Genomic DNA, 56799 nt, shown 5'->3' with positions numbered 1-56799 from the left:
CGACGACGAAGGTGCCGCCGCCGCCGAAGACGCCGAGGAAGACCAGGCCGAGGCTGCGGAAGAGGGGGAACTCCGGGCCCACCGCGAGGCGTCCGGCGGCATCGCTGCACGAGACGGTGTGGCGGCCGTCGGCGACGAGCTCGAAGGTCCGCACCGCGGAGTAGGTGGTGTCGGACAGCGTGAGGGTGCTCGACCCGAACGGCGGGCTCAGCCCGACCGGCTGCTCGTCGGGGCCGGTCACGCGGCAGTCGACCGGGGTCTCGGCGCCGTCGACGCGGTAGAGGACGAACTGGTCCCCCTCCTCCCCGTCCACCACGGCGGACCCGTCGACCTCCTGCGGCGCCTGCTGGCCGACCAACGAGGTGAGCGACACCACCACGAGGGCCACGCCGCCGACCACGGCGAGCACCATGAGGACGACGCCGACGCGGATCGCCGTCGACCCCGGTGGGCGACCGGGAGCGGGTGGCGCCGGGCTCGGGAACCCGGCGGAGGGGTCGTACCCCGGCGGTGTGGCGGTCACAGCAGCTCCTCGGGCCGTGCGGACCAGCGGAGGCTACCGCTCCGCCGCACCGGGTAGGGGGTGCGTGGGCCCCTGCGGGCCCGGCGCTGCGCGGGACAGGACCGATACCATGCGGCGTCGTCCGCCAACCCCATCTGCAAGGGTGAGCCACCCCCATGGCCGAGTCACCAACCACCTTCGGCGCCAACGCCTGGATCGTCGAGGAGCTCTACCGGGACTTCCTCACCGACCCGTCGAGCGTGCCCGAGTCGTGGCACGACTTCTTCTCCGACTACGTGCCGCCGCACGGCCGGACGCCGACCGCCACCTCCCCGCACCCGGCCAGCCGCGCCAACGGCGCGTCCGGCAACGGGTCCGGTGGCGCGACCGCGGTCGCCGAGGCGCCCTCCGAGGCCCCTGAGCCGGCCCCGGAGGTGGAGATCCCGGACGGGGCGGTGAAGCTCCGCGGCGTCGCGGCCGCGATCGCCGAGAACATGGAGACGTCGCTGACCGTGCCGACGGCGACGTCGCTGCGGGAGGTGCCGGCCAAGCTCCTCGAAGTCAACCGCCGGATCCTCAACAACCAGCTCGGGCGGACGCGGGGCGGCAAGGTCAGCTTCACCCACCTCATCGGCTGGGCGATGGTCAAGGCCATCGTCGCCAACCCGGCGATGAAGACCAGCTACCACGTCGACGCGGACGGCACGCCGTACGCCCACCGACCCGAGCACCTCAACCTGGGCCTGGCCGTCGACGTCGAGCGGAAGGGCGGGCGCGTCCTGCTCGTGCCCAACATCAAGGACGTCGACGCGATGAGCTTCGCCGAGTACTGGCGGGCGTACGAGGAGATGATCCGGCGCGTCCACGGCGGCAACCTCTCCCCCGACATGTTCGAGGGCACGACCGCGACCCTCACCAACCCCGGGGGCCTCGGGACCGTCGGCAGCGTCCCGCGGCTCATGAAGGGCCAGTCGGCCATCATCGGCGTCGGCGCGATCGACTACCCGTCGCAGTTCAAGGGCTCGGACCCGCGGACCCTGGCCGACCTCGGGATCGGCAAGGTCATCACGATGACCTCGACCTACGACCACCGCGTGATCCAGGGCGCGGAGTCGGGGATGTTCCTCGGGTCGATGGAGGCGAACCTCCTCGGCGAGGACGGCTTCTACGACGAGATCTTCGACTCCCTGAAGATCCCCTACGAGCCGGTGCGGTGGCGCACCGACAACTCCTCCCGCGTCATCCGCGACGACTCCGCGCGGGCGGCCAAGCAGATCGCGGTGCAGAAGCTGACGAACATGTACCGCGTCCGCGGGCACCTGATCGCGAACCTGAACCCGCTGCAGCACACCTTCCGCAAGGTGCACCCCGAGCTCGACCCCGCGACGTACGGGCTGACGATCTGGGACCTCGACCGCGAGTTCCACATCGACGGCATCGCGGGCCGCGACCGGATGGCGCTCGGCGGGCTCCTCGGGGTCCTCCGCGACGCCTACTGCCGGACGGTGGGCATCGAGTACATGCACATCTCCGACCCCGAGCAGAAGACCTGGTTCCAGGAGCGGCTCGAGGGCAAGTCGATCGAGCTGTCGTCGGAGGACCAGAAGCGCATCCTGACGATGCTCAACGAGGCCGAGGCGTTCGAGCGGTTCCTCGGCACCAAGTACCTGGGGCAGAAGCGCTTCAGCCTGGAGGGCTCGGAGTCGCTGATCCCGATGCTCGACGCGCTGCTGACCACCGCCGTCGAGCAGGAGCTGTCCGAGGCCGTCATCGGCATGGCCCACCGCGGCCGCCTGAACGTCCTCGCCAACATCCTCGGCAAGTCCTACGACAAGATCTTCAGCGAGTTCGAGGGCGACATCAGCCCCGACACCGTGCAGGGCTCCGGTGACGTCAAGTACCACCTGGGCGCCCGCGGCGTGCACCACCACCCAGACGGCGGGCGGGAGCTGCCGATCACCCTGGCCGCCAACCCCAGCCACCTCGAGGCGGTCGACCCCGTCGTCGAGGGCATGGCCCGCGCGAAGCAGGACCAGCTGGGCGAGGAGGGGTTCGGCGCGGTCCTGCCGATCCTCATCCACGGCGACGCGGCGTTCGCCGGGCAGGGCGTGGTGGCGGAGACCCTCGGCATGTCCCAGCTGAAGGGCTACGCGACCGGTGGGACGATCCACCTGATCGTCAACAACCAGCTGGGCTTCACCACGGCGCCGCACCACTCCCGGTCGAGCGAGTACGCCACCGACATCGCGAAGATGGTGTCCGCGCCGATCATCCACGTGAACGGCGACGACCCCGAGGCCTGCGTCCGGGTGGTCCGCCTGGCGATGGAGTACCGCCAGCGCTTCGGCCGCGACGTGGTCGTCGACATGATCTGCTACCGCCGGCACGGCCACAACGAGGGCGACGAGCCCGCGTTCACCCAGCCGATCATGTACGAGGCGATCGAGCAGCGCCGGTCGGTGCGGAAGGTCTACACCGAGGAGCTCGTCAACCGCGGCGACCTGACCCTCGAGGAGGCCGAGTCCGCCCTCGAGGAGTTCCGCGAGACGCTCGAGAGCGCGCTGACCGAGACGCGGGAGTCCAAGCCGACCGAGAACGAGCTGCCCCCGCCTCCGACGGTGAAGGGCGTCCTCGACCACGTCGACACCGGCGTGTCCCTCGACCGGCTGCAGCACATCACCAAGGCGCTGACCAGCTGGCCCGAGGACTTCCAGCCCCACCCGAAGCTGGCCAAGATGCTGGCCAAGCGCGCCGACCTGCTCGGACAGGACGCCGTCGACTGGCCGATGGCCGAGATGCTCGCCCTCGGCACCCTGCTCCAGGAGGGCGTGCCCGTCCGCTTCGCCGGCCAGGACTCCCGTCGCGGGACGTTCAGCCAGCGCCACTCGGTGCTGGTCGACCACACCGACGCGTCGGAGCACCTGCCGCTGCGCCACCTCGAGCCGCTCGACGGCACCGAGCTGGGCGCGTTCATGATCTACGACAGCCCCCTGCACGAGTTCGGCGCCCTCGGCTTCGAGTACGGCTACGCCGTCGCCCGCCCCGAGGCGCTGACGGTGTGGGAGGCGCAGGTCGGCGACTTCTCGAACGGCGCGCAGGTCATCATCGACCAGTTCATCACCGCGGCCGAGGACAAGTGGGGTGAGCGGTCCCGCCTGGTCATCCTCCTCCCCCACGGCTACGAGGGGCAGGGACCGGAGCACTCCTCGGCCCGCATCGAGCGGTGGCTGACCCTGTGCGCCCAGGACAACATCCAGGTCGCCCAGCCCACCACCGCAGCCCAGCACTTCCACCTGCTGCGCCGCCAGATGCACCGCGACGTGGTCAAGCCGCTGGTCGTCTTCAGCCCGAAGTCGATGCTGAGGGCCAAGCACGTGCAGTCCGCCGCCGCCGACTTCACCGACGGGTCGTTCGCCGAGGTCCTGGTCGACGCCGGCGGACCGTCCGACGACGAGGTCCGCCGCGTCGTGGTGTGCTCCGGGAAGGTCCGCCACGACCTGATCGCCGCGCGGGACGAGCGCGAGGCGCCGGCGAAGGTGATCTCCCTCGAGCAGCTGTACCCCTTCCCCCAGCGCCAGCTCGAGGAGGCGCTCGGGCGGTTCGAGCAGCTCGAGGACGTCATGTGGGTCCAGGACGAGCCGGAGAACATGGGGCCGTGGCCGTTCGTCGGCAGCCGCCTGTACAACGCCTGCGAGGCCGTCGGCGAGGACGTGGTCCTCAAGCGGGCCACGCGCTTCGAGAGCGCCAGCCCGGCGACCGGGTCCCACACCGTCCACGACCTCGAGCAGGACAAGCTGATGGACGACGCCCTGGCCGGGCTGTAGGCACCGCGGGATGGCCGAGCTCCCCGACGCGCGACCGAGCGCCGACGACCTGACCGCGGGTGAGGACCTGTGCGCGTTCATCGACGCGTCGCCCTCGCCCTTCCACGCCGTCGCCGAGATGGCCCGGCGGCTCGAGGCCGATGGGTTCCGCCGCCTCGACGAGCGCGACCGGTGGGCCCTCGAGCCCGGTGATGCCGGGTACGTCATCCGCGACGGCGGGTCGATCGCCGCGTTCCGGGTCGGCACGGCACCCGCGGCGGAGGCGGGCTTCCGCGTCGTCGGGGCGCACACCGACTCCCCCACGTTCCGCGTGCGACCGAGGGCGGAGGTGTCGAAGGCCGGGTACGGCCAGCTCACCGTGGAGGTGTACGGCGGGCCGCTGCACTACACCTGGCTGGATCGGGACCTGACCCTCGCGGGCCGCGTCGCGCTGGCCGACGGCCGCGTCGAGCTGGTCCACCTGCCCGGGGCGCCGCTGCGCATCCCGACCCTGGCGATCCACCTGAACCGCGACCTGTACGAGAAGGGGCTCAAGCTCAACCCCCAGCTGCACCTGGTGCCGGTGCTGTCCGCACGGGCGGAGGGGGCGGGGCTGGCCGACCTGCTGGAGGGGGTCGTGGACGCCGACGTGACCGGCTGGGACCTGGTGCTGGTCGACACCCAGCCGTCGGCGCTGGGCGGGATGGACCGCCAGTTCGTCCTCGCACCCCGTCAGGACAACCTCGTCAGCTGCTACGCCGGCGTCGAGGCCCTGCTCGACACCGAGCCCGGACCCGCGACGCAGGTCGTGGTGTGCAACGACCACGAGGAGGTGGGGTCGCGCTCCGCGGAGGGTGCCGCCGGCCCCTTCCTCGAGGACGTGCTGCGCCGGCTGATCGCCGCGGCCGGCGACGCGGACCCGCAGTCGCTGCCGCGCGCCGTGGCGGGCTCGGTGCTGGTCAGCGCGGACGCCGCCCACGCGGTCCACCCGAACCACGCGGACTCCCACGACGCCGAGCACCGCCCCCGCCTGGGCGGTGGTCCGGTGATCAAGACCCACGCCAGCCAGGCGTACGCCACCGACGCGCGGACCCTCGCCTGGTTCACCGCCCGCTGCGCCGACGCCGGCGTGCCGGTGCAGCACTTCACCAACCGGGCGGACAGCCAGAGCGGGTCGACGATCGGGCCGCTGACGGCCACCCGGCTGGGCCTGCCGACCGTCGACGTCGGCAACCCGCTCCTCAGCATGCACTCGATCCGCGAGCAGTCCGCCGCGGTCGACCTCCTGCACCTCGTCGGCGCGCTGCGGCAGCATCTGGTCCATGCCTGAACCGGAGCTGCCTGAACCGGAGTCGCCTGAACCGGAGTCGCCTGAACCGGATCCGTCCGCCGAGCCCGGGCCGGAGGACCTCGCGTCGCCGGCCACCGCGGAGGCGCCGAGCGACCACCTCCTCGACCCGCCCGACGCCCGTCCGGACGTCGGCGCCCTGCTCGCCAAGCCGCTGTGGGAGCGCCCCACGGTCCGCTTCGGCGCCTACGCATGGGCGATGATCGGCGTCCTGATCATCGTGATCGGGCTCGGCATCGTGATCGCCCGGCTGTCGACGGTCGTCGTGCCGCTGGTGATCGCCCTGTTCCCCGCTGCGGTGCTGCAGCCCCCCACCGACTGGCTGCGCGCCCGCGGGTTCCCGGACTGGGCCGCGGCGCTGGTCGTGCTGCTGGGCACCTTCGGCATCGTCGGCGGCATCATCGCGCTGATCGCGCCGCAGTTCGCCGATCAGGTCGACGTCCTAGGCGAGGCGATCCGGGACGGCTACCAGCAGTTCGAGGAGTTCCTCGCCAACGGGCCCTTCGGCCTGCAGCCCATACGGCTCGACGACCTGATCGACCAGCTCAGCGATCAGCTGCAGTCGGCCGTGCCGAACGGCGGCGAGCTCGCGACGAACGTGCTCGGCTACGCCCAGGCGTTCTTCCAGACGGCCACGGCGACCCTCCTGATGCTCATCGCCCTGTTCTTCTACCTGAAGGACGGCCGGGCGATCGCCGGGTGGGTGCGCTCGGTGTTCCCGACCGCGATGCACGCCGACGTGGACGTCATCGGCCAGCGGATGTGGATGACGATCGGCGGGTACATCCAGGGCCAGCTGCTCGTGGCCCTCGTCGACGCGGTCTTCATCGGCGTCGGGCTGTGGATCCTGCAGGTCGACCTGGCCCTGCCCCTCGGCGTGCTGGTGTTCTTCGGCGGCCTGTTCCCGATCGTCGGGGCGACGATCTCGGGGTTCCTCGCCGCGATCGTGGCGCTCGCCTCGAACGGGGTCGGCACGGCCGCGATCGTGGTGGTGCTGGTGCTCGCGGTGCAGAACCTCGAGGGGCAGCTCCTGCAGCCGATCATCCTCGGCCGTGCGCTCGAGCTGCACCCCCTCGCCATCATCGTGTCCCTCGCGGTGGGCGGGTTCCTGCTCGGGATCCTCGGCGCGTTCCTGGCCGTCCCGGTGGCTGCCGCGACCGCGCAGACCATCGGCTACCTCCGCCAGCGGATCCCCGGCTGACCCAGGTCAGGGGTGCCCGCACCCCGCTCCCGCCATCGCCCCACGGGCCCACAACGGGCCCTCAGCCCACACCCCGCTCCCGCCATCGCCCCACGGGCCCACAACGGGCCCCGCAGCCCCACACCCGCCATCGCCATCGCCCCACGGGCCCACAACGGGCCCTCAGCCCACGCCCCGCTCCCGCCATCGCCCCAGGCCCACAACGGGCCCCGCAGCCCACACCCCGCTCCCGCCATCGCCCCACGGGCCCACAACGGGCCCCGCAGCCCACACCCGCCATCGCCATCGCCCCACGGGCCCACGACAGGCCCCGCAGCCCACACCCCGCTCCCGCCATCGCCCCACGGGCGCACGACGGGCCCCTCAGCCGTCCTCACCGACGGCCGTCAGTCGAAGAGCCCCGTCAATCGAAGAGCCCCGTCAGTCGAAGAGCCCCATCAGTCGAACAGCATGGCGATGCGCTCGGCGTCCTCCGTGCCGATCAGCGGGCCGAGCCACGCGGCGCTGCGCTGGTGGTCGCGGGCGATCTGCTCGAGGGTGTCGAGTCGGGCGCCGGCCTCGAGGGTGGTGAACGACGGGTGGGCCTCGGCGACCTGGGAGAGCTCGCCGCGCATGTGGGGGTGCAGGTGGGCGAGGTGCCCGATCAGCAGGCCGTAGGCGCAGGCGCGGGCGGCCTCGGCCTGGGGCTGGCTGGTCCACTCGGCGTTGATCCGGCTGAGCCGCGGCTCGACCTGGTTGGCGACCTCGTCGACCCAGGCCTCGACGTCCGCCTCGAGCGAGGCCCGGCGGTTGGCGACGAGGTTCGCGTCGGACGGCTCCCCCTCCTCGATCGTGCCCCCCTGCGCCGCGTCCTCCTGCGCCGGCGGGCTGGCCGGCTCCCCCGCCGGCTCGGGATCGGGCTGGGGCGCCCAGGCGCTGTCGTCGACCGGCTGCTGGGCGGGCTGGTCCGCCGCAGGGGCCGGCTCGTCCGCGGACGCGTCTGCCGGGGGCTCCTCCACCGGTGCCGCACCACCGGACGTGGGTTCCTCAGCCGACTCCGCCCCAGCCGACCCCGCCCCAGCCGACCCCGCCTCAGCCGACTCCACCCCAGCCGACCCCGCCTCCTCGGCGGCCTGTGCCTGGGCGGTGACCCCGCCCTCGGCCCCTTCGGTGGGCTCGGCGGCCCCCTGGGCCTGGTCCCCGGCCTCGGCCTGCCCCTGCGCGCCGTCGGCGGGCGGGTCCCAGTCGGTCTTGCCGTCCGTCGAGACGTGGCCGGTCCAGGACTCGCCGTCCCAGTACCGGAACTGGAACCGCCCGGAGGGGTCGGGGTACCAATCAGCAGCGGGTGCGTCGGCCTGGCTCACGGGGACTCCTCGGCTTGTGCTCATCGGGGATTCGCGGACTGCGTCGAGGTGCAGGCTAACGCGCCGCGGCGACCTGCCGCGCCCTCACCGCCGCCGCTGGTCGATCTGGGTGCCGACCCACACCGACGCCGGGACCGTGGGGAACGCGCTGAGCCCGACGCCGAAGTCCGCCGGCAGGTCGGAGAGGGGGCCCGCGTCACGCCCATCGACCCGCAGGGACGCCCGTCGGATCCGGCGCCAGTCGTCGGCGCCGTACACCTCGGCCTGCCCCCCGGGGGCGACGCCGGCGGCGCGCACCCCCTCCCCTCCCCCGAGCAGCCGACCGACGACCGGGCGGGCCAGCACGTCCTCGATGCGGATCCACGCGGGCGACCGGCGCAGCGCCCGCGGGCGGAGGGCGAAGACCCACGACCGCCAGTCCGCTGGTGCCACCTCCGCGCGGATCGCGAGGGGCTCCGCCCGGACGGACAGCTGCGCGCCGCACAGGCCGCCGCTGATCGCCACGACGGCGACCTCGTCGAAGTCGTACAGGTCGGCGACGTAGGAGGCGACGGCGTCGTCGGGCGCGAGCAGCACCCGTCGGCCGTCGGCACGGCGCCACATCACGTCGACCACGCGGCCGAACGGCGAGCGGGCCCAGGTGCCGACGACGACCGCGTCGCCGCTGGCGAAGCCGAGCCCGGTGATGACGCCCTCGAAGAGATCCATGCGACGATCCTGCCCACCTCCGCATCGTCCAGCCGACGCCGGGAAGGACCCCTGCGATGCCCTCTGATGCCCCCACCGCCGTCTACCTCGCCGCCGTCCAGCCGCGCTCCGGCAAGTCCCTGGTCGCCCTCGGGATCCTCGAGCTGGTCAGCCGGCGGGTGGACGAGATCGGCTACTTCCGCCCCGTGGTCGCGTCCGAGGACGACCACCGACTGGCGCTGATGCGCGACCGCTACCGCCTGGGCGACCGCGCCGCGTACGCCTACACCGACGACCAGGTGGACGCGCTGCTGGCCCAGGGACGCCAGGACGAGGTGTTCAAGGGCGTCATCGCCGCGTACCGGGAGATGGCGGAGGGCTGCCGGTTCGTGCTGATCGAGGGGACGGACCAGACGGGGACCCGCTCCGCCCTCGAGTTCGACTTCAACGCGCGGGTCGCGAACCACCTGGGGGCATCGGTCGTCGCGCTGGTCAACGGGCAGGGCCCGAGCCCGGAGGAGGTCGCCGAATCGGTCCACGTTGCCGAGCGCGCCCTCGGCGGGGAGGGGGTGACCACCGCGGCCATCGTGGTCAACCGGGTGGCGCCGGCCCACGTGGACGCGGTCAGCGCGCAGATCGCCGACCTCGACGTCCTGACGGCGGTCATCCCCGAGGACCAGCGGCTGTCGATGCCGACGCTGTCGGAGGTGGTCCAGGCGATCGGCGCGGAGGAGCTGCACCGCGGGCGGGGGGACCTCGACGTGGCGGTCAGCACGTTCGCCGTCGCCGCGATGAGCCTGCCGAACATGCTCGAGCGGATGGCCGACGGCGAGTTGGTGATCGCGCCCGGGGACCGGCCCGACGTGCTGGTCGGGGCGCTCGCGAGCCGGATCGCCGACACCTACCCGGACATCGCCGGGGTCATCCTGACCGGCGGTCTCAGCCCGGCCCCCCAGATCCTCCGCCTCCTCGAGGGGCTCGGCGGCATCCCGACGCCGATCTACACCACCGACACCGACACCTACGCGACCGCCCGCGCGGTCAGCGAGGTCGCCCCGATCATCGCCCCGGGATCGGTGCACAAGATCGCGACCGCCCTCGGCCTGTTCGAGGAGCACATCGACACCGAGGCGCTGATCGACACCTTCGAGGTGACCCGGTCCGGCCGGGTCACGCCCCTCATGTTCGAGTACGACCTGATCGAGCGGGCCCGTGTGGACCGCAAGCACATCGTGCTGCCCGAGGGCACGGACGACCGGATCCTGACCGCCGCGTCCCTGCTCCACCGCCGCCAGGTCGTCGACCTGACCCTGCTCGGCCCCGAGGACGAGGTGCGCCGCCGCGCGTCGGCGGCCGGCGTCGACCTCGCCGACATCGCCGTCGTCGACCCGGCCACGAGCCCGGACCGCGAGCGCTACGCGAAGGCCTACGTCGAGGCGCGGTCGCACAAGGGGATGGTCTTCGACCGCGCCGACGAGGTGATGTGCGACGTCAGCTACTTCGGGACGATGATGGTCCACCTCGGCGAGGCCGACGGCATGGTGAGCGGCGCCGCCCACACCACCGCGCACACCCTGCGCCCGGCCTTCGAGTTCATCCGCACCCGTCCCGGGGTCTCGAGCGTCTCGAGCGTGTTCCTGATGTGCCTCGCGGACCGGGTGCTCGTGTACGGCGACTGCGCGGTCATCCCGAACCCGACGACCGAGCAGCTCGCCGACATCGCCATCTCCTCCGCCGAGACCGCCCGCACGTTCGGCATCGACCCGGTCGTCGCGATGCTGAGCTACTCCACCGGCGGGTCCGGCTCGGGTGAGGACGTCGAGCGCGTCCGGGCCGCCACCGAGCTGGTCCACGAGCGTGCCCCCGACCTGGCGGTGGAGGGGCCGATCCAGTACGACGCGGCCGTCGACGTCGGCGTCGGGCAGAAGAAGCTGCCGGAGTCAGAGGTCGCGGGCCGCGCCACGGTCTTCGTCTTCCCGGACCTCAACACCGGGAACAACACCTACAAGGCCGTGCAGCGCTCCGCCGGGGCGGTGGCGATCGGCCCGGTGCTGCAGGGCCTCAACAAGCCGGTGAACGACCTGTCCCGCGGCGCCCTGGTCGCCGACGTGGTCAACACGGTCGCGATCACCGCCATCCAGGCGCAGATGGCCGGCCGTCGCGAGGGGGCGGCATGAGCGTCCTCGTGCTCAACACCGGCAGCTCGTCGGTGAAGTTCGAGCTGTTCGAGGGGGCGTCGCCCTCCGAGCTCCGCTCGGTCGCGGCCGGCCTGGTCGAGGGCATCGGCGAGGCGGAGGGCCACATGGGCGCCACCCTGCCCGACGGCGGACGGGTGGACCGCGACGGCGTGGTCGCCGACCACCGCGAGGCGCTCGAGTCGGTCATGACCCACCTGGCCGACGCCCTGACGGACCTGGTGGCCGTCGGGCACCGGGTCGTCCACGGCGGGGAGCACTTCACCGAGCCGACGGTGATCGACGACGCGGCGGTCGAGGTGATCGACTCGCTCTCGCCGCTGGCGCCGCTGCACAACCCGCCGGCGCTCGAGGGCATCCGGGTCGCACGCGAGCTCCGGCCCGAGATCCCGCACGTGGCCGTGTTCGACACCGCCTTCCACGCGACGCTGCCTCCGGCGGCGTACCGCTACGCCGTGCCCACGTCATGGTACGCCGACCACGGCGTGCGCCGCTACGGCTTCCACGGCACGTCGCACCGCTACGTGGCGGAGCAGGCCGCCCAGTCGCTCGGCCGGCCGCTCGAGGACCTCCGGACCATCACCCTCCACCTCGGCAACGGCGCGTCGGCGTGCGCGATCGACGGCGGCCGGTCGATCGACACCTCGATGGGGCTGTCTCCCCTCGAGGGGCTGGTGATGGGCACCAGGTCGGGGGACCTCGACCCGGCCGTCGTCTTCCACATGATCCGCGCCGGCATGTCCCCCGACGACGTCGAGCGGGCGCTCAACCGCCAGTCGGGGCTGCGCGGCCTCGCCGCCGACAACGACATGCGGCGGGTGCACCGGGCAGCCGACGCCGGCGACGAGGGGGCGCAGCTGGCGCTCGAGGTCACCGCGCACCGCCTGCGCAAGTACGTGGGCGCCTACGCCGCCGTGCTCGGCGGGCTGGACGCGCTCGTCTTCACCGCGGGGATCGGCGAGCACTCGCCGGCGGTGCGCGCCGCGGTCGTCGAACCCCTCGGCCACCTCGGGCTGACGCTCGACGTCGCCGCCAACGCGGCGGCGGATGCCGCCGACGGCCCGGTCCGGATCAGCCGGCCGGACGCCTCGCCGGCGGTGCTGGTGGTGGCGACCGACGAGGAGCGCATGATCGCCGCCGAGGCGCTGCGGGCCCTCGCCGGCTGACGGCCGGGGCAGCGGTCCCGGGAACCCCTCAGGCGGGGCCCCGCCCCGTCGATCGGAGATGTGCACGTCCCCGACGAAGACCTGAGGATGCTCTCCCTCCGTACGCGGCTCATGAGCCTCGCCCTGGCCCCCGCGGTGGTCGCCGGCGGGTTCGCGGCTGCCACCGTGCTGGATCGGCTGGCCGCGGCCGACGCCGCGACGCGGGTCGCCGACGAGGTCGACGTCGTCGTGCGGTTGGTGGCGGTCGACTCCTCGCTCACCGCGGCGAGGATCCCCTACGAGGTGGAGTCCCGGCTCGCTGACACCGGCTTCCTGGCGGCCGTCCCCCCGGCGGTGATGGCGGACGTGGTGGGGGCTGCGCCGACCCCCGCGGAGTGGATCGACCGGGCCGCACCCGCCCTCGACCGCCTCCCACCCGCCGCCCGTCCCCTCTCCGGGGGGGATCTCCGCCGGCTCGAGCTGGGCGCGTTCGGACCGACCGCCGTCGCCGACGAGCTCGATGCGATCTCCGTGGCCCTGACCGCCGGGGTCGAGGCGCAGCTGAGCCGGCTCCAGGACCACGTGCTCGAGCTCGGGGTCCCGGAGGTCACCGATCCGCTCGACGAGCTGGTCCAGTGGGCGCGGGCGTACGGCACCGCCGGCCCGCGGGTCGAGGCGCTCGCCGACATCGCGATCGCCGCCGCAGAGGGCGAGCCGCTCACCACCCGGGCGCTGACCGACCTCGCGGTCCGCGACGCGGACTTCGACCGCGCCGTCGCGCGCCTGACCGGTCTCGGGGTCGACGTCGCCCGCCGGACGTCCGCCCCGATCGACGACGCCGTCGCCGAGGTCCTGGACGGCGCGATCCCCCGGGCGTTCGCCGAGTCCGACGTGATGGGCGTCGCCCGGATCTTCCTCGACGGCATCACCGAGCACCGGCGCTTCAACGACGGCGTCGTCGACGCCTCCCAGGTGCTCCGGGCCGCCGCGGACGACCTCGCGGCGGGGGCGCGGCGCAGCGCGATCGGGGTGGCCTGCTGGCCGCGGTCCTGACCGCCATGGCGGTGGGCACCTACCTCCTCGCCCGCGCCGTCGAGCGCCCGCTGTCCGCCCTGATCCGGCGCACGCGCCTCGTCGGTGCCGGGCAGCTCGACGACCTCCCCGAGCACCCCAGCCGCGGCTCGAGCGAGATCGCGGCGGCCGCCGCCGCCTTCGACGACGTCGTGGGGAACCTCCGGCTGCTCGAGGGCAAGGTCCGGGCGCTGGCGAGCTGCGCCTTCGACGACCCCGTCCTCGACCAGCAGCTCCCCGGTCCCCTCGGCGAGGAGCTGGCCCGATCGGTGCGGGTCCTCTCCGGGTCCATCCACGACCGCAGCGAGCTGCAGGACCGGCTGGCCCACCAGGCCACCCACGACGGCCTGACCGGGCTCCCCAACCGGGTCGCCGCGATCGAGTCGCTCGCCAACCGGATCGCGAGGGGCAGGCGGCGCGGACACCTCGTCGCCGTGGCGTTCATCGACCTCGACGGCTTCACGCGGATCAACGACACGTACGGCCACGACGCCGGCGACGCGGTCCTCCGCTGCGTGGCCGACCGCCTCGGCGAGGCCTCGCGCGACGTCGACGTGGTCGCCCGCCTCGGTGGGGACGAGTACCTCGTCGTCTTCGAGGAGGTCAGCGACGTGCACGCCGCGCTCACCGCCGCGCGCCGCATCGCCGAGCGGGTCGCCGAGCCGATCCGCCACGGGGGCCGCACCCTGCGGGTGGGGGCCAGCATCGGCCTGGCGTTCGCCCAGGACGGCGCCGACGAACCCCTCGAGCTGCTCGCGAAGGCCGAGATCGCCGTGCACCGGGCACGTCTTGCCGACGAGCCGGTCGCCCTCTTCGACGAGGCCCAGCAGGAGGCGCTCCGACGGCGCACGGCCATCGAGGCGGCGCTGCGCGACGAGCTGGCGGCGGGGGGCCCGAACCTCGAGCTGCACTACCAGCCCATCATCCGGGCGGCGGACCAGTCGCTCCGCGGCTTCGAGGCGCTGATCCGGTGGTCTGGCCCGGACGGGGCCCTCATCCCCCCGGCGGAGTTCATCGGCGTCGCCGAGGCCTCGCCGCTGGTCGTCCAGCTCGACCGCTGGGTGCTCACGACGGCGCTGGCGCAGCTGGCGGCGTGGCACCGCCATCCCGCGCTCGCCCACGTCGACCTGTCCGTCAACGTGTCGGGGCGCCACGTCCTCAGCCGGGACTTCGCCCCGCACGTCCGCGACGCCCTGGCGTCCGTCGACGTCTCTCCGGAACGCCTGATCATCGAGGTGACCGAGACGGTCCTGCTGGACGACCTCATCGTCGCCGTCGAGAACCTCGAGGAGGTCCGGGCGATGGGCATCCGCGTGGCCGTCGACGACTTCGGCACCGGCTACACGTCCCTCGCCCACCTGCGCCGTCTGCCGATGGACGAGCTGAAGATCGACCGGTCGTTCCTCAGCGACCTCGGCCAGCCGCAGAACCGCGACCTGGTGCGCACCGTCAACGAGCTCGCCCGCCACGTCGGCGTGCCCACGGTCGCCGAGGGGATCGAGACCGCCGAGCAGTACGCGATCCTGCGGGAGATCGGCTGCGACGACGTGCAGGGCTACCTCTTCGGACGTCCCATGCCGGCAGCCGACACCGCCGGCTGGTGGACGCGCCACCAGGCGGCGGTCCGCGACGACGACGGGGTCCCCGCCCCGACGGCGAGCCGATGACCACGGACCGGCTCGTCCGCGCGGCGGCGTCGCACGGCGCCATCCCGGCCGTGGTCGCGATCAGCGCCGTGGTCGTCGCGGTGCCGTCCGGCCCGCGGCGCGCCGCGGTCGAGGTGGTGCTGTTCCTCGCCTCCGCCGCCGGCATCGCCCTCGGGGTGCGGGCGCACCGCCCGACGCGACCGCTCATGTGGCACGCGCTCACGGCGGCGCTGGTCTGCTTCGGGTTGAGCAGCGGGGCCTGGGGGCTGAGCGAGCTGGGCGTCGCGGGTGCCGCGATCGCCGAGTCGGCCCTCGACATCGGCGGCTACCTCTGCGCCGCGGTGGCCGCCGTCGGGGTCCTCGTGACGCGGCGGGCCGAGGGCGACCGGGAGGTCCGCACCGACCTCGCCGTCGCCGGGGTGGCGCTGGTCGCGCTGGGCGCCCAGTGGGCCACCGCGAGCGGGGTGTCGGACCAGATGGGGTTCGGCGCGGACCAGCTCGGGTTGATGCTGATGAACGTCGCGCTCCTCGTCGTGGTCGCCCAGGCGCTCTTCACCGGGCACGGGAACCGCAGCCTGCAGCTGCTGGTGCTGGCGGTCGGCGTCGAGATGGCCGAGCTCGGCGCGGTCCTGTGGTGGCCCACCGCGGCCGGATCGACGGCGATCGACGCCGTCCCCGTCGCCGCCGCCTGGCTGGCGGTCCTGGCGGCGCTGCACCCGTCGATGGTCGAGGTCGCCACCCCGACCGCGTCGCACACCGCATCCCTCGCCTCGCGGCGGTGGGTCAGCCTCGCGGTCACGCTGGTCGCCAACCCGATCATGGTGTGGCTGTGGGCCATCCAGCACGACGCCGGGACGGCCAGGCTCGACCCGCTGGCGCTCGGCCTCTGCGTCCTCGCGCTGTCGGGCCTCGGGCTCTGGCGGGTCTGGCAGCTGATCATCGAGCGCGAGCGCAGCCGGGCGGCGGTCGAGGCCAGCGAGGCACGACTCCACCTGGTGTTCCAGCACGCCGCCGACGTGATCGCGATCACCGCCTCCGACGGCACCCTGACCTCCGTCAGCCCCGCGGCGGCGGCGGTGCTCGGGCACACCGCGCAGGGCCTGGTGGGGCACCCGGTCGCCGACCTCGCGGTGCCTGAGGACCGGGCGGCGCTGGCCGCCCTGCTGGACGACGACGGCGCTGGCGTGCACGCCGGCGACATCCGCGTGCGCGATGCCCGCGACGCGGTCCGCTGGGTCGAGGTGCGGGTCGCGGACTGCCGGGGGCTGCCCGGCGTCGACGGGCACATCCTGACGATGCGGGAGGTCACCGACCGGCGGGCGGCCGAGGAGCAGCTGACCCGCGCGGCGTTCACCGATCCGCTGACCGGTCTGGCCAACCGCCGGCGGTTCACCGCGGCGCTCGCCGCGCTGCTCGACGCGACGGACGGCCAGGGCGCCGGGCCGGGCGGGCCCGCGGTGCTGTTCTGCGACCTCGACGACTTCAAGGACGTGAACGACCGGTCGGGTCACGCCGCCGGCGACCGGGTGCTCGTGGCCGTCGCCGACCGGTTGCGGCGGGAGGCGGGCGCCGGCGACGGCGGGCACGACTCCGGACCGTCGGCGCCGGTGGTCGCACGCCTCGGCGGCGACGAGTTCGCGATCCTCGTGCCGGCCGTCGCGGATCAGGCTCGGCTCGTCGCGCTGGCCGACCGGCTCCTGGCGGCGGTCGACGAGCCGATCCCGCTCGGGGACGGCACCGCGATCCGCCAGCGCATCAGCCTGGGCGGTGCCGTCGCGGCGCCGGGCGACGCCGTCGAGGACCTGATCCACCACGCCGACCGCGCCATGTACGAGGCCAAGGCGGCCGGGAAGGGCCGGGCGCGGATCGCGCGCCGCCCGGTCGCGAGCACCCGCCGAGCTGGCCTCAGCCGGCGGTGATGACGAGCTTGCCCCGGGCGTGGCCCTCGGCGCTCGCCGTCAGGGCCGCGGCGCCCTCGGCCAGCGGCCAGCGGCCGGTCACGTCGATGCGCAGCGCGCCGGTGTCCACCAGTCGCGACAGCAGCGCGAGGTCCTCGGGCTGGGGGCGGACGAACCAGTAGGTGCCACCCCGCTCGGCGATGGCGGGGTTCGTGATCGACACCGCTCGGGACGGGTCGTCGAGCAGCGCGAGGGACACCTCCGTGGCCTCGTCGGTCCCGACGTAGTCCATGGCCGCGGTCGGCGTGCCGACACCGCCTCCCGACAGCGCGTCGCGGACCCGGTCGGCCAGGCCGTCGCCGTAGGCGACCGGGATCGCCCCGAGGTCGCGCAGGCGGTCGTGACCGGACTCCGACCCGGTCCCGATCACGGTGGCGCCGGCGTGCACGGCCAGCTGGACGGCGAACGACCCCACCCCTCCCCCGGCGTTGTGGATCAGCACCACGTCACCGGGTCCGACGTGGGCGCGGCGGAGGGACTGCAGCGCCGTCAGCCCGGCGAGGGGCAGCGCGGCAGCGGTCTCGAGGTCGACGGTCCGCGGTGCCGGGGCCAGGTGGCGCGGGTGGGCGGCGACCTGCTCGGCGAACGTGCCGACCGCGCCGAGGTGGTCCTTGCGGACGTAGCCGACGACGCGGTCGCCCTCGGCGATCTCGGGCACGGCCGGACCGACGGCGACGACCGTGCCGGCCACGTCCCAGCCGGGGATCAGCGGCAGGTCGAAGGGGAACGCGCCGCGCAGGTGGCCGGCGACGATCTTGTGGTCGACCGGGTTCACCCCCGCGGCGGCGACGTCCACGACGACGGTGTCGGGGGCGGGGGTCGGGTCGTCGACGTCGACGAGCTCGAGCACGTCGGGGTCACCGAACTCGGTCAGGGCGAGGGCGCGCACGTGGTGTGCCTTCCTGTTCTGGGAGCCTGGTCTGGGAGATCTGGTCGGGTCAGTCGGGGATGACGACGGTGTCCGTCGGGCGACCGGAGATCTCGGCGGAGTGCACCTCGAACCCCTCCCACCAGCGGACCTTGGTGGGCTCGAGCCGGGGTGCGGTGCCGCCGGTGGCGATCGTGCCGCTCATCGAGACGCCGGACACCTGGGTGGGCCGGAACCCCGGGTCGCAGTCGACGACGACCGTCGCGACTGTCCCGTCCCCGACGCCGGCGCCCTCGGGCAGCTCGAGGCTGAACCCCGCCCCCCACACCGCGGGCACCAGCCCGATGCCGCCGTCGACCTGGGTGGCGACCGCGACGCGCCGCATGCCCGAGAGGACCCGGCGGATCTCCGGCGGCACCGCCGTCGGCAGCGCCGGTGCGATGCCGCGCGCGACCGGGGGCGGGGTGACGTGCTCGTCGGAGGTGACGGTCACGCGGATCAGGACGCGGTTCGCGGGCCGGAAGCGGGTCGGGACCTTGGGCGCGTCGACGACGTAGCCGAGGATCGACTGGGCGTTCTTCAGCATCAGCGCCGTCTGCGCGGTCGCGAGGAAGCCGGCGTGGACCGTCAGCCCGAGGGGGTCGCCGAGGTGGAACACCCGGGCGTGCCCGCGCAGCAGCCGTCCGTCCTCCCCCTCGGGGGCGGGGACGTACATCGCGCACGTCCCGTCCTCCATCAGCCGCCGCGCCTTCAGCGAGCTGCCGGACGTCGTGAACCAGACGTGCTGTCCGTCCCACCAGAAGGCCATCGGGGTCATCAGGGGTACGGTGCGGCCGGGCCACGCGAGCAGCAGCCGCTTGGCGTCATCCAACAAGCGGTCCATCACCCGACTCTCCCCGACATCCCACGGAGGCACGCATGTCAGAGCCCCAGTTCGTCGCGTTCAACGTCCTGACCGTCCCCGAGCAGGCGCGCGCCACCCTCGAGGAGCGGTTCGCCAACCGGGCCGGCGAGGTCGAGAAGATGGAGGGGTTCCGGCACTTCGAGCTGCTGCGACCCGTCAGCGGGACCGACAGCTACCTCGTGTACACGCGGTGGGACTCGAAGGCGCACTTCGACGCGTGGGTCGAGTCGATGGCCTTCCAGCAGGGTCACGCCCAGGGGGACGGCAAGCCGCCGGCGGCCAGCGGTTCGGAGGTCTGGACCTTCGAGGCGATCCAGATGAAGGATGTCGGCTGATCGGAGGTGATCCCATGTTCCCGGGACTGATGCAGGACGAGCCGCTGACGCTGCGGACCGTCGTCGACCGCGCGAGCTCGTTGTTCGCCACCAAGACCATCACCACGCGCCAGGGCGACGGGTTCGTGACCCAGACCTTCGGCGAGACCGTCCAGCGGGCGCGACGACTGGCCGGTGCGCTGTCCGCCCGCGGGATCGGCGACGGCGACCGGGTCGCGACGTTCGCGATGAACACCGCCCGGCACGTCGAGCTGTACGTCGCCGTGCCGGTGATGGGCGCGGTGCTGCACACCCTGAACCCCCGGCTGGCGCCCGGGCAGATCAGCTACATCGCGAACCACGCGGCGGACCGGATCGTGTTCGCCGACGAGAGCCTCCGCGGCGCCTGGACCGCGGTGGAGGGGCTCGAACCGGTCGACGACGTCATCTGGATGGACGACCAGGGCACCGGCATCGCCGACGGTCTCGACTACGAGGACCTGCTGGCCGAGGCGACCCCGCTGCCCGCGGAGTGGCCGCGCCTCGACGAACGCCAGGCCGCTGCGATGTGCTACACGTCCGGCACCACGGGGAACCCGAAGGGCGTGGTGTACAGCCACCGGTCGGCGACGTTGCACTCCCTCGGGTCGCTGTTCGCCGACACCCTCGCCATCAGCGAGCGGGACGTGGTCATGCCGATCGTCCCGCAGTTCCACGCGAACGCGTGGGGGACGATCTACGCCGCGCTGATGGCCGGCGCGTCCCTCGCCATGCCGTCGCTCCACATGGATCCCGAGTCGATCACCCGGCTGGTGGAGGAGGCGGGCGTGACGATGTCCGCCGCCGTGCCGACGGTCTGGTTCGGCGTGCTCGAGGCCGTGCGGAGCGGACAGATCGACCCCGCGCGGCTGTCGACCCTGGAGCGGATCGCCTGCGGGGGCTCGGCGGTGCCCGAGGGGCTGATGCGCGGCTTCGACGAGCTCGGCATCCGCATCGTCCACGCGTGGGGGATGACCGAGACGTCACCGCTCGGGACCGTCGCCACGGTCAAGTCGACGATCCCGGCGGACGACGAGATGCGCACGCGGCTGACCCAGGGGATCGTCATGCCGCCGCTGCGGGTCCGCGTGGTCACCGAGGACGGCTCGGTCGCGGACTGGGACGGCGAGACGATGGGCGAGCTCGAGATCAGCGGCCCCTGGATCGCCGACGCCTACTACGACCCGGAGCAGCCGGACGGGCGCGGCGGGCAGGAGTCCTTCGCGACCGACCCCGACGGGACCCGGTGGCTGCGGACCGGCGACGTCGCGGTCATCGACGCCGAGGGGTACGTGCGCCTCACCGATCGGATGAAGGACCTGGTGAAGTCCGGCGGCGAGTGGATCTCCACCGTCGACCTCGAGAACCACCTGATCGGCCACCCGAAGGTCGCCGAGGCGGCGGTCATCGCGGTGCCGCACCCGCGGTGGGACGAGCGCCCCGTCGCCTGCGTCGTGAAGGCCGACGAGAGCCTGACCGCCGAGGAGCTGCTCGACCACGCCGCGGAGCGCTTCGCCAAGTGGCAGCTGCCCGACGAGATCATCTTCATCGACGAGGTGCCGAAGACCAGCGTCGGCAAGTTCGACAAGAAGGTCCTGCGGTCCCGCTTCGCCGACCACCAGCTGCCCAGCTGATGGATGCGCTGACCTGCCTGCTCGAGCGGCGGTCGATCCCGCGGCTCGTCTCCCCGGCGCCCGACGACGCCGAGCTCCGCCGGATGCTCGAGGCCGCCGTGGCGGCGCCCGACCACGGCCAGCTGCGGCCGTGGCGCTTCGTGGTGTTCCGTGACGAGGGGTTGGCCGACCTCGGCGCCGTCTTCGCCCAGGCGCACGCCGCACGCGAGCCCGACGCCGACGCCGGGGCGATCGAGAAGACCGCCGCCAAGCCGTTGCGCGCGCCGCTGGTCGTCGCGGTGGTCTGCACGCCGGTCCCGGTCGACGAGGCGTGGAACGCGAAGGCCATCCCGACGTGGGAGCAGACCGCCGCCGTGGCCGCCGCCACCCAGAACCTGTGCCTGGCCGCCCACGCCATGGGCTTCGGCGCGATGTGGCGCACGGGCTGGTTCGGCGACGCACCCGAGGTCCGGACGGCGCTGGGGCTCGCCCCGACCGACCAGGTCGTCGCGTGGGTGTACCTCGGCAGCGTCCCGCAGTCCGCGACCCTGCCGCCCCGTCGGCCCACGGAGCTCGACGACCGGATCACCACGTGGGGGTGAGGGGTCGGTGGGCCTGAGCTGGGCCTACCGGATCGCCGGTGTCGGGCTCGACGAGGTGTCCGACGCGCTGGACGTGGCCGGGATCGAGCCGGCGGGGATCAGCGAGGAGGCCGGCGTCACCACCGCCTGGTTCCCCGAGCGGCTGGCCGGCGACCTGCCCCTCGACGGCCGCTGGGAGGCCGTCGCCGACGAGGACTGGTCCGAGCGCTGGAAGGACGGGCTCGAACCGGTCACGGTCGGCCGGGTGACGGTGACGGTGCCGTGGCTGGCGCCGGAGGGACCGGTCCTCTCCCAGCCGGACCACGTCGTGCTGGTCATCGAGCCGGGCATGGCCTTCGGCACCGGGCACCACGAGACCACCGCGGCGTGCCTGGCCGCCCTGCAGGACCGCGACCTCGTCGGCCGGCGCCTCGTCGACGGGCACGTGGTCGACGTCGGGACGGGGACGGGGGTGCTGGCCCTGGCGGCCCGTGCGCTCGGTGCGGCGTCGGTCACGGCCGTGGACACCGACCCCGAGGCGATCGCGGTCGCCCGGGCGAACCTGGCCGCCCACGGGCTCGAGGGGATCGACCTGCGGGAGGGGTCGACCGAGGCGGTGGACCGTCCCGGCGACGTCGTCGTGGCCAACATCATCACCGACCTGCTGCTGGCGCTCGTGCCCGACCTGGTGGCGCTGGTCGCACCGGGGGGGGTCCTCGTCGCGTCGGGCATCGCCGCGGACCGCGTCGAGGAGGTCCGGGCGACCGTCGCCGCCGCCGGTGTCGAGACCACCCCGCGGGTCGGGCGGGAGTGGGCGGTCCTGGTCGGGCAGCGCTCGGCGTAGCCCACCGGTGCCGTAGGCGGCGACGAGCAGCGGGGCCCGGGAACTGCCAAGGCCCCAGGATCGCTCCTGGGGCCTTGGAGGTCGTGTCGGGCCGCCGCGCCCGACACGGCCGCCGGTGGGGACGAACCGCCGCGTCCGTCCCGTCGGCGTCGGGATGGGTCTCGCGCCCCCTCTACGTTCGCCGTGCGACCGGCGATCTCCTCCCCGACTTCGCGAACCGCACGAGATCTCCCTCAGCCGGGCCGGTCGAGGAAGTCGAGCAGCCCACCGCCGAGGGCTGCCCCGAGCAGCTCGCGGGGGTCGCCCCGCCAGGTGACGTCGACCGTGATGACCTCGCCGCGCGCCAGGGAGCCACCGGCCTCGAGGAGCGGTGCCCCGTCCTCGCCCAGCGGCCCCGCCGTCCGGACCCGGACCGCGGCGGCCACCGCCTCGGCCTGGGTCACCTCCTCGCCGGTCACGAGCACGACCTGGCCGGTCCCCTCCTCCTCGACGGCCGTCAGCGCGGCGACGTCGACCGGTGGCAGGTCCGCGGCCTCGACCACGGGAGCGGGAGGGGAGCCGAGGGCCGGGTGGAGGAGGGCGATGTCGACCGCTGCCAGCACCTCCGGCGGGACCCCAAGACCCTCGCCGCCCCCGATCACGCGGCGGACCTGCGCGTCCCCGCCGACCACGACCCGGTCCCCGCCGACCGCCACCACGGGGACGCCCGCGAACCCCGTCACCCCACCGGTCCGGTGAAGCACCTGCCAGCCGTCGGGAGACGCCACGGGTGCGAAGCCGACGTCTGCGAGCCGATCGGCGACCCCCGCCACGTCACCGAGCACCACCCGGAGGGACGGGGCGGGGGTGCGCGCGGTGACGTCGACGTCATCGACTGCGAGGCCGAGCTGGTCGACGAGCAGGGCGTCGCCCGCCGCTCCCCGCTGGACCAGCAACCCGTCGGCGGCGACGTCGGCGGGCACCGCCGCGACGGCACGGGCGAGGACCCCGCCGTCGGGGGCGGACGTCCCGCAGCCCGCGACGACGGCGACGAGGGACACCCCGAGGACCGCTCGTACGACCGCCTGGCGCGCACGCGCCGCGGCACCCCGGTTCCACACCGCGCCGACGCTAGCATCGGCGCGGTGACCGACCCCGCAGCCGAGACCGTCACGATCGACCTGCACGGGTGGGCGCACGGCGGTGAGGCGGTGGGGCGCCTCCCCGATGGCCGGGCGTGCTTCGTCGCCCGCGCGCTGCCGGGCGAGACCGTCGAGGTCCGCGTCACCGCGGTCCACAAGCGCCACGCAACCGCCCAGCTGGTGAGGGTCGTCACCCCGAGCCCCCACCGGGTCGACCCGCCGTGCCCGCACTACGACCACTGCGGGGGCTGCCAGCTCCAGCACGCCGCCCCCGCCCACCAGCTCGAGCTGAAGGCGCGCGTGCTCGTCGAGCAGCTGCAGCGGATCGGGCGCCAGCCGTCCCCGCCCGTCCGCGGGGTCATCGCGCCCGACGGGGCGTGGCCCGACGGCTACCGGACGTGGGCGCGGATGGCAGTCGACCCCGAGGGGCGGCTGGGGTTCCGCCGCTGGCACTCCCACGAGGTCGAGCCGATCGACCGCTGCCTGCTGCTGACCGACCGGGCCCAGGGCCTGCGGGACGCCCTCGGCGACGGGTGGTCCGGCGCGGCGGAGGTGCAGCTGACCGCCGGCGACGACGCCGACGTCGTCACCGTCACCGCCGATCCCGACGCGCCGGCCGGCCCGGCGGAGCCAGCTCCGGACGGGCCCCACGGCCTGGCGGTCCGACCCTCGCCGCGCGCACCCGCGACCGTCGTCCGCCCGCCCGCGACGGTCCGGGTGTGGGTCGGCGGCCGGACCCTGCAGGCCTCGGCCGGCGCGTTCTTCCAGTCCGGACCGGGCACCGCCGCGGCGCTCGTCGACGCGGTCAAGGCCGTCGCCGACGTGCGGCCGGGCGACTGGGTGCTCGACCTCTACGCCGGGGTGGGTCTCCTCAGCGCCGCCCTGGCCGCCGCAGGTGGCGCGGTCGTGGCGGTCGAGGCCGACGCCGCCGCGGCCGCGGACGCCGAGGTCAACCTCGCAGGGGTCGACGCCGAGGTCCGCCAGGCCACCGTCGAGGCCGCGCTCGGCGACATCGGGGAGGCCGACGTCGTGGTCCTCGACCCGCCACGACGCGGGGCGCGCCCGGACGTGTGCCGGCGGATCGCCTCGCTCGGCGCGCGCCAGATCGTCTACGTCGCCTGCGACCCGGCCGCGCTCGCGAGGGACACCCGGGTCCTCGTGGGGTGCGGGTACGAGCTCGAGTCCGTCGACGGGCTGGACCTGTTCGGCCACACCGCCCACGTCGAGGCGGTCGCGAGCTTCCGACGGGCGGCCTGAGCGTGCGACGCCTGGGCGGGATCGGCCAGACCCTGCTGGCGCTCGTGGTCACCCTGGCGGTCTCCGCCGGGGTGATCGCCTACGCCCAGCCGCAGGTCGTCGTCGGTGAGCCGCTCTCTCGCCGGGCGACCGTCCGCTACGCGGCGAAGCCCGATCCGCCGAAGCTGCGGGCCGCCGCCGCGGCGCTGACCAAGCCCGCCCGCGTGGACCTCGGCGAGGTCCCGGCCCCCATCACCGTCGCCCCCCAGGACGACCCCCTCGCGCTGTCCCTCGCGCTCGTCGTGTCCGAGGCCCTGATCGCATCGGGCAACCCGGGTGCCTCGGCGGTGTCGGTCCTCGACGCCGACGGCCGGGTGCTGGTCGACGTCGGCGCCACCACCCCGCTGATCCCGGCATCGACCGCGAAGCTCGTGACCGCCGCGATGGCCCTGGCGACCTTCGGCCCCGACCACGTGTTCACCACGACGGCCGCCGCGACCGCCGCACCGGGTCAGGGCGGTGTCGTGGCCGGCGACGTGGTGCTGACCGGCGGAGGCGACCCGACGCTCGTCTCGCGGACCTACGTCGAGACCCAGATCGACCCCGAGCGGCCGCAGACGCCGATCGCCGACCTCGCTGACCAGATCGTCGCGGCGGGCGTCACCCGGGTGGAGGGTGCGGTGATCGGCGATCCGGGGTTCCTCGCCGGCGGGCCGTTGGCCGACGGGTGGCCGCCGCGCTACCTCGACGACCTCGACGCGACGGCGATCAGCGGGCTGACCATCGACCAGGGCTTCGAGTTCGTGGACGAGGGGAGCGGGCTCCGCGCCCGCGCCGCCGCGGACCCCGCGGCGGTGGCTGCGGCCGCCCTGGTCGCGGCGCTCGCCGAGCGCGGCGTGGAGGTCGTCGGCGGGTCGCGGTCGGCGCCGGGCGGCGTCTCCGACGCGCCGGCGCACCTGGGCGAGCTGTCCTCCCCGACGCTGATGACGCTGCTCGTCCGCATGGTCCAGGAGAGCGACAACCACATCGCCGACACCGTCTTCCGGGCCGTCGGCCGCCACGCCGCGGGCGCCGGCAGCTTCGACGACGCCGAGGACGTCGCGTCCGAGGTCCTCGCGGCCCTCGAGCTCGACTGGTCCACGACGCGGCTCCGCGACGGGTCGGGCCTGTCGCGGGAGTCGGCGATCCCACCCGCGCTGCTCACCGCGCTGAACTACCGGATGACCAACTCGACCCTCGGGGAGGAGTGGCAGGACCTGATGGCCGTGTCCGGGGTCTCCGGCACGTTGGAGCGGCGTCTCGTCGGGACGATCGCCGAGCTGCGGCTCCGCGGCAAGACCGGCTCGCTGGGCGACGTCCGGTCGATCAGCGGCGCGGTCGTCGGCCCGGACGGCCGACCGCTGTACGTCACGGTCACGAGCAACGCGCTGGCCGAGCCCCAGCTCGACGACGCCCGCCGGCTGCAGGACCTGGTCGTCCTCGGCCTGGCCGCCGAGCTGTACGGGTGCACCGAGATCCCTCCCCCTCCCCCAGCCCCCGACGACCCGCTGGAGCCGGACGAGCTGCCGCCGCTGCCGACCCACACGTGCTCCTGACCCGGGCCGGCTCCGCTATCGTTGGCGGTGCTTAGCCCCAGCAGTCGGATGTACGAGGAGCGTCGACGGTGACCGAGACCGACGAGCTCCTGACCCTGCAGGAGGCCGCCGACGAGCTGAAGGTCCACTACATGACCGCGTACCGGTGGGTGCGCAAGGGGGACCTGGAGGCCTTCAAGGCCGGCGGGCGGCTGCGCGTGCGCCGCGAGGCGCTCGAGGCCTACATCACCGCTCGTCAGGTCGCCACCGGCGTCGGCGCGTCAGAGCACGGCAGCCGTCGGGACTGGCCCCACCACGTGGACCGGCTGTGCGACCTGCTGGTCCGGGGGGAGGCGCAGGAGGCGAACGCGGTCGTCCGGAAGATCATCAGCGACGGCGCCACGGCCGGCGAGGTGTACACGCGCCTGCTGACCCCGTGCCTGCACCACATCGGCGAGCTGTGGGAGCGCGGCGAGGTCAACGTGGCCATCGAGCACCGGGCGACCGAGATCTGCACGGGCATCATGAACCGGCTGTCCGAGCACTTCCGGCGGCGCGGCCCCCGCCGCGGCGTCGCCGTCACCCTGACCGCCCCCGGGGAGGACCACGGCGTCGCGAGCGCGATGATCGCCGACTTCCTGCGCGCCTCCGGCTGGGAGGTGCACCACCTGGGCACGAACGTGCCGATCGACGACCTGCGGCTGTTCCTCGACATCATCCCGGCCCACGTGGTGTGCGTCAGCGCCGGACAGCAGCTGCGGCCCCAGGTCTACGAGGACCTCGCCGCCGCGTGCGCCGGCCGGCAGCTGATCATGGGGGGGCGGGGCACGGACCTGTCGATCGCCGAGCCCCTCGGGATCACCGTCCTCGAGGACCCGATCGCCCTGGTCGAGCACCTCGAGGAGACCGCCTGAGGGACCGGGGCGACACCCTCCCTCAGCCCCCCAGCAGCAGGCCGGCGCCCCCGGCGACCAGGACGACCCCCGCCAGGAGCATCACGATGAACGTGATCGGCCGGGCGGTCCGGTGCCGCGAGTAGCTGGCGCTGCCCGGCGACAGCAGGCCGGCACCGCCGAAGATGAGCAGGACGACCCCGGCGAGCAGCAGCACCGGTCCGTCGAGCAGCACGCGGGCGATCAGGTCCATCCGTGCCAGTCTCACACGGGCGGTGGCAGGCTGGGGACCATGAGCGACGCGCACCTGCCCCAGCCGGACCACACCGCAGAGGCAGCCCGGTCCCTGCCGCGGGCGGGCGGTCCCGTCCAGCGGGTCGCGCCGGACCCCGACAGCCTGTACGTCCGCGCGGGCGGGGAGGCGTTCTTCACCGAGCTGGTCGCGGCGTTCTACCGCCGCGTCGCCGACGACGAGGTGCTGCGGCCGCTCTACCCCGAGGCGGACCTGACCGCCGCCGAGGTGCGGCTGCGGCTGTTCCTGATCCAGTTCTGGGGTGGGCCGTCGACCTACAGCGAGCAGCGGGGTCACCCCCGGCTGCGGATGCGCCACGCGCCGTTCCCCGTGGGCACGGTCCAGATCGAGGCGTGGCTCACGAACATGCGCGGGGCGATCGAGGAGGTCGACCCGCCGCCGGGGATCACCGCCGAGCTGTGGGACTACTTCGCCCGCGCCGCGCCGTTCATGCGGAACGTGGAGGGGTAGGGGGTCAGCTCCCGAGGGCACGGTCCAGGCGGTCGCGGAGGTCGTCGACGGTCCGGCGCAGGTCGGTGACCTCCTCGCGCAGCTCGGCGACCTCGGTCCGCAGCTCGGCGACCGCACCACCCTCCGCCTCGGCCTCCACCGCGACGTCCTCCCGCGCGGGGGGTGGCGGCTCCGGGGTGGCGGCTGACCCGGTCGGCTGGTCGCCACCGCCGAGGAGGTGGCGCCACCGCGCCTCCTTCTGGCCCGGTTGGCGCGGCAGCTCCTCGACCAGCTGGCCGTAGTGGTGGGCCGCGAGCCCGGCGAGGACATCGGCCACCTCGGCGGTGGAGCCGAAGGGGTGCAGGCGCTCGGTGCGCTGCCGGAGCTCGCCGAGGGTCTGGGGGCCGCGCAGGGCGAGCACCGCCAGCACGGCGGTGCCCGGCGTGTCGACCTCGAGGTGGTCGTCGAGCTGGTGGGCGTACCGGGGCGTCGACGAGCGCCGGGCGTAGACGGCGGTGACGAGGGACTGCGCGCTGAGCTCGCGGAGGCCGGTGCTGATCTCCGCCTCGCTGTAGCTGGTGACCGGCTCGCGGTTGGTCGTCTGGTTGGCCGCGGCGGTCAGGGCGTTGACCGACAGGGGGTAGGCCTGCGGGGTCGCGAGCTGCTTCTCGATGAGCGCCCCGATGATCCGGAGGCCGAGGTCGCTCAGCTGGACCGTCATCGGGCGGTGTCCCCCGGACGCACGTCCCCGGGCAGCATCCAGTCGCGCCCCAGCGGGCCGTAGGCGTCACCGGTCGTGCCGAGCACCTGCACGACGCCGAGGTCGCCGCGCTCGAACAGCGCGGCCGACCCGGCCAGGTAGATCCGCCAGACCCGCGCGCGCCGCTCGCCGACGAGCGCCACGGCCTCGTCCCAGCGGGCCTCGAGCCGGCGCAGCCACGCCCGGAGGGTGATCGCGTAGGCCGGGCGCAGCTGCTCGACGTCGCGCACCTCGAAGCCGGCGGCCTCGACCTCCTGCACGGCGCGCCAGGCGGGGCTGAGGCCCCCGTCGGGGAACACGTAGGTGCTGACGAAGCTCGGCGGGCCCGCGGTGTAGTCGGTGTCGCTCATGCGCCTCCCGGTGGTGATGCCGTGGTTGAGGATCCGCCCGCCGTCGGCCAGCAGCGCGCGGAGGGTCGTGAAGTAGCTCGACAGGTTGGACGGCCCGACGTGCTCGAACATCCCGATCGAGGCGATCGCGTCGAAGCGCCCGGTGACGTCGCGGTAGTCCTGCAGGCGCAGCTCGACCAGATCCGACAGCCCGGCATCGGCCACGAGCGCGCGGCCGAGCTCGAGCTGGCGTCCGGACAGCGTGATCCCGACCGCCGAGACCCCGTACTCGCGAGCGGCGTGGATGACGAGGGACCCCCAGCCGCAGCCCACGTCGAGGAGCCGGTCGCCAGGCTGGAGCCGGAGCTTGCGGCAGACGACGTCGAGCTTGCGGCGCTGCGCGGTCTCGAGGTCCTCGTCGGCGTCCAGGACGTACGCGCAGGAGTACACCATCGCCTCGTCGAGGAACAGCCCGAAGAAGTCGTTGCCGACGTCGTAGTGGAACTGCACCGCCTGGCGGTCGCGTGCCGGGGAGTGCGGCCGGCCGCGGAGGCGCGCCCGCTCCTCCCCCTCGGCGTCCGCCCCGGCCGCGGGCAGCCGGAGGACCTCGGGGACCACACGCGCCAGGGCGGCTGCCCCGAGGGACTCGCCGAGCGCCGTCGCGGCGGCCATGGCTGCGACGGCATCGCCCTCGATGTCGATGTGGCCGTCGACGTAGGCCTCCCCAGCGCGGAGGTCCGACGGGGGCAGGAGCGCCCGCACCGCGTCGGGGCCGGTGAGCACCAGGCGGAACGGCGCGTCGGCCGGTCCGAGGGTCGTCTGATCCCACAGGCGGAGCGGCAGGCCGTCCGCGCCCCCGGTCAGCTCGTGGATGCGGCGCACGACCGAGGCAGCTCCCGCACGGTCGACGGGGCGGACCCGGACCGTCCGCAACGGCGTCCCGAGGACGTTGAACGCCCACGCACGTGCGTCGTCCACCAGCTTCGTCACCTCGGAGCCTTTCGCCGGGGTGGCCCTTTCTACCGCTCCCGCCGGCGGGTGCAAGCGCTCAGCCGGTCGCGGTCGGGGCGGCGGCATCGGGGTGCTCCGCCAGGTCTCCCACCGCCTCGAGCCAGTCCCGCTCGGCCTCGCCGAGGGGGGTGGTGGCCGGGCCGCCGGTGGCGATCTCCTCCATGATCGCCTGCCAGTTGGCGGTCGGCTGGAGGCGTGCGAGCAGCGAGTTGACCCCGAACTGGATGCGGTTGAGGAGGATGTACTCGGCCGGCATCGTCAGTCGGCGCAGGGTCGGCTCCATGCCCTGGGAGGGGTCGGTGCTGGCGCTGATCAGTCGGCGGGCGTAGTCCCTCGAGTAGGTCCACTCCCGATCCCCGGCGAGCGGCTCGTACGCGATGGCGAACCACCGCCGGACCCGCTCGAGGTCGATGCCCCTGCGGTCCTCGGGCAGCAGTCCGGCATCCGCCATGGCGCGCTCGACCGCGGACTCGCCGCTCGGGTCGCCGGCGGCGTCGGCCGCCACGGCGCGGTGCAGGGCGCGCAGCCGGGTGCGGGTCTCGGACGAGAACGTGCGGGCCGACCCGAAGTCGATGAACGTGACCGGCCCGGTCCGCGCCGCGTCGGCGGGCGGGAAGATGAAGTTCCCCGGGTGCGGGTCGGCGTTGAAGATCCGGAAGCGGTACAGGGAGGAGAAGGTGAACCGGAAGATGATCTCGCCGAAGCGGTCCCTGGTCGCCTGGTCGTCGTCGGCGAGGACCTCCTCGAAGGTGCGCCCGGGGACGTACTCGGTCACGAGGACCCGCGGCCGGCACCAGTCGTGGAACACGCGGGGGACGCGGATCGCCGGGTGGCCCGCGAACCGGTCGGCGAACGCCTGGGTGTAGGCGGCCTCCTTCTGGTAGTCGAGCTCGTCGCGCAGGCGCTCGCGGACCTCGGCGATCAGCGCCGTGGCGTCGAGGTTCGGGTGGGTGACGCGGAACAGCCCGCGGAGGGCGGTCAGGTTCTGCACGTCGGCCTGCACGGCCTCGGCGATGCCGGGGTGCTGCACCTTCAGCGCCACCTCGGTGCCGTCGGGCAGCGCGGCGGTGTGGACCTGGCCGATGGAGGCGACGGCGAGCGGCTCGCGGTCCCACCGGGCGAACACCTGCTCGGCAGGTGCGCCGTACTGCTCGGCGATCGTGGCCTCGATGGCGTCGGTGTCGGTCGCGGGGGCCTGGTCGAGCAGGGCGTTCAGCCTGGAGCGGTAGATCTCCGTCGTGGCCGGGTCGACGTCGAGGTCCACGAAGGCGAGCATCTGGCCGAGCTTCATGGCCGCGCCCTTCATCGACCCGAGCGTCTCGAACACCGCCTCGGCGATCGCCTCGTGCCCTGCCTCGGCAGCCGCCTCGTCACCGCGGCGCTCCGCCCGACGGGTCGCGACCAGGCCCCTGCCCGCCCGGGCGCCGAGGCGGGCGAGCGACGCGGCCCGTCGGGCGCGACCCCCGAGGCTGGTGCGGTCGGTCATCGCCGCCATCCTCGCCACGGCGGCGACGGGTCAACCGCGGACTGCGCCATGGGCGTCAGTCCTCCGCCCGGTGCGTCGCTAGAGCCCGCCGGACTCGAACGCGTCGAGCACCCCGTCGCGGCCGAGCGCGCCGAAGCGGACGGTCGCCTCGTCGTCGCCGGCGCCGACGAACGCCCAGGCGGGTTGGCTGGGGATGCCGAACTCGGCCCACACGTCCCCGTCGACGTCGGCGATGTGGACCACGTCATCCAGCTCGTGCCGGGCGACGAAGTCCGCCATGGCCTCGACGTCGTCCCGTCCGGCCACGCCGACGATCACCTGGTCCTCGCTGAGCAGTCCCACCACCTGTGCGACCTCGGGAGCCTCCCGGTTGCACGTCGGTCACCAGGGCGCCCAGAACCACAGCATCACGTCCTGGCCGGACACCGACGCGCCGTCGAACGTCCCGCCGTCCACCGTCGGGGCGGTCAGGGCGAGGAGCCCCGTCCCCGTCCCCGTCGTCGGCGACGCCGACGCCGACCCGACGTCACCGGTGGGCGCATCCGCGGGCGTCGCGCAGGCCGCCAGGACGACGGCCATGCAGGCGGCCAGGCAGGCGACCAGGAGGGAGCGACCCATCCGGCGAGCGTACCGCCGTGACCCGCTGCGCGAGGGTCAGCTGAGGATCCCGGACCGGTGGGCGAGCGCGGCGGCGTGCTGGCGCGACGGCACCCCCATCTTGGCGAGGATGTTCGAGACGTGGACGCTGGCGGTCTTCGCCGCGATGAACAGCCGCTCGCCGATCTCGGCGTTGCTGAGCCCCTCGGCGACGAGTCGCAGGACCTCGTGCTCGCGGGCGGTGAGGCCGTACCCGTCGGCGACGTCGTCGCCGGCCAGGAAGCCGCCCCGGCGGCCCAGGGCCTCGGCGGCGTGCACGAGGCGCCGGGCCTCGGCGTCGGTCGCCAACCGCAGGGCGCGCTTCCAGTCGCGCTGCGCCCCTGCCCGGTCGCCGTCGCGCAGTCGCAGCTCAGCCGCGCCGAGCAGGCAGCGGGACCGCTCGACGGGCATCGACAGCTCGGCGAACCCGGTCGCGGCGGCGTCCCAGCGGTCGACGGCGTCGGCCGCGCCGGCCACCTCGGCGAGGAGCGCCGCGAGCTGACGGCGGTCGGCGGCGTGCGGGGCGCTCTCACCCCGTCTGGCGGCTGCGGCCACGGCGTCGCCGAGCACGGCCAGCTCATCCGGCCCCCCGGCGCCCGCCCGGACGGCTTCGGCGCCCTGGACCGCGATCCCGGCGTCGTGGCGCGCCAGGCCGGTTCGCGTCGAGAGGTGGGCCAGCGCAGCGAGCGACAGCGACAGTGCCCGGTCGTGCGCGCCGGTCGCCATCGCCACCTCGCAGGACAGGCGGTCGAGCATGCTGCGGAACTGCGGCTGGGAGGTCCGTCCGAGGTGCCGCTCGGCCGCCAGCGCGCTGTCGGCCGCCTCCTCCACGAGGCCGAGGCGGACCTCCACGGCGCCGAGGGTCATGAGCGCGTGCGCCCCGGTGATGCCGTCGGGCGCGGTGACCGCGTTCTCGGCGGCGAGCTCGTGCGCCTCGGCCAGCCGTCCGAGCGGGACGAGGGCCTCCAGCGCGTTGGAGCGCAGGACGCTGCCGTAGGTCCGCTCGAGGCCGTGGGTGCGAGCCAGCGCGATGCCCCGCTCGGCGACCGCCACGGCCTCGGCGAACCGCCCGTGGACGGTGTGGTGGTCGCTCAGGTTGATGTCGCACCGCAACAGGTAGTCGATCCGCCCGATGTCCTCCGCGAGCGCACGGGCCGAGGCGAACAGCTCGTCGGCCTCGGGAGATCCGGTGCGGCTGCGGATCGACGCGAGGGTGATCATCGCGTACGCCTCGTCGCGCGGGGATCCCGCACGCCGTGCCACCTCGATGGCGCGCAGGGCGCGGGCCTCGGCCTCCTCGACGTGGTCCTCGAGCTCGAGGGCGGTCGCGAACGCCGCCTCGACCCGAGCCCGCGCAGGCGTATCGGCGTCCGGGACGGTCTCCACCGCGAGGCGGTACGCCGCCTCCGCGGCCGTCCAGTCGGCCTTCGAGCCGTGGCCGACCCACATGTGGATCAGACCCGCCCGCTCAGGTTCGGCCTCGGCGTCGAGGTGGGCGAGCGCCTGGTTGGCGAGGGCGATGCCGCGCCGCAGGTCGTACCCGGAGATCGCGCAGATGGCGGCGTGCTTCAGCACCCCGGCGAGGTCGTCGCCGGTCCGCTCCGCGGCGTCCGCCACGTCGGCCCACAGCGCGGCGACCCGCTCGAAGTGGGCTTGGGCGTCGGCGTAGGCCACCACGTCGAGAGCGCGTCGTCCGGCCACGTAGGCGGCCTGGATCTCGAGCTCGGGGCGGTGCGCGGCGCGGTAGTGCCGGGCCAGCCTCGCCGCGTGGGGGCCGCCGGGGCCGCCGTCGGCCGTGAGCACCTCCGCGAGCGCGGCGTGCAGCTCGACGGCCTCGCCGGGGAGGAGGGCGTCCTCGGTCGCCTCCTGCATCAGGGCGTGGCGGAACCGGTAGGTCCCGTCGGCGGTGACGACGACCAGCCGGCTGTCGACCGCCTCGCGCAGGGCCGTGGTGAGGGCCTCGGACGCGAGGCCGGTGACGGCGGCCAGCACCTCGTGGGGCACGTGCTCGCCGGCAGCGGCCATGACCCTGAGGACCTGCTGGGTCGCGGGGTCGCAGCGCTCCACGCGGTCGAGCAGGAGATCGGAGAGCTGGCTCGGCAGGTGGGTGCCGCCGGCCGCCAGCTCGAGGGCGAACAGCGGGTTCCCGGCAGCGCGGTCCAGCACCTCGTCGACCTGGCGCTGGCTGCAGTCCGCCAGGGCCGGGCGGATCAGCTCGGTCATCGGCACCGGCCCCAGGGGTCCGAGCGCCACCGAGGTCGCCCGGGGGGAGCGGTCCAGCGCGGCCAGTAGCGGCCGCACCGGGTGGCGGCGCCCGACCTCGTCGGTGCGGACGGTCAGGACGAGCAGGACGGGCACCGCGGCGAGGTTGCCGACCATGAACTGGATCAGGTCCCGCGTCGCCGGCTCGGAGAAGTGGATGTCCTCGACGCACCAGACCGCCAGGCCGGCGGCGCGCGCGACGCCCTCGACCACGCCGAGGAGGTGCTCGTACAGCTGGGTGTGGCCGACCTCGAGGTCCTGGATCCCGGCAGGGACCTCGGGCCCGCGGCCCGGCTCGTCGTGGCGGCCCAGCTCGGGCACGAGCCGGGAGAGGGTGGACCGGGCCGGGTCGTCCAGGCGCAGGCCGGCCTCCGCGGGCGCCCGCAGGATCGGCCGGAGCGCCTGGACCACGGGCGCGTAGGGGAGCCGGGCGGACCCGAGGTCGAGGCACTCGCCGCGCAGCACGGTCGCCTGGTCGGCCACGGTCGCGCAGAACGCCTCGATCAGCGCCGTCTTGCCCATGCCCGCCTCTCCGGACACGACGGCGACGCGCAGGTCGCCGTCCCGCCGCGCCGCGTCCGCCAGCCGCGCGAGGACGGCCAGCTCGGTGCCGCGGCCGGCGAGCGGTGCGGTGGAGGGGGGCACGGGCTCCATCATGCGGCGATCGCGAGGGCCACTGCCAGGACCAGGCGGCGGGCGGTGCGCGTGCGCCGCACCGGACGGGTCGTGGCGTGGCGCGACGGGCTGCGCCGGTCGGCGACCAGCGTGGAGATCGGCGCCCAGCGGTGCGGGTCGACCGCGGCCGAGCGCTCGAGGTGGACGAGGTGGAGGTAGCTCATGTCGCTCATGTCGCGACTGTCCACCTGAGGTCCCCTCCCCCGCATCCGGCAGGTGCCCGATCTTCGCCGGAGGGGGACCTCAGAGACCGGCCGGACCGAGGGCGAGGCCGGCTGCGGCACCGGCGGTGGCGAGGACGAGGGTGAGGGCGAGGTAGGCGGTGGCCCGTCGTGGGGGGAGGGTGGCGCCCTCGACCGCGACGGTGGAGAAGGTGGTGAGGCCGCCGAGCACGCCGGTGCCCAGGAGGGCGAGGAGCCGGGTGTCGCCGGACAGCCCGAGCAGCAGGCCGAGCGCAGTGCTGCCGAGGGCGTTCGCGGCGAGGGTGCCCCGCGGCCAGTCGCCGTTCCACGCGGCCAGCCGCCACCGGAGGAGGGCGCCGAGGGCGCCCCCGATGGCGATGAGGCCGACGGTCACGACGGGTCGGGGCGGGGTGCGCCCAGCCGCAGCCCGAGCCGGGCGGCACCGACGCCGACGACGGTGAGGACGATCGCGTAGAGCGGTCCGGTGGCGGAGCCGAGGTGGACGGCCTCGACGGCCATCGCCCCGTAGGTGGTGAAGGCCCCGAGCACGCCCGTCCGCCAGAACAGCCCGGCCGCCTCGGTCTGCGGCCGCGCCACGAGCACCCCGAGGGCGACGGCGCCCACGACGTTGACGACCACCACGGCGACGGACACCGGCTCGTCCGGCACGGCGTGGCTGACGGCGTGGCTGACGACGTGGCGCAGCACCGCCCCGCACGCCCCGCCGGCGCCCACGAGCAGCCAGTCGGTCCGAGGGGGTCGCACGCCGACACGCTAGACGACCCCGTACCCTCGTCCGGGTGGAGAGAGGGCTGACCGTCCGTGGCGTGCACCTGCCCGCGGGCGCCTTCGAGTGGCGGTTCACCGGCGCCGGCGGACCGGGTGGCCAGCACGCCAACACCGCCAACACCGCGGTGGAGCTGCGCCTCGACGTCGAGGGGTGCGACGCCCTGCCGGCACGGCTCAAGGACCGCATCCGCGCGCGGCTGGGCAGCCGCATGACGCGGGCCGGCGAGCTGGTCGTGCAGGCCAGCGAGCACCGCTCGCAGCGACGCAACCGGGACGACGCGATGCGCCGCATGGCCGAGCTGCTCGACGAGGGGATCCGACCGCCCGCCAAGCGCCGGACGCCCACCCGGCCGAGCCGCGCGTCGCAGCGCCGCCGGGTCGAGGACAAGCGCCGGCGGGGGGCGCTGAAGGCCCAGCGCCAGGGCCGGGACTGGCCCGACTGACGCATCCGGACGATCCCCGCGAGAACGGCTCCGCGTTGGCTCAAGTGCCCTCCCCCTGCGCCGATGAGAGCGCGTCGACCGACGACGAGCAGCGCAGGAGGACGTCCGCGTGGACGAGATGGACGAGATCATCGAGGAGTTCCTCGTGGAGAGCCACGAGAACCTCGACCGGCTTGATGCGGAGTTCGTTCGCCTCGAGGACGACCCCGACGACGTCGACGTGCTCGCGGGGATCTTCCGCGACATCCACACGATCAAGGGCACGTCGGGCTTCCTCGGCTACGGCAAGCTCGAGTCGGTCGCCCACGTGGGCGAGAACCTGCTGAGCAAGCTCCGCGACGGCGACCTCCGCCTCAACGCCGAGCGGACCAGCGCCCTGCTGGCGATGGTCGACGCGATCCGCCAGATCCTGGCCCGCATCGAGGCGGACCGCGTCGAGGGCGACGGCGACTACGACGCGCTCGTCGCGCGGCTCGAGCGGGTGGCCAGCGACACCGCGGCACCCGCCGTCGAGCCCCCCGCCGTCGTCGAGCCCCCGGTCGTCGAGCACGCGGTCGACGAGCCGCAGGCCGACGAGCCGCAGGCCGACGGGCCCGCACCGGAGGTCGTCGAGACCCAGGTCGCTGAACCGGCGGTCATCGAGGTCGTCGAGCCCCCCGCGGTGGACCACCCGGAGGTCGATGAGCGCTTCAGCGACATCGTCGCGCAGCTGACCGCGATGGGCAGCTCGATCGGCGACTTCCTGAAGCGCGAGGCCGGCGTGTCCGAGGAGGACCTCGCCACCGCCGTCGCCGCCCAGGACCACGGCGACCCCCGCCACATCGGCGAGATCCTCATCGAGCAGGGCGTCATCAGCTCCGAGCAGCTGGTCGCCGCCCTCCGCCACCAGCAGGCCCAGGCCGGCGGGGGCGGCGGTCGGACGGCGGCCGACTCGACCATCCGCGTCGACGTCGACCTCCTCGACCACCTCATGAACCTGGTCGGCGAGCTGGTGCTGGCCCGCAACCAGATCGTGCAGTTCACCGCCGACGGCGCATCGGCCAACCTGCTCGACACCTCCCAGCGCCTGAACCTGATCACGACCGAGCTGCAGGAAGGCGTCATGAAGACGCGCATGCAGCCGATCGGCAACGTCTTCAACAAGTTCCCGCGCGTCGTCCGCGACATCTCCCTCTCCCTCGGCAAGCAGGTCGAGGTGGTCATGGAGGGCAAGGGCACCGAGCTCGACAAGACCATCATCGAGGCCATCAAGGACCCGCTGACCCACATGGTCCGCAACTCGGTGGACCACGGGATCGAGACGCCCGAGGTCCGCGTGGCCGCCGGCAAGCCCGCCGAGGGCGTGCTGCAGCTGCGCGCGTACCACGAGGGCGGCCAGGTCAACATCGAGATCACCGACGACGGCGCCGGGATCGACCCGAAGCGGATCGCCGCGAAGGCCGTCGAGAAGGGCGTCGCCACCGCCGAGCAGGTCGCCCGCATGGGCGACCGCGAGCTGGTCAACCTGATCTTCGCCCCCGGCCTGTCCACCGCGGACTCGGTGTCGAACATCTCCGGCCGCGGCGTCGGCATGGACGTGGTCCGCACCTCGATCGAGCGCATCGGCGGTTCCGTCGACGTCGTCAGCGAGCTGGGGCGCGGCACGACCACCAAGATCAAGATCCCGCTGACCCTCGCGATCATCCCCGCGCTGATCGTGGAGTCCGGTGGCGAGCGCTTCGCGATCCCGCAGGTCAGCCTGCTCGAGCTGGTCCGGCTGGACCCCTCCGACGCGAACGCCGGGGTCGAGCACGTGCACGGCGCACCGGTGTACCGGCTGCGCGGTCGGCTCCTGCCGCTCGTGTACCTCGACGAGCAGCTCGACGTCCGCTCCGGCGACGAGGGCCGCACCGAGATCACCAACATCGTGGTGCTGCAGGCCGACGACCAGCAGTTCGGCCTCGTGGTCGAGCGGGTCAGCGACACCGCGGAGATCGTGGTCAAGCCGCTCGGCCAGGTGCTGAAGCACATCCCGACCTACGCCGGCGCCACGATCATGGGCGACGGCCGCGTCGCCCTCATCCTCGACGTGATGGGCATCGCCCAGGGGGCCGGGATCGCCGGGACGCGTCATACGTCGACCACCGTCGAGGACGCGGCGACCGGCGAGGGCAGCGACACCGAGTCCCTGCTGATCTTCGGCCTCGGCGAGCCGGACGCGATGGGCAACGACGCCCGCATGGCCATCCCGCTGACGCAGGTCGCGCGGCTCGAGGAGATCGACCCGTCCCGCATCGAGTACGCGAGCGGGCAAGCCGTCATCCAGTACCGCGACGACATCCTGCCGCTGGTGTGGCTGTCGTCGACCCTCGGCCTGGGCATGCCGGTCATCGACCCCGGCCGCGAGCTGCAGGTGATCGTGTACGAGCGCGGTGCCGGGCAGGTCGGCTTCGTCGTCGAGCGCATCGCCGACGTCGTCCAGGACACCGTCACCATCCGCCGCCCGTCGACCACCGTCGGGGTCAAGGGCTCGGCCATCATCGGCGGCAAGGTCACCGACGTCCTCGACGTCGAGGCCGTCATCGCCGTCGAGGCCCCGGACCTGCTCGCCGACGACGCGCAGCCCACCACCCACGCCGAACTGGCAGAGGCCCTCTGATGACCACGACGACAACGAACAGCTTCCACCCGGCGGAGGGCCGTCCGGCCCCGCCCGCCGGCGCCCGGCAGCTCTGCACCTTCTCCATCGACTCGCTGTTCCTCGGCGTCGACGTCCTGGACGTCCAGGAGGTCATCCGCCAGCACGAGATGACCCGCGTGCCCCTGGCACCGGCGGCGGTCAGCGGGCTGATCAACCTGCGCGGCCAGATCGTCACGGCGATCGACCTCCGCAACCGCCTCGGCCTGCCGCCGAAGGTCGTCAACGGCCCCGAGGACATGCCGCTCAACGTGGTGGTCCGCACGGCCGACGGCGCGGTCAGCCTGCTGGTCGACGAGATCAGCGACGTGATCGAGGTGGGCGAGGACCGGCTGGAGCCGACCCCGCCGACCCTCTCCGCCGCGGGCGCCGAACTCATCGACGGCGTGTACAAGCTCGACGGGCAGCTCCTGCTGGTCCTGAACACCCCCGCGGCGGTCGACGTCGCGTCCCTGACCTCCGTCTGACGACGGAACGGCGCAGACCCTCCCAGGAGAACCCAGTGGCACACGCCCTCGTCATCGACGACTCACGCGCCATGCGCAGCCTCCTCAAGCGCATGGTGACCCAGATGGGCTTCGAGCCCCTCGAGGCCGAGCACGGCCAGGCGGCCCTCGACCAGCTGGACGCCAACGGCCCCTGCGCGATCGCGCTGGTGGACTGGAACATGCCCGTCATGGACGGCCTCGAGTTCGTCCGCACCGCCCGCGGCCGGCGCGATCTCGACCGCATGCGGATCGTCATGGTGACGTCCGAGGCCAGCCCCCGGAACGTCTACGAGGCGATGAAGGCCGGCGCGGACGAGTACGCCATGAAGCCGGTGACCACGGAGATCCTGGCCGACAAGCTCCACCTCCTCGGCGTCGTCACCCCGAGCGACCTCGCCGACGCGCCATGAGCGCCGGCCCGATCAAGGTGATGCTGGTCGACGACTCGTCGATCATCCGGCGACTGCTCGGCCGGGTCCTCGACACCGACCCCCAGATCACCATCGCCGGCCAGGCCGAGAACGGCGTGATGGCCCTCGAGCGCCTCGACGAGATCGATCCCGACATCGTCATCCTCGACATCGAGATGCCGGTGATGAACGGCCTCGAGACCGTCACCCGGCTGCGGCGGCGTCGGCCGACGCTACCGGTCATCATGTTCTCCACCCTGACCGAGAGCGGGGCGGCGGCGACCCTCGAGGCGCTCAGCCGCGGGGCCGACGACTACGTCACGAAGCCGTCCAACACCGGGTCGTTCGACCGGACCGCACTCGAGATCAAGGCCACCCTGGCCCCGAAGATCCACGCGCTGGTCGACCGCCGCCGGGGCCGCCCCCGCCTGCGGTTCGCGACACCTGCGACCCCGGCGGCCCCCGCGGCACCTGCACCGCCGCCGGAGCGCCCCGTCGACCCCGCGACCCGGCGTCCCCTCACCCCGGTCCGCCCGCGCGTCCAGGCCAGGGCGGCGACCACCCCCGCCACCGCCCCGCGCCCCAGCGCCGTCCGCCCCGTCGGACGACCCGAGGTCGTCGTGATCGGCGTGTCGACCGGCGGTCCGAGCGCGCTGGCGTCGGTGATCCCCCAGCTGCCGGCAACCTTCGGCGTGCCGGTCCTCGTCGTCCAGCACATGCCGCCCATCTTCACCCGCCTCCTCGCTGAACGGCTGGACGGCCAGTCCGCCCTGTCGGTCGCCGAGGCCCACGACGGCGCGGTGCCCCAGGCGGGCCAGGTCTGGTTCGCACCCGGCGGCAAGCACATGCGCGTCGTCGAGACCGCGGGCCGGGCGGTCATCCGCCTCGACGAGTCACCGCCCCTGCACTCCTGCCGCCCGGCCGTCGACCCCCTGTTCACCTCCGCGGTGCAGACCTACGGCGGACGCGTGCTGGGTGTCGTGCTCACCGGCATGGGTCGCGACGGGTTCGACGGGGCGGCAGCCATCGGCGCCGCCGGCGGGCAGGTCGTCGTCCAGGACGAGGAGACCAGCACGGTGTGGGGGATGCCGGGCATCGTCGCCGAGGGCGGCCTCGCCCAGCAGGTCCTCGCGCTCGACGAGATCGCGGGTGCCCTCATCACCGCCACAGGAGGCTCGAGTCGGCTGTCGGCTGCTCCTCCCCTCACACGAACCTCCAGGGGTTGAGCCATGACGAACCTGACCACGCCGACCCTCCCGTCCATCGTGGGACTGCCTGGCGCGGCGCCCGCGGCCGCGCTCGTCCCCGCCGACTTCGACTTCGTCCGGACCTTCGTGAAGCGGGAGGCGGCGATCACCCTCGAGGACGGCAAGGAGTACCTGGTCACCTCGCGGTTGACCCCGCTCGTGCAGCGGCACGGCGCCGGCGACCTCGCCGGGCTGATCGGCCGTCTGCGCATGAACCCCGCCTCGGCCCTCGGCCGTGAGGTGGTGGACGCGATGACGACGAACGAGACGTCGTTCTTCCGCGACATCCACCCCTTCGAGAGCCTGCGGACCGACGTGCTGCCGGAGCTGATCCGCGCCCGGGGCGCCCGCCGCTCGCTGCGCATCTGGTGCGGCGCCGCGTCATCGGGCCAGGAGCCCTACACGATCGCGCTGGTGATCAAGGAGCACTTCCCGGAGCTGTCCAGCTGGGACATCCAGATCCTCGGCACCGACATCTCCCCGTCGATGCTCGCGAAGGCCCAGGCCGGGTCGTACTCCCAGCTCGAGGTCAACCGCGGCATGCCCGCGCCGATGCTGGTCAAGTACCTGCAGCGCCACGGCGCCCACTGGGTCCTCCGGGACGACATCAGGAAGATGGTGCGCTACGCGCCGCTGAACCTGGCCCAGCGCTTCCCCGCGACCCTCGGCCGCTTCGACGCGGTGTTCATGCGGAACGTCCTCATCTACTTCGACGTGCCGACGAAGACCTCCATCCTGCGCCAGACCCGCACCCACCTCGCCGACGACGGCTTCCTGATCCTCGGCGGGGCGGAGACCACGGTCGGGGTGGACAACGACTACCGCCGCGTGCTGCTCGGCCGGACCGTCTGGTACCGAGCGGCCTGACCCGCAGCCCGACCTGTGAAGAACGACCTTAGGAGACACCCCGCCATGGAGCTCACCGAAGCGGACATCCACGCCCTCGTCGAGGAGATCTGGGCCTCGTACCTGATGCTGGACGTCGTGCCCGCCCCCGCACCCGGATCGGAGGGCCAGAGCCTGAGCGCCCTGATCCACATCCACGGGTCCTGGGAGGGCACGGTCATCCTGCACTGCACCCGCGCGCTGTCCGAGCAGATCGCCGGCGCGATGTTCGCCGTCGACCCCGGCGAGCTGACGGACGACGAGATCGGCGACGCGGTCGGCGAGATCGTCAACATGCTCGGCGGCAGCGTGAAGTCGCTGGTCGACGGCCCCGCCAGCCTGTCGCTGCCGACGGTGATCGGCGGCGCCCAGTACGTCGTCCAGATCCCCGGCTCGACGGTCCTCAACGAGGTGTGGTTCACCACCGGCGACCAGCCGATGGTGGTGTCCATCCTGCAGCGGGCCTCCGCCGAGATCCCCGCCACCCTGTGACCTGGCCGGCCGGTCCGAGGCGCCTCACGCCTCATCCCGGCCGCGCCGCTGCCGATCAGAACCCGGCCGTCCCGCGACGGCCACGCCACGAGACCCCCAGGAGCAGTAGATGAAGATCGTCGTGTGCGACGACTCGAAGGCCATGCGCATGATCGTCATGCGCATGCTGAAGCAGACCGAGTACGCCGACGCAGAGTTCATCCAGGCCGAGGACGGCCTGCAGGGCGTCGCCGCGGTCAAGGAGCACGAGCCGGAGCTGGTCCTCAGCGACTGGAACATGCCGAACATGAGCGGCATCGACTTCCTCCGCACGCTCCGCGCCGAGGGCATCGGCGTGACCTTCGGGTTCGTGACGTCGGAGTCCACCGCCGAGATGCGCGAGATCGCGATCAAGGCCGGCGCGTCCTTCACCATCGCCAAGCCGTTCACCGCCGAGACGTTCTCCGACGTCATGGCCACGACCCCCCTGTAGCCGTGGACTCGAACGCCGACTTCCCCCTCCCGCTGCAGGAGGCCGTGCGCGACCTGCTCGGCGACCTGCTCAGCCGCGGGTGCGCGGTCGACAAGGCCACCGAGCCCCTCGCGTTCAGCGCCGAGGTGCCGGCCGTGGTCGTCACCTACCGGACCGAGGACGGCGTCATCGCCGGCGTGGTGCTGGCCGACCTGCCCCTCGCGTGCCGCGCCGGCTCGGCCCTGGTGATGATGCCGTCGAACGTGGCCGAGGAGGCGATCGCGTCCGAGGAGCTCGACGGGGACATGCAGGACTGCTTCAACGAGGTCGCCAACGTGCTGGCCCGCCTCCTCAACTCCGCCGACACCCCCCACGTGAAGCTCGACCGGACCTACCGGGTCGGCGAGCTGATCCCCGGCCCCGCCCGCGCCCTGCTGCGCGGTGACCGCTGCCGCCGGCGCGACTACGTCGTGTCCATCGAGGAGTACGGCGAGGGCCGCCTGACGATCATCAGCCGCCAGCGCGCCGCGCTCGCCGCCTAGCACCGTCCCGGCGTAGGCTCGCCCCCTCCGAGGAGGTGCGGGTGGAGCTGACCACGCTGCTGTACGACGTGGCCGACGCGGTGGCCACGATCACGCTGAACCGACCCGAGCGGCTGAACACGATCGTGCCGCCGATGCCGGAGGAGTTCGCGCAGGCGATCACCGCGGCCACGCGCGACGCGGACGTCAAGGTCATCGTCGTCCGCGGCGCCGGCCGGTCGTTCTGCGCCGGCTACGACTTCGGCGGCGGGTTCAGCCACTGGGACGCGCACATGACCACGGACGGGCGTTGGGACCCCGGCAAGGACTTCGCGTTCTCGACCGCGCCGCAGCTCAGCCCGACCCAGCAGTTCATGAGCATGTGGCGGACGCCGAAGCCGGTGATCGTCCAGGTCCACGGCTGGTGCGTCGGCGGCGGGAGCGACACCGCGCTGTGCGGGGACCTGGTCATCGCGTCGGAGGACGCGCGGATCGGCACGCCCTACTCGCGGATGTGGGGGGCGTACCTGTCCGGGATGTGGCTGTACCGGCTGGGGCTCACCCGGGCGAAGGAGTACGCGCTGACCGGCAAGCCCCTCTCGGGCCGCGAGGCCGCCGACGTCGGGCTGATCAACGAGGCGGTCCCCTTCGATCAGCTCGAGGACACCGTGGCGGCGCGGGCCGCGCAGCTCGCGTCCATCCCGTCGTCGCAGCTGGCGGCCATGAAGCTGATCGTGAACCAGGCGTACGAGAACATGGGGCTCGCGAGCACCCAGACCCTCGGCCCGATCCTCGACGGGCTGATGCGCAACACCCCCGACGCCCTCGCGTTCATCGAGCGGGCCGCGACCGAGGGGGTGGGCGCCGTCGTCGCGGACCGCGACGGACCGTTCGCCGACTACAGCCAGGCCCCACCCGACGAGCAACCCGACCCCTCCCACGTCATCGAGCCCTGAGCGGGCGGCGGTCGACGGGACCGGGGTCAGCGGCGCAGGTCCCGCCAGCGCCGCTCGGCACGGCCGAAGGCGTGGCCGAGGGGTTCGTCGACGTCCTCGACGGCCCCGAGGAGCTCCTCGAGCTCGGTGCTCGTCTCCGCCACCTCGTGGGCCGTCGGCATCTTCGACTTCGCCTCGGCGATGGCGTCGACGCAGTCCCGCCACTCCTCGGCGAGCTCCGGCACCTGCCACGCGTCCATCTCCGCGGCGATCGCGTCGAGCTCGTCGGCCAGGAGGTCCAGGCCGACCGGCACCGGGGCCGGGTCGACGCGGCCGACGGGCAGGCAGGACATCAGCGCGCTCCGGGCCTGCTCCAGCCGGTCCACCTGGGCGGCGAAGGCGTCGTGGGCGGGGCGGAGCTCCTCGGGGAGCTGCTTGCGGCGGAAGATCATCCTCAGCCGATTGTGCGACAGCCGCCCGGACCCGCCAAAGCGGCGCCGGCGCACCTCGTAGCATCGGGCCGCATGCCGATCCTCGACCCCGCCGACCTCTCCGAGCGCGAGACGTACTTCCTGATGACCAGCCTGGTCGTCCCGCGGCCGATCGCCTGGGTGGGCACGACCAGCGCAGCGGGCGTGGACAACGTGGCCCCGCACTCCTACTTCAACATGATCTCCTCGGACCCGCCGATCGTGCACTTCACGTCCTCCGGCGAGAAGGACACGCTGGTCAACGTGCGCGCGACCGGGGTGTTCACGATCTCGGTGGTGTCCCGCCCGCTGCTCGAGGCGATGAACGCCACCGCCGCCGACGTGCCGCCGGAGGTGAGCGAGTTCGACCACGTCGACGTCACCGCCGCGCGGGCCGAGACCGTCGACGCGCCGTACGTGGCCGAGTCGCCCGCCACGTTCGAGTGCCGGCTCCGGACGATCCTGTCGATGGGCACCGGCCACATGGTCTTCGGCGACGTCACCCGCGTGCGGGTCGACGACCGCGTCTGGGTCGACGGTCGCGTGGACATCGCCGCACTCGACCCCGTCGGCCGGCTCAGCGGGAGCCAGTACACGATGAGCGAGACGATCATCAAGCGGCCGCGACCGACGTGGCAGGACCTGACGGAGGCGTAGCCGTGCTCGACCTCGACGCCTACACGAGCGACGCCGTCGTCAAGGACGGGCAGACCGTCCACCTGCGGCCGATCCGCCCGGACGACCTCGACGCGATGATGCGGATGTGGGCCCGCCTGTCGCCCGAGACCATCCGGATGCGGTTCTTCGCCCCGCGGAAGATGGACGCAGAGCAGATGCGGCACTTCGTCGAGCTGGACAACGCCAACCGCTTCGCCCTGGTCGCCACGCAGCACGACGAGATCGTCGGCGTCGGGCGCTTCGACCGGCTGCCGGAGGAGCCGGGGACCGCCGAGTTCGCCGTGCTGGTCGAGGACGCGCAGCACGGTCGCGGGCTCGGCACGACGCTGCTGCGCGCGCTGATGGCGCCGGCCCGGGACCTCGGGATCACCCGCTTCCACGGCGACATCCTCAGCGAGAACCGGTCGATGCTCCGCGTGATGCGGGAGGCGGGGTTCGAGCCGTCGATGACGGGCTACGGGGACACGGTCGCCGCGACCTTCACGACGACGCCGACCGAGGCGCTGCTGCGGACGGCCGGCGAGCAGGACCGGCGTGCGGCGACGGCGGCGATCTCGAGCGTCCTGCACCCGCGCAGCGTCGCGGTCGTGGGCGCGAGCCGCGACCGCCACTCCGTCGGCGGGATGGTGCTGGCCAACCTGATCGCCGGTGGCTTCGACGGACCGGTCTTCCCGGTCAACGCGAGCACCGACCACGTGCAGTCGGTCCCCGCCTACCCCGACCTCGCGTCCTGTCCCTCGGTGCCCGAGACGATCTACGTGTGCGTGCCCGCCGCCGCCACCCCGGCGGTGATCGACGAGGCCGGTCGGCTGGGCGTCCGCGCGGCGGTGATCCTGTCGGCCGGCTTCGGCGAGTCCGGTCCAGAGGGTCGAGAGCTCGAGGAGCAGGTCCTCGCCCACGCCCGCTCCCACGGCATGCGCCTGATCGGCCCCAACTGCATGGGGGTGATGAACACCGCCGGGGTGGTCCGGTTGAACGGCAGCCTGAGCCCGATCTTCCCCTCCAGCGGCCGGGTGTCGCTGTCCAGCCAGTCCGGGGCGCTGGGGCTCACGATCCTGGCGGCCGCCGAGCGACTCGACGTCGGGCTCTCGTCGTTCGCGTCGATCGGGAACAAGGCCGACATCTCCTCGAACGACCTGCTGCAGTACTGGGAGTCCGACGACGAGACCGGCGTCATCCTGCTGTACCTCGAGTCCTTCGGGAACCCGCGGAAGTTCGCCCGGCTCGCCCGGCGCATCGGCCGGACCAAGCCCATCGTCGCGGTCAAGTCCGGCCGCAGAGACGAAGGCCCGGTGCGCGCGCTGTTCGAGCAGGCCGGCGTGGTGCGCGTCGGGACCCTCGACCAGATGTTCAACACCGCGAAGCTGCTCGCGAAGCAACCCCTCCCCCGGGGGAACCGGGTGGCGGTCCTGTCCAACGGCGGCGGTCCCGGGGCGCTCGCCGCCGACGCGTGCCTCGCCGGCGGGATGCGCCTGGCCGAGCTCGGCTCGGACACCCGCACCACCGCGGAGGGTGCCGCCGCCTACGACCTCGCCCCCGTGACCGTCCACCCCACCACCGCGCCCGAGGACTACGGCGACGTGCTCCGGGCTCTCGTGGCCGACGACGCCGTCGACTCGGTCATCGCCATCTTCATCCCGCCGGTGACCCTCGACCCCGAGGCCGTGGGCTCCGCGATCGCCGCGGCGACCACCGGGGCGGACAAGCCGGTCGCGGTCGTGTTCATGTCGATGGACACCCCGCCGGACTCGCTGGCCGGCACCGGGATCCCGCTGTACGTGTTCCCCGAGAGCGCCGCCGAGGCGCTGTCCCACGCCACCCGCTACGCCGCCTGGAGGGAGCGGGACCTCGGCCACGTGGTCACGTTCGACGACATCGACGAGACCGCCGCCCGGCGCGTGGCCGACCGGGTGCTCGCCGCCACGTCGGCGACGACCGCACTCGCGGCCGCGGACGCCACCGACCTGCTCACCGCGGTCGGGATCGCCACGGCCCCGAGCCGCGTCGCCGCCGACGCCGAGGAGGCGCGCGCCCACGCCGGGGCACTCGACGGCCCGTTCGTGGTGAAGCCGGCCGCCCCGATCGAGAAGGCCGACCGCGGGTTGGTCCGCCTCGCCCTGCCCGACGCCGACGCGGTCGCCGACGCGGTCACCGAGCTGGACCGCACCCTCCGGGCCGAGGGAGGGGACGACGTGTGCGAGCAGGGCTGGCTGGTCCAGCAGATGATCCCCGACGGCGTCGAGATGGTCGTCGGCGTCCGCCAGGACCCCACCTTCGGACCGATCGTCCTCGCGGGGTTCGGGGGTGCGCTGGTCGAGCTGCTCGGCGACGTGTCGATGCGGATCCACCCGCTGACCGACACCGACGTCGACGACATGCTGCTGCAGCTGAAGGGCTACCCGCTCCTGACGGGGTACAGGGGCAACCCGGCGGTGGACGTCCGCTCCCTGCGGGCCCTGCTGCTGCGCGTCGGCGCCCTCGTCGAAGCCGTCCCCGAGCTCGAGTCGCTCGACCTGAACCCCGTCTTCGTGCGCCGCCACGGCGTCTCCGTCGTCGATGCGCGGATCCGGCTCACCCCCGGTCGGCGGGCGCGGGATCCGCTGCTCGAGTAGCGCGAGGTGGACCCGGGGGCCGCGGGGGCCCAAGATCGTGCGTGCCCGCCTCCCCGACGGGCTTACGCTCGGTCGGTGACGGCCGATTGGATCGGGTAGATGCCCACGACCCTCGACCTCTCCGGCACGATCGCCGTGGGAGACCTCGCCGCCCGCCGGATCACGGCGCTGGCGCGCGTCGTGCTGGCCTTCGGCCTCGTCGCCCTGGCGTCGGTCGACGCCGTCGACCTGCCGTCGTGGTTCGTGTGGGCCGCCGGCCTCGTGTGGCTGCCCGCCACGTCCCTCCTGTGGTTCGCCGAGGAGGGGCCGCCCAGCCAGGTCCGGTCCCTGGTGGCGATCGGGTTGGACCTCGTCGTGCTGACGACCGTGATGTGGATCGCGCCCGCCCACGCGACCACCGCGCTGCTGCTGCTCGTCGCCCTCGCCGGTGCCGTGACGTACCAGGGGGGCGTGCGCCTCGGGGCCACGATGGGCGCTGTCGCGCTGGGCGCCCGGTGGCTGGCCGGCGCGGCCCACCCCGACGCCTCCTTCGACGCGGCGCAGGAGGGCGCGATCGTGGTGGTCGCGATCGCCGTCGTGCTGCTGCTGCAGCGGGCCCTGAACGTCCAGCGCCGCGACGCCCGCAGCGTGCGGGCCTTCGCCGACGCCAGCGAGACGATCATCGCCCGGTCGACCGAGGGCATCGTCCTGACCGACCTCGACGGCGTCGTCCGGCACGCCAACCCCGCCGCAGAGCGCGTGCTGGCCGACGCCGACGGGCGTCCGCTGGTCGGCGCCGGGTGCGAGGAGCGCCTGGCGCTGCGCACGCACTCGGGGCAGCCACTCGACTGCCGCACCGGTTGCGCCCTGGCGGCCCTGTGCGTCGATGACGAGGCGGTCGAGGTGCGCCGCCAGGTGGGCGGGGAGTCCCAGCCGCTGCTGGCCAGCGCCACCGCCATCACCGGGCCGAACGGGCAGACCGCCCACCTCCACAGCTTCCGGGACATCACGCGGCTGAAGCAGGCGGAGGAGGCGAAGACGATGTTCCTCGCCACTGCGTCCCACGAGCTGAAGACCCCGCTGACCGTCATCCGGGGCTACGCCCAGCTGCTGCGCGCCACCACCGACGAGCGCGCCGCCGAGGCCCTCGACGTGATCGACGCCAGGTCGGCGCAGCTCTCGGCCATCATCGACCGGCTGCTCCTCTCGAGCCGCATCGACGCGGGGCGCGTGGAGCTGTCCACCACGACCCACGACGTGTCCGCGCTGCTGCGCGATCGCGTCGCCGAGGTGCAGGCGACCTTCGGCCGGGCGGTGCGCGCAGACGTCGCGGAGGGGTTGCACGCCCGCATCTCCGCCGACGCGTTCATCACGGTGCTCGACCACCTGGTCGACAACGCCGTCAAGTACTCCCCCGACGGACCGCCGGTGGTCGTCCGCGCCGACGCGGTCGAGGGCCGCGTGCTCGTCTCGGTCGCCGACGAGGGCGTGGGCATGACCCCGGAGCAGGTCGCCCACTGCTTCGAGAAGTTCTGGCAGGCCGAGTCGACGGACGTGCGCCGGTTCGGGGGGACCGGCATCGGCCTGTACATCGTCCGGTCCCTGGTCGAGGCGATGGGCGGCCAGGTCACGATCGACTCGACGCTGGGGGTCGGGACGACCGTCACGGTGGCGCTGGTGGCGGCCGCGTCGCCGGACGTGAGCAGACCGCCCGACAGCTCCGGCCGCCACGGCGACCGCGTCGTGCCGCGCGGGTCCGTCGACGAGTTCATGCAGCAGCTCGGGCTCACCTCGGGGACGGGGACGTGACGGTGCTGACGGGCCTGGCGAACCTCGGCCTCGGCCTGGTCTACCTCGGCATCGGGGTGCTGATCGCCATCGACCTCGAGGGGGCGATGCGACGCCGCGGCTACAGCCACTTCGGCGTCGCGTGGCTGTCGATCATGTTCACCTGCGGGGCCCACCACCTGGTCCATGCCACGCACCTCCTCGCGGAGGGCCGTCAGGTCGGCGGGCTGGACCTCCTCGCCACCGCCATCGGCCTGCCCGCCGGGATCGTCTGGGCGGCGCTGCGCGTCGAGGCGTCGCGCGGCGGGCGGGGTGACCGGTTCATCCCCGGCACCCCGACCTGGATGCGCGCCGGCGCGGCCGTGTGCGGCGCCGGGGCCGCCGTCGTGGTGGGGGGGAGCCTGCTCGCCCTCCGCGACCTCCGCTACACCGACCCGCGGCTGCTCCCGAACCTCGTGCTCGTCGCCCTGTACATCGGCATCGGGGCGTACCTGTGGCGCGGGCAGCGCCGCAACCGGCAGGTGTACGGCGGCTGGTCCGCGTCGGGCCTCAGCCTGATGATGATCTTCCCGACCTGCGCGCTGATGCACGGCGTGTACGTCATGTACGCGGCGACCGCCCTGTTCAGCCCCGACTACCACGGGTTGTGGGTCGACTGGATCGGCGTGCCGGCGGGGCTGTACTTCTTCTGGGTGGTCCGAGGGCTCGAGACCGGCACCGTGACGGACTGGAACGAGCGCTTCGAGGCCATCGACGACCTGGCCGAGCCGGCCCGGGCCTGAACCGCCCCGGCCACGACTAGGGTGGCGTGGATGAACGCATTCCTGCGCGCACTGGACGAGCGCGTCCTGATCGTGGACGGCGCGATGGGCGTCTCGCTGCAGGAGCGGGACCTGACCGCCGAGGACTTCGACGGCCTCGAGGGGTGCAACGAGGTCCTGGTCCGCACCCGTCCGGACGTGATCCGCGACCTCCACGACGAGTTCCTCGACGTCGGCTGCGACGCGGTCGAGACCGACAGCTTCGGCGGCGCCCCCTGGGTCCTCGACGAGTACGGGCTCGGTGCGGAGACCGAGGAGCTCAACCGCCTGTCCGCCGTGCTGGCCCGCGAGGCCTGCGACGCCGCCGCCGGCGAGCGGTGGGTCATCGGCTCCATCGGCCCCGGCACCCGGTCCCCGACGCTGTCGCTGACCAGGCCCGCGGACGCCGGCGACTGGATCGACCTCGACGCGATGGTCGCCGGGTACACCCGCCAGGTGCGCGGGCTGCTCGCCGGCGGCGCCGACGTCCTGCTGATCGAGACGGTCTTCGACCTGCTGCAGGCCAAGGCCGCGGTCGCGGCCTGCCACGACGCGATGGGCGCCGAGGGCGTGACCGTGCCGATCATGGTCTCGGTCACGATCGAGCAGGGCATCAACACGATGCTGCTCGGCTCGGAGATCGGCGCGGCCGTGACCGCCCTCGACCCCCTCGGCGTCGACGTGATCGGCATGAACTGCGCCACGGGCCCCGAGGACATGCGCGAGCACGTCCGCCACCTGTCGACGGGCAGCCGCAAGCCGATCTCGATCATCCCGAACGCCGGCATCCCCGAGATGGTCGATGGCGTCACCTGCTACCCGCTCAGCCCGGAGGCCCTCGCCGCCGCCCACGTCGAGTTCGTGTCCGAGCTCGGCGTCCGGATCGTCGGCGGGTGCTGCGGCACCACGCCCGAGCACCTCCGCCACGTCGTGCAGGCCGTCCGCGACCTCACGCCCGCGCCGCGAGACGTCCAGTGGACGCCGGCGCTCTCCTCGCTGTACTCGAGCGTCCCGATCCGCCAGGACCTCAGCGTCCACATCATCGGCGAGCGCCTCAACGCCAACGGCTCGAAGCAGTTCCGCGAGCACCTCCTCGACAGCGACCTCGAGGCCATGCTGTCGATCGCCAAGGCGCAGACCGGGGAGGGCGCCCACTCCCTCGACGTCTGCGTGGACTACGTCGGCCGCGACGGGGTGGCGGACATGACGGCGCTCGTCGACCACCTGGCGACCGCGTCGACCCTCCCCCTCGTCATCGACTCGACCGAGACCGCGGTGGTCGAGGCCGCGCTCAAGCGCCTCGGCGGGCGGTCGGTCATCAACTCGGTCAACCTCGAGGACGGCCGCACCAAGGCCGATGTCCTGCTCCCGCTGGCGAAGCGCTACGGCGCCGCCCTGGTGGCCCTCGCGATCGACGAGGAGGGGCAGGCCCGGACCACGGAGTGGAAGGTCGACGTATGCCGGCGGATCGCCGACATCGCGATCGGCGAGTACGGCCTCGAGCCGTCGGACCTGATCTTCGACTGCCTGACCTTCCCGCTCGGCTCGGGGCAGGAGGACCTCCGCCGCGACGGGATCGCCACCCTCGACGCGATCGAGCAGGTGAAGTCCCTGATCCCCGGCTGCGCCACCACCCTCGGCGTGTCGAACGTGTCGTTCGGCCTGTCGCCCGCCGCCCGCCAGGCCCTCAACAGCGTGTTCCTGCACGAGGCGACGCTGCGCGGGCTCGACACCGCGATCGTCCACGCCTCGAAGATCCTGCCCCTCTCCAAGCTGGACGACGAGGTGCGCACCGTCTGCACCGACCTGGTCTACGACCGACGCGGCCCCGCGGGCATGGACGGGACGGCCGAGGAGGGCTACGACCCCCTCCACCGGCTCATGGCCCTGTTCGAGGGGGTGTCGGCGACGCAGTCGACCAAGGCGTCGTTGGCCGACCTGCCGCTGGACGAGCGCCTGTCCCAGCGCATCATCGACGGCGAGCGGGACGGCCTGGACGCCGACCTGGACGAGGCGATGGCCGCCGGCATCGCCCCCCTCGACATCATCAACACCCACCTGCTGGCCGGCATGAAGGTGGTCGGCGACCGCTTCGGCGCCGGGGAGATGCAGCTGCCGTTCGTCCTGCAGTCCGCCGAGACGATGAAGGCCGCCGTCGCCCACCTCGAACCGCACATGGACGCCGCCGACACCGGCGGCAAGGCGCGGGTGGTGCTGGCCACGGTCAAGGGCGACGTCCACGACATCGGCAAGAACCTCGTCGACATCATCCTGACCAACAACGGCTACGAGGTCCGCAACCTCGGCATCAAGCAGCCGATCGACGCGATCGTGCAGGCCGCGGAGGAGTTCGGCGCCGACGCCATCGGGCTGTCCGGCCTGCTGGTCAAGTCGACGGTGGTGATGCGCGACGACCTCGAGGAGCTCGTCCGCCGCCAGCTCGCCCACTACCCGGTCCTGCTCGGCGGCGCCGCCCTGACACGCGGCTACGTCGAGATCGACCTCCGCGAGCGCTACGACGGGCCGCTCTTCTACTGCAAGGACGCCTTCAGCGGCCTGCAGGTCATGGACCAGGTCGCCCAGCGCAAGGCCGGTGCCGACCTCGGCCCGACGTGGGGTCGAGAGGTCGGCGAGCGGCGCGTCCGCTCGACCGGGCCGTCGGACGTCGAGGGCGCGGACACCGCCGACGTCGTCCGCTCCGACGTCGCCACCGACGTGGACGTCCCCACCCCGCCGTTCTACGGCACCCGGGTCACGCGGGGCATCGGCCTGGACGAGATCGCGGACCACCTGAACACCACCACGCTGTTCCGCAACCAGTGGGGGTTCGACCGAGACCAGGCGGCGGAGGGGGAGGCGGCGCTCCGGCAGGTCCTCGCGAGGGCCCGGGCGGAGGCGCTGCTGGTGCCCGAAGCGGTCCACGGCTACTTCGCCTGCCAGTCCGAGGGGAACGACCTGATCGTCTACGAGGGGCCGGAGTCCGACGGCGTCGCCGCCCGGTTCACCTTCCCGCGGCAGACGCGCGGCCGACGTCTGTGCATCGCGGACTTCTTCCGCTCCGTCGAGTCCGGCGAGCGGGACGTGATCGCCTTCCACGCGGTCACGATGGGCCGGAGGGTCAGCGAGCGGGCCGCCGAGCTGTTCGCCGCCGACGCCTACACCGACTACCTGTACCTGCACGGCATCGGGGTCGAGATGGCCGAGGCGCTGGCCGAGCTGGTCCACAAGCGGATCCGCGCCGAGCTGGGCATCGGCGGTGACGACGCCGACGACGTCGCGGGGCTGTTCAAGCAGGGCTACCGCGGATCGCGGTACTCCTTCGGCTACGCCGCCTGCCCCGACCTCGAGTCCCGCAAGCCGCTCTTCGACCTGCTCGACGCCGGCCGGATCGGCCTCGAGCTGTCCGAGGAGTTCCAGCTGGTCCCCGAGCAGTCGACCGACGCCCTCATCGTCCACCACCCCGAGGCGAAGTACTTCAACGCTCGCTGACGCTCGCGTCGACGACTTCGCACCCTTCCTCAGCGCACCTCCCGGTGCGACGTACTTCAACGCTCGCTGACGCTCGCTGCGCCCCGGCGCGCGTCACTGCTCCGATGGGTCGCGGCCTGGCTGCGATCGTGAGCCACCGGTGACCATCAGGGCGCACTCGTCGATCTCGCGGTGGGCGCGGAGGGTGCGGAGGAAGTCGTCGAGCTCGAGCCAGTGGCCTTCGGTGCCGCCGGCCGCGGTCCACGCCTCCCCGGATCCGGTGGGCTGGCCGGCCTGCAGCGCCCGCTCGGCCAGGCGGCGGAGGATCGACGGGTGGAACCGCTCCACGACGACCTCGTGCTCGGACCACGCCCAGATGGAGCGCGGATCCGAGACCGAGGTGCTCAGGCGGTCCCACTCGAGGCCCAACCCGTGGCACACGGCCTTCCACACCCTGTAGGTCTGCAGCGTGAGGCCGACGTCCAGCCCTCTCATGGCCGGCAGTGTCGCACGTCCGGTGCGTCAGTCCGGGCGGCTGAACGGGGCGACGTCGCCCTCGGGGGCCTGCTCCTCCGACGGTGCGGTGGTCGGCGCCGTCGACGGGTCCTCCGTCGGCGCGGTGGAGGGCTCCTCCGACCCGTCGTCGGAGCGCGAGGACCCGCCGCCCTCGCTCGGGTGGGGGCGTGAGGTCACGACCGGGCCCTCCGACGCACCGCCACCGGTCGTCGGCGACGGGGTCGGCGTCGGCGTCGGCGTGGCGGTCGGGCTGGGCGGGGTGGACGGGCTGGCCGGCGCGTCGCCGTCCGGCGACGACGGGGCCGTCGCGGGTGCCGATGCCCCGGTGCTGGGCGACGCGCTCGGGCTCGGCGAGGAGCTCGGCCGGTCCGACGCGGAGGCGGTCGGCTCTGCGGACGTCGACGACGCGGGGGTGGGCGACGTCGATGCAGCAGCACCCTGGCCACCTGCCGCCGCGACGGCGTCGTCCGCGATGGGGGTGCGGGTCGGCTCGCCCGGCGCCGAGGGGGTCGTGGTCGTGGGGGCGCTGGCGGTCGGCGGGGCCGTCATCGCCTGGCCGACGGCCTCGGTGACCGCCTGCGGCAGGGACAGCTGGGCGATCTCCTCGGAGGTCTGCTGGCGGATCTGCTCGCTGGCGGGCGCGATCTCCGGGGCCGACGCCTCGACCTCCGACAGCGACGTCGAGATGTCGGCGACCAGCGCGGCGATGTGCTCCGGGCGGCTGTCCCCCAGCCTGCGGATCTCCTCGAGCCGGTTGCGGGCGAAGGCCAGCTGCAGCTGCGCACGAGCCTCGGGGTTGCGGGTGAAGATCAGCTGCGCCTGCTCGGTGCCCCGCTTCACGGGGTAGAGGACGTCGCCGGGCAGCGAGCCCTGGCTGGCCGCGAGCGCCACGCCGGAGCTCGAGAGCATCAGGACGAGCACCAGCAGCGGTGCCGCCGCCCGCGGCAGCGCCCGACGTGCGCGGTCGTGGCCCGCGCCCGCCCCCGCACCGACCAGCTCGCCGCTGCGCTCGTCCGCCTCGACCTCCCGGGCGATGCGCTCGGCCTCGGAGTGGATGACCCACAGGTGCCTGGCCGCCGTCTCGACGTCGACCGGCGCCACGTAGGCATCCTCCAGCACCTCGGCGACGGCCGGGGTGCGGTCTCCTCGATCGCTGTGGTCCATGGGCGGCTGGGCGGTGGTCGTGGGGTGGTCTGGGTGGCGGGGACAGCCCTCGGGCTAGGACGTCCCGCGACCGCCCGGCGGTGCGCCCGGCGGCAAATCCCTGGAACTAGTCATCTGGGGGGCGGACGGGTTACCCTCGAGCAACCGGGCGAGGGCGCGCTCCCCCCGGTGCTGGAGGCTGCGGATCGCGCCCTCGGTCTTGCCGAGGATGTCGGCGACCTCGGGGGCGGACAGCTCCGCGACGTAGCGCATCTGCAGCACGGCCCGCTGGTCCTCCGAGAGGTGGGCCATCGCCGCGCGGACCACCCGGCGGCGCTCGTTCCGCAGCGCGATCTCGTCGGGGCCGGCCGCTGGCTCCTCGATGTCGAAGCCGGAGAAGTCGTCGGTGATGTCCTCGCCGCGCCGCTTGACCTTCCTGATGTGGTCGAGCGCGTTGAAGTAGGCAGAGCGGAACAGCCACACCTTGATGGCCGCCGGACCGCCCTGGATGGTGTGCCCCTTCCGGAGCAGCTCGATGAACGTGGCCTCGAGCAGGTCCTCGGCCGTCGCCCGGTCGCGGACGCGGGCGACGAGGTAGCCGAGCAGCCGGTCCGCGAGGTGCACGTAGACCTCGCCGACCGCGTCCGGATCGCCGCGGCGCACGCCCTCGGCGACGTCATCGCTGAACAGCGTCATGCGCCACGACCTCTGCGGAGGGTGGCGGGGGCCTCGCCCCGTGGTTCTGCGACATCTGTCCGGATGGCCAACACCGATCGTGTGCTCCGTGGCGTCGGAGGGACGGGAGATCCGCTCAGCACGTCGACGCCCGAGGGTAACGCGTCCGGCGCGTCGGCGGCGGGTCCACCGTCCACCCATCCGACTGGAGTGCCGTGACCACCTCTGCAGCTGACCGCGCGGCCGCTGGGCCTGCGGCCGACTACACGCCCGTCTCGACGCAGTCCCTGCGCGAGCTCCGCGTGCAGCTGCTGCAGCGCGCGGCCACGACGGCGGCCCGCGCCCGGTCCGCCCGCTCCCGCG

The 56799-nt window shown here is 73.7% G+C and carries 52 protein-coding genes (2 of these 52 running past the window's edge); 32 read left to right on the top strand and 20 right to left on the bottom strand.

The genetic code is table 11. The annotated features are described in order from the left end of the window. On the bottom strand, window positions 1-523 hold the 5' portion of the coding sequence (locus ACEQ2X_RS14020; protein ID WP_370326442.1) for a hypothetical protein. The gene continues 113 nt to the left of window position 1, outside the view; only the first 523 of its 636 coding nucleotides appear in the window; its start codon is at window positions 521-523; its stop codon lies beyond the left edge, outside the window. A gap of 155 nt (window positions 524-678) precedes the next feature. On the opposite strand from ACEQ2X_RS14020, the gene ACEQ2X_RS14015 reads away from it, so the two are divergent. The 3 genes from ACEQ2X_RS14015 to ACEQ2X_RS14005 are packed head-to-tail and all read left to right on the top strand — an operon-like array spanning window position 679 to window position 6854. After that, on the top strand, window positions 679-4326 hold the full coding sequence (locus ACEQ2X_RS14015; protein ID WP_370326441.1) for a multifunctional oxoglutarate decarboxylase/oxoglutarate dehydrogenase thiamine pyrophosphate-binding subunit/dihydrolipoyllysine-residue succinyltransferase subunit: 3648 nt from the start codon (window positions 679-681) through the stop codon (window positions 4324-4326). 10 nt (window positions 4327-4336) lie between these two features. Then, window positions 4337-5635: a M18 family aminopeptidase gene (locus ACEQ2X_RS14010; protein ID WP_370326440.1), complete on the top strand. Its 1299-nt coding sequence runs from the start codon at window positions 4337-4339 to the stop codon at window positions 5633-5635. After that, the gene (locus tag ACEQ2X_RS14005) at window positions 5628-6854 is read left to right on the top strand and encodes an AI-2E family transporter (protein ID WP_370326439.1); all 1227 of its coding nucleotides are present in this window, start codon (window positions 5628-5630) and stop codon (window positions 6852-6854) included. Before ACEQ2X_RS14010 ends, ACEQ2X_RS14005 begins: the two co-directional genes overlap by 8 nt. Window positions 6855-7291: 437 nt before the next feature. Here ACEQ2X_RS14005 and ACEQ2X_RS14000 read toward each other — a convergent pair whose 3' ends face one another. After that, window positions 7292-8197, bottom strand: a complete 906-nt coding sequence (locus ACEQ2X_RS14000; protein WP_370326438.1) for a DUF2510 domain-containing protein — start codon at window positions 8195-8197, stop codon at window positions 7292-7294. A gap of 84 nt (window positions 8198-8281) precedes the next feature. Beyond that, window positions 8282-8905: a hypothetical protein gene (locus tag ACEQ2X_RS13995; RefSeq protein ID WP_370326437.1), complete on the bottom strand. Its 624-nt coding sequence runs from the start codon at window positions 8903-8905 to the stop codon at window positions 8282-8284. A gap of 56 nt (window positions 8906-8961) precedes the next feature. Between ACEQ2X_RS13995 and pta the strand changes: the two genes are divergently transcribed. The 5 genes from pta to ACEQ2X_RS13970 all read left to right on the top strand — a co-directional run bounded on the left by pta (window position 8962) and on the right by ACEQ2X_RS13970 (window position 16860). Further along, complete coding sequence (gene pta / locus ACEQ2X_RS13990) at window positions 8962-11061, top strand: phosphate acetyltransferase (RefSeq protein WP_370326436.1); 2100 nt, start codon at window positions 8962-8964, stop codon at window positions 11059-11061. Beyond that, a complete protein-coding gene (locus ACEQ2X_RS13985) occupies window positions 11058-12245 on the top strand; it encodes an acetate/propionate family kinase (protein WP_370326435.1) in 1188 nt (395 codons plus the stop codon). Before pta ends, ACEQ2X_RS13985 begins: the two co-directional genes overlap by 4 nt. A 111-nt stretch (window positions 12246-12356) precedes the next feature. Then, complete coding sequence (locus ACEQ2X_RS13980; protein WP_372530566.1) at window positions 12357-13277, top strand: hypothetical protein; 921 nt, start codon at window positions 12357-12359, stop codon at window positions 13275-13277. A gap of 5 nt (window positions 13278-13282) precedes the next feature. Further along, on the top strand, window positions 13283-14962 hold the full coding sequence (locus ACEQ2X_RS13975; protein WP_370326433.1) for a putative bifunctional diguanylate cyclase/phosphodiesterase: 1680 nt from the start codon (window positions 13283-13285) through the stop codon (window positions 14960-14962). Beyond that, entirely contained in the window at window positions 14959-16860 is a 1902-nt protein-coding gene (locus ACEQ2X_RS13970; protein WP_370326432.1) for a diguanylate cyclase domain-containing protein, read from the top strand. Before ACEQ2X_RS13975 ends, ACEQ2X_RS13970 begins: the two co-directional genes overlap by 4 nt. On the opposite strand, the gene ACEQ2X_RS13965 is transcribed toward ACEQ2X_RS13970, so the two are convergent. Continuing rightward, the gene (locus ACEQ2X_RS13965; protein WP_370326431.1) at window positions 16847-17788 is read right to left on the bottom strand and encodes an NADP-dependent oxidoreductase; all 942 of its coding nucleotides are present in this window, start codon (window positions 17786-17788) and stop codon (window positions 16847-16849) included. The genes ACEQ2X_RS13970 and ACEQ2X_RS13965 overlap by 14 nt on opposite strands. A gap of 49 nt (window positions 17789-17837) precedes the next feature. Then, the gene (locus ACEQ2X_RS13960; RefSeq protein WP_370326430.1) at window positions 17838-18650 is read right to left on the bottom strand and encodes a pyridoxamine 5'-phosphate oxidase family protein; all 813 of its coding nucleotides are present in this window, start codon (window positions 18648-18650) and stop codon (window positions 17838-17840) included. A 35-nt stretch (window positions 18651-18685) separates the two neighbouring features. Between ACEQ2X_RS13960 and ACEQ2X_RS13955 the strand changes: the two genes are divergently transcribed. From ACEQ2X_RS13955 to ACEQ2X_RS13940, 4 genes are read left to right on the top strand one after another with little or no spacing between them, the layout of a single operon-like run. Next, a complete protein-coding gene (locus ACEQ2X_RS13955) occupies window positions 18686-19006 on the top strand; it encodes an antibiotic biosynthesis monooxygenase (RefSeq protein ID WP_370326429.1) in 321 nt (106 codons plus the stop codon). Between the two features lie 14 nt (window positions 19007-19020). Beyond that, the gene (locus ACEQ2X_RS13950; protein ID WP_370326428.1) at window positions 19021-20658 is read left to right on the top strand and encodes a long-chain fatty acid--CoA ligase; all 1638 of its coding nucleotides are present in this window, start codon (window positions 19021-19023) and stop codon (window positions 20656-20658) included. Then, window positions 20658-21239 carry a nitroreductase gene (locus ACEQ2X_RS13945; protein ID WP_370326427.1) on the top strand — a complete coding sequence of 194 codons (582 nt, stop codon included), beginning with the start codon at window positions 20658-20660 and terminating at the stop codon, window positions 21237-21239. The genes ACEQ2X_RS13950 and ACEQ2X_RS13945 overlap by 1 nt, the downstream gene beginning before the upstream one ends. A gap of 7 nt (window positions 21240-21246) precedes the next feature. After that, window positions 21247-22062 (top strand): 50S ribosomal protein L11 methyltransferase, encoded by an 816-nt coding sequence (locus ACEQ2X_RS13940; RefSeq protein ID WP_370326426.1) that lies wholly within the window; start codon window positions 21247-21249, stop codon window positions 22060-22062. Window positions 22063-22295: 233 nt separating this feature from the next. Here the strand turns inward: ACEQ2X_RS13940 and ACEQ2X_RS13935 are convergent, their stop codons facing one another. After that, entirely contained in the window at window positions 22296-23102 is an 807-nt protein-coding gene (locus ACEQ2X_RS13935) for a hypothetical protein (RefSeq protein WP_372530565.1), read from the bottom strand. An 84-nt stretch (window positions 23103-23186) separates the two neighbouring features. Between ACEQ2X_RS13935 and ACEQ2X_RS13930 the strand changes: the two genes are divergently transcribed. The 3 genes from ACEQ2X_RS13930 (at window position 23187) to ACEQ2X_RS13920 (ending at window position 26907) form a co-directional block, all read left to right on the top strand. Beyond that, entirely contained in the window at window positions 23187-24440 is a 1254-nt protein-coding gene (locus ACEQ2X_RS13930; protein WP_370326424.1) for a class I SAM-dependent RNA methyltransferase, read from the top strand. A 2-nt stretch (window positions 24441-24442) separates the two neighbouring features. Next, on the top strand, window positions 24443-26014 hold the full coding sequence (gene dacB, locus ACEQ2X_RS13925) for a D-alanyl-D-alanine carboxypeptidase/D-alanyl-D-alanine-endopeptidase (protein ID WP_370326423.1): 1572 nt from the start codon (window positions 24443-24445) through the stop codon (window positions 26012-26014). Between the two features lie 68 nt (window positions 26015-26082). Then, window positions 26083-26907 carry a helix-turn-helix domain-containing protein gene (locus ACEQ2X_RS13920; RefSeq protein ID WP_370326421.1) on the top strand — a complete coding sequence of 275 codons (825 nt, stop codon included), beginning with the start codon at window positions 26083-26085 and terminating at the stop codon, window positions 26905-26907. Between the two features lie 22 nt (window positions 26908-26929). Here the strand turns inward: ACEQ2X_RS13920 and ACEQ2X_RS13915 are convergent, their stop codons facing one another. Beyond that, window positions 26930-27139 (bottom strand): hypothetical protein, encoded by a 210-nt coding sequence (locus tag ACEQ2X_RS13915; RefSeq protein ID WP_370326420.1) that lies wholly within the window; start codon window positions 27137-27139, stop codon window positions 26930-26932. A gap of 39 nt (window positions 27140-27178) precedes the next feature. On the opposite strand from ACEQ2X_RS13915, the gene ACEQ2X_RS13910 reads away from it, so the two are divergent. Further along, on the top strand, window positions 27179-27649 hold the full coding sequence (locus ACEQ2X_RS13910) for a globin (RefSeq protein WP_370326419.1): 471 nt from the start codon (window positions 27179-27181) through the stop codon (window positions 27647-27649). Window positions 27650-27653: 4 nt separating this feature from the next. Here the strand turns inward: ACEQ2X_RS13910 and ACEQ2X_RS13905 are convergent, their stop codons facing one another. The 9 genes from ACEQ2X_RS13905 to ACEQ2X_RS13865 all read right to left on the bottom strand — a co-directional run bounded on the left by ACEQ2X_RS13905 (window position 27654) and on the right by ACEQ2X_RS13865 (window position 35734). Next, window positions 27654-28349, bottom strand: a complete 696-nt coding sequence (locus tag ACEQ2X_RS13905; protein WP_370326418.1) for a YceH family protein — start codon at window positions 28347-28349, stop codon at window positions 27654-27656. Then, window positions 28346-29695, bottom strand: coding sequence for a class I SAM-dependent methyltransferase (locus ACEQ2X_RS13900; RefSeq protein WP_370326417.1), 1350 nt, complete (start codon window positions 29693-29695; stop codon window positions 28346-28348). The genes ACEQ2X_RS13905 and ACEQ2X_RS13900 overlap by 4 nt, the downstream gene beginning before the upstream one ends. Before the next feature lie 70 nt (window positions 29696-29765). Beyond that, a complete protein-coding gene (locus ACEQ2X_RS13895; RefSeq protein WP_370326416.1) occupies window positions 29766-31214 on the bottom strand; it encodes an ABC1 kinase family protein in 1449 nt (482 codons plus the stop codon). Between the two features lie 78 nt (window positions 31215-31292). Beyond that, entirely contained in the window at window positions 31293-31556 is a 264-nt protein-coding gene (locus ACEQ2X_RS13890; RefSeq protein WP_370326415.1) for a hypothetical protein, read from the bottom strand. 39 nt (window positions 31557-31595) lie between these two features. Then, entirely contained in the window at window positions 31596-31832 is a 237-nt protein-coding gene (locus ACEQ2X_RS13885; protein WP_370326413.1) for a hypothetical protein, read from the bottom strand. Window positions 31833-31868: 36 nt separating this feature from the next. Next, window positions 31869-34757 carry a LuxR C-terminal-related transcriptional regulator gene (locus ACEQ2X_RS13880; RefSeq protein ID WP_370326412.1) on the bottom strand — a complete coding sequence of 963 codons (2889 nt, stop codon included), beginning with the start codon at window positions 34755-34757 and terminating at the stop codon, window positions 31869-31871. An 8-nt stretch (window positions 34758-34765) separates the two neighbouring features. Beyond that, window positions 34766-34960, bottom strand: coding sequence for a hypothetical protein (locus tag ACEQ2X_RS13875; RefSeq protein ID WP_370326411.1), 195 nt, complete (start codon window positions 34958-34960; stop codon window positions 34766-34768). A 70-nt stretch (window positions 34961-35030) separates the two neighbouring features. Further along, window positions 35031-35363, bottom strand: coding sequence for a CrcB family protein (locus tag ACEQ2X_RS13870; protein WP_370326410.1), 333 nt, complete (start codon window positions 35361-35363; stop codon window positions 35031-35033). Beyond that, entirely contained in the window at window positions 35360-35734 is a 375-nt protein-coding gene (locus ACEQ2X_RS13865) for a CrcB family protein (protein WP_370326409.1), read from the bottom strand. Before ACEQ2X_RS13865 ends, ACEQ2X_RS13870 begins: the two co-directional genes overlap by 4 nt. A gap of 35 nt (window positions 35735-35769) precedes the next feature. On the opposite strand from ACEQ2X_RS13865, the gene arfB reads away from it, so the two are divergent. The 10 genes from arfB to ACEQ2X_RS13815 all read left to right on the top strand — a co-directional run bounded on the left by arfB (window position 35770) and on the right by ACEQ2X_RS13815 (window position 44328). Further along, window positions 35770-36201, top strand: coding sequence for an alternative ribosome rescue aminoacyl-tRNA hydrolase ArfB (gene arfB, locus ACEQ2X_RS13860; protein WP_370326408.1), 432 nt, complete (start codon window positions 35770-35772; stop codon window positions 36199-36201). A 118-nt stretch (window positions 36202-36319) separates the two neighbouring features. Next, window positions 36320-38839 (top strand): chemotaxis protein CheA, encoded by a 2520-nt coding sequence (locus tag ACEQ2X_RS13855; RefSeq protein ID WP_370326472.1) that lies wholly within the window; start codon window positions 36320-36322, stop codon window positions 38837-38839. Then, entirely contained in the window at window positions 38839-39345 is a 507-nt protein-coding gene (locus ACEQ2X_RS13850) for a chemotaxis protein CheW (protein ID WP_370326407.1), read from the top strand. The genes ACEQ2X_RS13855 and ACEQ2X_RS13850 overlap by 1 nt, the downstream gene beginning before the upstream one ends. A 35-nt stretch (window positions 39346-39380) precedes the next feature. Beyond that, window positions 39381-39776 (top strand): response regulator, encoded by a 396-nt coding sequence (locus ACEQ2X_RS13845; RefSeq protein WP_370326406.1) that lies wholly within the window; start codon window positions 39381-39383, stop codon window positions 39774-39776. Then, a complete protein-coding gene (gene cheB / locus ACEQ2X_RS13840; RefSeq protein ID WP_370326405.1) occupies window positions 39773-41002 on the top strand; it encodes a chemotaxis-specific protein-glutamate methyltransferase CheB in 1230 nt (409 codons plus the stop codon). Before ACEQ2X_RS13845 ends, cheB begins: the two co-directional genes overlap by 4 nt. Window positions 41003-41005: 3 nt before the next feature. After that, window positions 41006-41890, top strand: a complete 885-nt coding sequence (locus ACEQ2X_RS13835; RefSeq protein ID WP_370326404.1) for a protein-glutamate O-methyltransferase CheR — start codon at window positions 41006-41008, stop codon at window positions 41888-41890. Between the two features lie 45 nt (window positions 41891-41935). Then, window positions 41936-42400 (top strand): chemotaxis protein CheX, encoded by a 465-nt coding sequence (locus tag ACEQ2X_RS13830; RefSeq protein ID WP_370326403.1) that lies wholly within the window; start codon window positions 41936-41938, stop codon window positions 42398-42400. 109 nt (window positions 42401-42509) lie between these two features. After that, complete coding sequence (locus tag ACEQ2X_RS13825; protein ID WP_370326402.1) at window positions 42510-42872, top strand: response regulator; 363 nt, start codon at window positions 42510-42512, stop codon at window positions 42870-42872. Between the two features lie 2 nt (window positions 42873-42874). Beyond that, a complete protein-coding gene (locus ACEQ2X_RS13820; RefSeq protein ID WP_370326401.1) occupies window positions 42875-43393 on the top strand; it encodes a hypothetical protein in 519 nt (172 codons plus the stop codon). Between the two features lie 41 nt (window positions 43394-43434). Then, window positions 43435-44328 carry a crotonase/enoyl-CoA hydratase family protein gene (locus tag ACEQ2X_RS13815; RefSeq protein ID WP_370326400.1) on the top strand — a complete coding sequence of 298 codons (894 nt, stop codon included), beginning with the start codon at window positions 43435-43437 and terminating at the stop codon, window positions 44326-44328. Window positions 44329-44354: 26 nt separating this feature from the next. On the opposite strand, the gene ACEQ2X_RS13810 is transcribed toward ACEQ2X_RS13815, so the two are convergent. Further along, window positions 44355-44759 (bottom strand): hypothetical protein, encoded by a 405-nt coding sequence (locus tag ACEQ2X_RS13810; RefSeq protein ID WP_370326399.1) that lies wholly within the window; start codon window positions 44757-44759, stop codon window positions 44355-44357. A 72-nt stretch (window positions 44760-44831) separates the two neighbouring features. Between ACEQ2X_RS13810 and ACEQ2X_RS13805 the strand changes: the two genes are divergently transcribed. From ACEQ2X_RS13805 to metH, 5 genes are all read left to right on the top strand, one after another. Further along, the gene (locus tag ACEQ2X_RS13805; RefSeq protein WP_370326398.1) at window positions 44832-45434 is read left to right on the top strand and encodes a flavin reductase family protein; all 603 of its coding nucleotides are present in this window, start codon (window positions 44832-44834) and stop codon (window positions 45432-45434) included. 2 nt (window positions 45435-45436) lie between these two features. Next, window positions 45437-48067 carry a GNAT family N-acetyltransferase gene (locus ACEQ2X_RS13800; protein WP_370326397.1) on the top strand — a complete coding sequence of 877 codons (2631 nt, stop codon included), beginning with the start codon at window positions 45437-45439 and terminating at the stop codon, window positions 48065-48067. 99 nt (window positions 48068-48166) lie between these two features. Continuing rightward, window positions 48167-49855 (top strand): ATP-binding protein, encoded by a 1689-nt coding sequence (locus tag ACEQ2X_RS13795; RefSeq protein ID WP_370326396.1) that lies wholly within the window; start codon window positions 48167-48169, stop codon window positions 49853-49855. Further along, window positions 49852-50616 carry a hypothetical protein gene (locus ACEQ2X_RS13790; RefSeq protein WP_370326395.1) on the top strand — a complete coding sequence of 255 codons (765 nt, stop codon included), beginning with the start codon at window positions 49852-49854 and terminating at the stop codon, window positions 50614-50616. The genes ACEQ2X_RS13795 and ACEQ2X_RS13790 overlap by 4 nt, the downstream gene beginning before the upstream one ends. Window positions 50617-50646: 30 nt before the next feature. After that, complete coding sequence (gene metH / locus ACEQ2X_RS13785; protein ID WP_370326394.1) at window positions 50647-54123, top strand: methionine synthase; 3477 nt, start codon at window positions 50647-50649, stop codon at window positions 54121-54123. A 93-nt stretch (window positions 54124-54216) separates the two neighbouring features. Here metH and ACEQ2X_RS13780 read toward each other — a convergent pair whose 3' ends face one another. From ACEQ2X_RS13780 to ACEQ2X_RS13770, 3 genes are read right to left on the bottom strand one after another with little or no spacing between them, the layout of a single operon-like run. Further along, the gene (locus ACEQ2X_RS13780) at window positions 54217-54597 is read right to left on the bottom strand and encodes a hypothetical protein (RefSeq protein ID WP_370326393.1); all 381 of its coding nucleotides are present in this window, start codon (window positions 54595-54597) and stop codon (window positions 54217-54219) included. A gap of 27 nt (window positions 54598-54624) precedes the next feature. Further along, entirely contained in the window at window positions 54625-55782 is a 1158-nt protein-coding gene (locus ACEQ2X_RS13775; protein WP_370326392.1) for a DUF5667 domain-containing protein, read from the bottom strand. Between the two features lie 54 nt (window positions 55783-55836). Beyond that, entirely contained in the window at window positions 55837-56457 is a 621-nt protein-coding gene (locus tag ACEQ2X_RS13770) for an RNA polymerase sigma factor (protein WP_370326391.1), read from the bottom strand. Between the two features lie 194 nt (window positions 56458-56651). On the opposite strand from ACEQ2X_RS13770, the gene ACEQ2X_RS13765 reads away from it, so the two are divergent. Further along, window positions 56652-56799: the 5' portion of a hypothetical protein gene (locus tag ACEQ2X_RS13765; protein ID WP_370326390.1), read on the top strand. It continues 80 nt past the right edge of the window; the window shows 148 of its 228 coding nt (coding positions 1-148); its start codon is at window positions 56652-56654; the stop codon falls past the right edge of the window.

It is taken from the genome of Euzebya sp. (genome assembly GCF_964222135.1).
Classification (GTDB): Bacteria; Actinomycetota; Nitriliruptoria; order Euzebyales; family Euzebyaceae; genus Euzebya.
The sequence above is the reverse complement of the archived record's forward strand: the minus strand, read 5'-3'. Positions and strand labels throughout refer to the sequence as shown.

Coding starts and splice junctions, on each gene's coding strand:
- ACEQ2X_RS14015 (WP_370326441.1), top strand. CDS start 679: ATGGCCGAGTCACCAACCACCTTCGGCGCCAACGCCTGGATCGTCGAG.
- ACEQ2X_RS14010 (WP_370326440.1), top strand. CDS start 4,337: ATGGCCGAGCTCCCCGACGCGCGACCGAGCGCCGACGACCTGACCGCG.
- ACEQ2X_RS14005 (WP_370326439.1), top strand. CDS start 5,628: ATGCCTGAACCGGAGCTGCCTGAACCGGAGTCGCCTGAACCGGAGTCG.
- ACEQ2X_RS13995 (WP_370326437.1), bottom strand. CDS start 8,905: ATGGATCTCTTCGAGGGCGTCATCACCGGGCTCGGCTTCGCCAGCGGC.
- pta (WP_370326436.1), top strand. CDS start 8,962: ATGCCCTCTGATGCCCCCACCGCCGTCTACCTCGCCGCCGTCCAGCCG.
- ACEQ2X_RS13985 (WP_370326435.1), top strand. CDS start 11,058: ATGAGCGTCCTCGTGCTCAACACCGGCAGCTCGTCGGTGAAGTTCGAG.
- ACEQ2X_RS13980 (WP_372530566.1), top strand. CDS start 12,357: ATGAGCCTCGCCCTGGCCCCCGCGGTGGTCGCCGGCGGGTTCGCGGCT.
- ACEQ2X_RS13975 (WP_370326433.1), top strand. CDS start 13,283: ATGGCGGTGGGCACCTACCTCCTCGCCCGCGCCGTCGAGCGCCCGCTG.
- ACEQ2X_RS13970 (WP_370326432.1), top strand. CDS start 14,959: ATGACCACGGACCGGCTCGTCCGCGCGGCGGCGTCGCACGGCGCCATC.
- ACEQ2X_RS13960 (WP_370326430.1), bottom strand. CDS start 18,650: ATGGACCGCTTGTTGGATGACGCCAAGCGGCTGCTGCTCGCGTGGCCC.
- ACEQ2X_RS13955 (WP_370326429.1), top strand. CDS start 18,686: ATGTCAGAGCCCCAGTTCGTCGCGTTCAACGTCCTGACCGTCCCCGAG.
- ACEQ2X_RS13950 (WP_370326428.1), top strand. CDS start 19,021: ATGTTCCCGGGACTGATGCAGGACGAGCCGCTGACGCTGCGGACCGTC.
- ACEQ2X_RS13945 (WP_370326427.1), top strand. CDS start 20,658: ATGGATGCGCTGACCTGCCTGCTCGAGCGGCGGTCGATCCCGCGGCTC.
- ACEQ2X_RS13915 (WP_370326420.1), bottom strand. CDS start 27,139: ATGGACCTGATCGCCCGCGTGCTGCTCGACGGACCGGTGCTGCTGCTC.
- ACEQ2X_RS13910 (WP_370326419.1), top strand. CDS start 27,179: ATGAGCGACGCGCACCTGCCCCAGCCGGACCACACCGCAGAGGCAGCC.
- ACEQ2X_RS13905 (WP_370326418.1), bottom strand. CDS start 28,349: ATGACGGTCCAGCTGAGCGACCTCGGCCTCCGGATCATCGGGGCGCTC.
- ACEQ2X_RS13895 (WP_370326416.1), bottom strand. CDS start 31,214: ATGACCGACCGCACCAGCCTCGGGGGTCGCGCCCGACGGGCCGCGTCG.
- ACEQ2X_RS13885 (WP_370326413.1), bottom strand. CDS start 31,832: ATGGGTCGCTCCCTCCTGGTCGCCTGCCTGGCCGCCTGCATGGCCGTC.
- ACEQ2X_RS13875 (WP_370326411.1), bottom strand. CDS start 34,960: ATGAGCGACATGAGCTACCTCCACCTCGTCCACCTCGAGCGCTCGGCC.
- ACEQ2X_RS13855 (WP_370326472.1), top strand. CDS start 36,320: ATGGACGAGATCATCGAGGAGTTCCTCGTGGAGAGCCACGAGAACCTC.
- ACEQ2X_RS13850 (WP_370326407.1), top strand. CDS start 38,839: ATGACCACGACGACAACGAACAGCTTCCACCCGGCGGAGGGCCGTCCG.
- cheB (WP_370326405.1), top strand. CDS start 39,773: ATGAGCGCCGGCCCGATCAAGGTGATGCTGGTCGACGACTCGTCGATC.
- ACEQ2X_RS13835 (WP_370326404.1), top strand. CDS start 41,006: ATGACGAACCTGACCACGCCGACCCTCCCGTCCATCGTGGGACTGCCT.
- ACEQ2X_RS13830 (WP_370326403.1), top strand. CDS start 41,936: ATGGAGCTCACCGAAGCGGACATCCACGCCCTCGTCGAGGAGATCTGG.
- ACEQ2X_RS13825 (WP_370326402.1), top strand. CDS start 42,510: ATGAAGATCGTCGTGTGCGACGACTCGAAGGCCATGCGCATGATCGTC.
- ACEQ2X_RS13810 (WP_370326399.1), bottom strand. CDS start 44,759: ATGATCTTCCGCCGCAAGCAGCTCCCCGAGGAGCTCCGCCCCGCCCAC.
- ACEQ2X_RS13805 (WP_370326398.1), top strand. CDS start 44,832: ATGCCGATCCTCGACCCCGCCGACCTCTCCGAGCGCGAGACGTACTTC.
- ACEQ2X_RS13795 (WP_370326396.1), top strand. CDS start 48,167: ATGCCCACGACCCTCGACCTCTCCGGCACGATCGCCGTGGGAGACCTC.
- metH (WP_370326394.1), top strand. CDS start 50,647: ATGAACGCATTCCTGCGCGCACTGGACGAGCGCGTCCTGATCGTGGAC.
- ACEQ2X_RS13780 (WP_370326393.1), bottom strand. CDS start 54,597: ATGAGAGGGCTGGACGTCGGCCTCACGCTGCAGACCTACAGGGTGTGG.
- ACEQ2X_RS13775 (WP_370326392.1), bottom strand. CDS start 55,782: ATGGACCACAGCGATCGAGGAGACCGCACCCCGGCCGTCGCCGAGGTG.
- ACEQ2X_RS13770 (WP_370326391.1), bottom strand. CDS start 56,457: ATGACGCTGTTCAGCGATGACGTCGCCGAGGGCGTGCGCCGCGGCGAT.